At 71.6% G+C, this 57,671-nt stretch carries 47 protein-coding genes (1 of these 47 running past the window's edge); 23 read left to right on the top strand and 24 right to left on the bottom strand.

Annotated elements, in window-relative coordinates; genetic code table 11:
• Nucleotides 1-184: DUF3499 family protein (locus tag FFG40_RS16490; RefSeq protein ID WP_143882755.1), on the bottom strand; the 184-nt coding region annotated here is incomplete at its 3' end.
• Nucleotides 185-243: 59 nt separating this feature from the next.
• Here FFG40_RS16490 and FFG40_RS16495 point away from each other — a divergent pair.
• Entirely contained in the window at nt 244-684 is a 441-nt protein-coding gene (locus FFG40_RS16495; RefSeq protein ID WP_071405768.1) for a metallopeptidase family protein, read from the top strand.
• 73 nt (nt 685-757) lie between these two features.
• Here FFG40_RS16495 and FFG40_RS16500 read toward each other — a convergent pair whose 3' ends face one another.
• From FFG40_RS16500 to manA, 5 genes are all read right to left on the bottom strand, one after another.
• Nucleotides 758-2,161, bottom strand: a complete 1,404-nt coding sequence (locus FFG40_RS16500) for a DUF5719 family protein (RefSeq protein ID WP_138803730.1) — start codon at nt 2,159-2,161, stop codon at nt 758-760.
• The gene (locus FFG40_RS16505) at nt 2,158-4,995 is read right to left on the bottom strand and encodes a glycosyltransferase family 2 protein (protein ID WP_138803731.1); all 2,838 of its coding nucleotides are present in this window, start codon (nt 4,993-4,995) and stop codon (nt 2,158-2,160) included. The genes FFG40_RS16500 and FFG40_RS16505 overlap by 4 nt, the downstream gene beginning before the upstream one ends.
• A gap of 178 nt (nt 4,996-5,173) precedes the next feature.
• On the bottom strand, nt 5,174-5,506 hold the full coding sequence (locus FFG40_RS16510) for a WhiB family transcriptional regulator (RefSeq protein ID WP_081827389.1): 333 nt from the start codon (nt 5,504-5,506) through the stop codon (nt 5,174-5,176).
• Nucleotides 5,507-5,694: 188 nt separating this feature from the next.
• Nucleotides 5,695-6,657: a UDP-glucose 4-epimerase GalE gene (galE, locus tag FFG40_RS16515; protein ID WP_138803732.1), complete on the bottom strand. Its 963-nt coding sequence runs from the start codon at nt 6,655-6,657 to the stop codon at nt 5,695-5,697.
• Between the two features lie 55 nt (nt 6,658-6,712).
• Nucleotides 6,713-7,921 (bottom strand): mannose-6-phosphate isomerase, class I, encoded by a 1,209-nt coding sequence (gene manA, locus FFG40_RS16520; protein WP_138803733.1) that lies wholly within the window; start codon nt 7,919-7,921, stop codon nt 6,713-6,715.
• Between the two features lie 45 nt (nt 7,922-7,966).
• Between manA and FFG40_RS16525 the strand changes: the two genes are divergently transcribed.
• Nucleotides 7,967-10,111: an acyltransferase family protein gene (locus tag FFG40_RS16525; RefSeq protein ID WP_138803734.1), complete on the top strand. Its 2,145-nt coding sequence runs from the start codon at nt 7,967-7,969 to the stop codon at nt 10,109-10,111.
• Nucleotides 10,108-11,508: an O-antigen ligase gene (locus FFG40_RS16530; RefSeq protein ID WP_138803735.1), complete on the top strand. Its 1,401-nt coding sequence runs from the start codon at nt 10,108-10,110 to the stop codon at nt 11,506-11,508. Before FFG40_RS16525 ends, FFG40_RS16530 begins: the two co-directional genes overlap by 4 nt.
• A gap of 18 nt (nt 11,509-11,526) precedes the next feature.
• On the opposite strand, the gene FFG40_RS16535 is transcribed toward FFG40_RS16530, so the two are convergent.
• Nucleotides 11,527-12,918 carry a hypothetical protein gene (locus tag FFG40_RS16535; protein ID WP_138803736.1) on the bottom strand — a complete coding sequence of 464 codons (1,392 nt, stop codon included), beginning with the start codon at nt 12,916-12,918 and terminating at the stop codon, nt 11,527-11,529.
• A 91-nt stretch (nt 12,919-13,009) separates the two neighbouring features.
• Here FFG40_RS16535 and FFG40_RS16540 point away from each other — a divergent pair, with 91 nt between their 5' ends.
• Nucleotides 13,010-14,311, top strand: a complete 1,302-nt coding sequence (locus FFG40_RS16540; RefSeq protein ID WP_138803737.1) for an O-antigen ligase — start codon at nt 13,010-13,012, stop codon at nt 14,309-14,311.
• Nucleotides 14,312-14,466: 155 nt separating this feature from the next.
• On the opposite strand, the gene FFG40_RS16545 is transcribed toward FFG40_RS16540, so the two are convergent.
• Complete coding sequence (locus tag FFG40_RS16545; protein WP_395876645.1) at nt 14,467-17,178, bottom strand: glycosyltransferase; 2,712 nt, start codon at nt 17,176-17,178, stop codon at nt 14,467-14,469.
• On the opposite strand from FFG40_RS16545, the gene FFG40_RS16550 reads away from it, so the two are divergent.
• Entirely contained in the window at nt 17,101-18,417 is a 1,317-nt protein-coding gene (locus FFG40_RS16550; RefSeq protein WP_395876667.1) for a glycosyltransferase, read from the top strand. The genes FFG40_RS16545 and FFG40_RS16550 overlap by 78 nt on opposite strands.
• A gap of 127 nt (nt 18,418-18,544) precedes the next feature.
• Here the strand turns inward: FFG40_RS16550 and FFG40_RS16555 are convergent, their stop codons facing one another.
• Together FFG40_RS16555 and FFG40_RS16560 are read right to left on the bottom strand one after the other, a co-directional pair.
• Nucleotides 18,545-21,058: a hypothetical protein gene (locus tag FFG40_RS16555; protein WP_138803740.1), complete on the bottom strand. Its 2,514-nt coding sequence runs from the start codon at nt 21,056-21,058 to the stop codon at nt 18,545-18,547.
• Nucleotides 21,058-21,621: a hypothetical protein gene (locus FFG40_RS16560; RefSeq protein ID WP_138803741.1), complete on the bottom strand. Its 564-nt coding sequence runs from the start codon at nt 21,619-21,621 to the stop codon at nt 21,058-21,060. Before FFG40_RS16560 ends, FFG40_RS16555 begins: the two co-directional genes overlap by 1 nt.
• 207 nt (nt 21,622-21,828) lie before the next feature.
• Here FFG40_RS16560 and FFG40_RS16565 point away from each other — a divergent pair, with 207 nt between their 5' ends.
• The 6 genes from FFG40_RS16565 to FFG40_RS16590 all read left to right on the top strand — a co-directional run bounded on the left by FFG40_RS16565 (nt 21,829) and on the right by FFG40_RS16590 (nt 28,221).
• On the top strand, nt 21,829-22,728 hold the full coding sequence (locus tag FFG40_RS16565; protein WP_138803742.1) for an ABC transporter permease: 900 nt from the start codon (nt 21,829-21,831) through the stop codon (nt 22,726-22,728).
• Nucleotides 22,729-22,731: 3 nt separating this feature from the next.
• Entirely contained in the window at nt 22,732-23,961 is a 1,230-nt protein-coding gene (locus FFG40_RS16570) for an ABC transporter ATP-binding protein (RefSeq protein WP_138803743.1), read from the top strand.
• On the top strand, nt 23,880-24,995 hold the full coding sequence (locus tag FFG40_RS16575; protein ID WP_221935193.1) for a glycosyltransferase family 2 protein: 1,116 nt from the start codon (nt 23,880-23,882) through the stop codon (nt 24,993-24,995). Before FFG40_RS16570 ends, FFG40_RS16575 begins: the two co-directional genes overlap by 82 nt.
• A gap of 74 nt (nt 24,996-25,069) precedes the next feature.
• Nucleotides 25,070-26,221 carry a glycosyltransferase family 1 protein gene (locus FFG40_RS16580; protein ID WP_221935194.1) on the top strand — a complete coding sequence of 384 codons (1,152 nt, stop codon included), beginning with the start codon at nt 25,070-25,072 and terminating at the stop codon, nt 26,219-26,221.
• Nucleotides 26,218-27,072, top strand: coding sequence for a glycosyltransferase family 2 protein (locus tag FFG40_RS16585; protein ID WP_138803745.1), 855 nt, complete (start codon nt 26,218-26,220; stop codon nt 27,070-27,072). Before FFG40_RS16580 ends, FFG40_RS16585 begins: the two co-directional genes overlap by 4 nt.
• A 69-nt stretch (nt 27,073-27,141) precedes the next feature.
• On the top strand, nt 27,142-28,221 hold the full coding sequence (locus tag FFG40_RS16590; RefSeq protein WP_138803746.1) for a hypothetical protein: 1,080 nt from the start codon (nt 27,142-27,144) through the stop codon (nt 28,219-28,221).
• A gap of 31 nt (nt 28,222-28,252) precedes the next feature.
• Here the strand turns inward: FFG40_RS16590 and FFG40_RS16595 are convergent, their stop codons facing one another.
• The 3 genes from FFG40_RS16595 to FFG40_RS16605 form a co-directional block, all read right to left on the bottom strand.
• On the bottom strand, nt 28,253-29,983 hold the full coding sequence (locus FFG40_RS16595) for a glycosyltransferase (RefSeq protein WP_143882756.1): 1,731 nt from the start codon (nt 29,981-29,983) through the stop codon (nt 28,253-28,255).
• A 118-nt stretch (nt 29,984-30,101) separates the two neighbouring features.
• On the bottom strand, nt 30,102-30,965 hold the full coding sequence (gene rfbA / locus FFG40_RS16600) for a glucose-1-phosphate thymidylyltransferase RfbA (RefSeq protein WP_138803748.1): 864 nt from the start codon (nt 30,963-30,965) through the stop codon (nt 30,102-30,104).
• A gap of 11 nt (nt 30,966-30,976) precedes the next feature.
• Nucleotides 30,977-31,585, bottom strand: a complete 609-nt coding sequence (locus FFG40_RS16605; RefSeq protein ID WP_138803749.1) for a dTDP-4-dehydrorhamnose 3,5-epimerase family protein — start codon at nt 31,583-31,585, stop codon at nt 30,977-30,979.
• Between the two features lie 129 nt (nt 31,586-31,714).
• Between FFG40_RS16605 and FFG40_RS16610 the strand changes: the two genes are divergently transcribed.
• From FFG40_RS16610 to FFG40_RS16630, 5 genes are all read left to right on the top strand, one after another.
• A complete protein-coding gene (locus FFG40_RS16610; RefSeq protein ID WP_138803750.1) occupies nt 31,715-32,656 on the top strand; it encodes a glycosyltransferase family 2 protein in 942 nt (313 codons plus the stop codon).
• Entirely contained in the window at nt 32,646-35,639 is a 2,994-nt protein-coding gene (locus tag FFG40_RS16615; protein WP_138803751.1) for a hypothetical protein, read from the top strand. The genes FFG40_RS16610 and FFG40_RS16615 overlap by 11 nt, the downstream gene beginning before the upstream one ends.
• Nucleotides 35,636-36,622: a dTDP-glucose 4,6-dehydratase gene (gene rfbB, locus FFG40_RS16620; protein WP_138803752.1), complete on the top strand. Its 987-nt coding sequence runs from the start codon at nt 35,636-35,638 to the stop codon at nt 36,620-36,622. The genes FFG40_RS16615 and rfbB overlap by 4 nt, the downstream gene beginning before the upstream one ends.
• A gap of 11 nt (nt 36,623-36,633) precedes the next feature.
• Nucleotides 36,634-37,485 carry a dTDP-4-dehydrorhamnose reductase gene (rfbD, locus tag FFG40_RS16625; protein ID WP_138803753.1) on the top strand — a complete coding sequence of 284 codons (852 nt, stop codon included), beginning with the start codon at nt 36,634-36,636 and terminating at the stop codon, nt 37,483-37,485.
• A 190-nt stretch (nt 37,486-37,675) separates the two neighbouring features.
• Nucleotides 37,676-38,818 (top strand): glycosyltransferase family 1 protein, encoded by a 1,143-nt coding sequence (locus FFG40_RS16630; RefSeq protein WP_138803754.1) that lies wholly within the window; start codon nt 37,676-37,678, stop codon nt 38,816-38,818.
• Nucleotides 38,819-38,831: 13 nt separating this feature from the next.
• On the opposite strand, the gene FFG40_RS16635 is transcribed toward FFG40_RS16630, so the two are convergent.
• The 6 genes from FFG40_RS16635 to FFG40_RS16660 form a co-directional block, all read right to left on the bottom strand.
• Nucleotides 38,832-39,599 carry a glycoside hydrolase family 16 protein gene (locus tag FFG40_RS16635; RefSeq protein ID WP_138803755.1) on the bottom strand — a complete coding sequence of 256 codons (768 nt, stop codon included), beginning with the start codon at nt 39,597-39,599 and terminating at the stop codon, nt 38,832-38,834.
• Nucleotides 39,600-39,826: 227 nt separating this feature from the next.
• Nucleotides 39,827-40,099 carry a hypothetical protein gene (locus FFG40_RS16640; RefSeq protein ID WP_138803756.1) on the bottom strand — a complete coding sequence of 91 codons (273 nt, stop codon included), beginning with the start codon at nt 40,097-40,099 and terminating at the stop codon, nt 39,827-39,829.
• 47 nt (nt 40,100-40,146) lie between these two features.
• Nucleotides 40,147-40,659, bottom strand: a complete 513-nt coding sequence (purE, locus tag FFG40_RS16645; protein ID WP_138803757.1) for a 5-(carboxyamino)imidazole ribonucleotide mutase — start codon at nt 40,657-40,659, stop codon at nt 40,147-40,149.
• Between the two features lie 9 nt (nt 40,660-40,668).
• The gene (locus tag FFG40_RS16650; protein WP_138803758.1) at nt 40,669-41,784 is read right to left on the bottom strand and encodes a glycosyltransferase family 4 protein; all 1,116 of its coding nucleotides are present in this window, start codon (nt 41,782-41,784) and stop codon (nt 40,669-40,671) included.
• A 78-nt stretch (nt 41,785-41,862) separates the two neighbouring features.
• Nucleotides 41,863-43,518 (bottom strand): glycoside hydrolase family 6 protein, encoded by a 1,656-nt coding sequence (locus tag FFG40_RS16655; protein ID WP_138803759.1) that lies wholly within the window; start codon nt 43,516-43,518, stop codon nt 41,863-41,865.
• Nucleotides 43,519-43,723: 205 nt separating this feature from the next.
• Nucleotides 43,724-44,860 (bottom strand): 5-(carboxyamino)imidazole ribonucleotide synthase, encoded by a 1,137-nt coding sequence (locus tag FFG40_RS16660; RefSeq protein ID WP_138803760.1) that lies wholly within the window; start codon nt 44,858-44,860, stop codon nt 43,724-43,726.
• Between the two features lie 113 nt (nt 44,861-44,973).
• Here FFG40_RS16660 and FFG40_RS16665 point away from each other — a divergent pair, with 113 nt between their 5' ends.
• Together FFG40_RS16665 and FFG40_RS16670 are read left to right on the top strand one after the other, a co-directional pair.
• Nucleotides 44,974-45,444 (top strand): GtrA family protein, encoded by a 471-nt coding sequence (locus FFG40_RS16665; protein WP_138803761.1) that lies wholly within the window; start codon nt 44,974-44,976, stop codon nt 45,442-45,444.
• A gap of 10 nt (nt 45,445-45,454) precedes the next feature.
• On the top strand, nt 45,455-47,026 hold the full coding sequence (locus FFG40_RS16670) for a DUF2142 domain-containing protein (protein WP_185974247.1): 1,572 nt from the start codon (nt 45,455-45,457) through the stop codon (nt 47,024-47,026).
• Between the two features lie 179 nt (nt 47,027-47,205).
• Here the strand turns inward: FFG40_RS16670 and FFG40_RS16675 are convergent, their stop codons facing one another.
• Nucleotides 47,206-48,237 carry a lysylphosphatidylglycerol synthase domain-containing protein gene (locus FFG40_RS16675; RefSeq protein WP_138803763.1) on the bottom strand — a complete coding sequence of 344 codons (1,032 nt, stop codon included), beginning with the start codon at nt 48,235-48,237 and terminating at the stop codon, nt 47,206-47,208.
• A gap of 105 nt (nt 48,238-48,342) precedes the next feature.
• On the opposite strand from FFG40_RS16675, the gene FFG40_RS16680 reads away from it, so the two are divergent.
• Nucleotides 48,343-49,581, top strand: coding sequence for an acyltransferase (locus FFG40_RS16680; protein WP_185974248.1), 1,239 nt, complete (start codon nt 48,343-48,345; stop codon nt 49,579-49,581).
• Nucleotides 49,582-49,674: 93 nt separating this feature from the next.
• A complete protein-coding gene (locus FFG40_RS16685) occupies nt 49,675-50,637 on the top strand; it encodes a GH25 family lysozyme (protein WP_138803765.1) in 963 nt (320 codons plus the stop codon).
• Between the two features lie 12 nt (nt 50,638-50,649).
• On the opposite strand, the gene FFG40_RS16690 is transcribed toward FFG40_RS16685, so the two are convergent.
• Nucleotides 50,650-51,873, bottom strand: coding sequence for a polysaccharide pyruvyl transferase family protein (locus tag FFG40_RS16690; protein ID WP_185974249.1), 1,224 nt, complete (start codon nt 51,871-51,873; stop codon nt 50,650-50,652).
• 48 nt (nt 51,874-51,921) lie between these two features.
• Here FFG40_RS16690 and FFG40_RS16695 point away from each other — a divergent pair, with 48 nt between their 5' ends.
• Nucleotides 51,922-53,109: a glycosyltransferase gene (locus tag FFG40_RS16695; RefSeq protein WP_138803767.1), complete on the top strand. Its 1,188-nt coding sequence runs from the start codon at nt 51,922-51,924 to the stop codon at nt 53,107-53,109.
• A 73-nt stretch (nt 53,110-53,182) separates the two neighbouring features.
• Here FFG40_RS16695 and FFG40_RS16700 read toward each other — a convergent pair whose 3' ends face one another.
• The 3 genes from FFG40_RS16700 to FFG40_RS16710 all read right to left on the bottom strand — a co-directional run bounded on the left by FFG40_RS16700 (nt 53,183) and on the right by FFG40_RS16710 (nt 55,915).
• Nucleotides 53,183-54,490, bottom strand: coding sequence for a UDP-glucose/GDP-mannose dehydrogenase family protein (locus tag FFG40_RS16700; RefSeq protein ID WP_138803768.1), 1,308 nt, complete (start codon nt 54,488-54,490; stop codon nt 53,183-53,185).
• A 71-nt stretch (nt 54,491-54,561) separates the two neighbouring features.
• Nucleotides 54,562-55,110 carry a PH domain-containing protein gene (locus tag FFG40_RS16705; RefSeq protein WP_071244247.1) on the bottom strand — a complete coding sequence of 183 codons (549 nt, stop codon included), beginning with the start codon at nt 55,108-55,110 and terminating at the stop codon, nt 54,562-54,564.
• A 4-nt stretch (nt 55,111-55,114) separates the two neighbouring features.
• A complete protein-coding gene (locus tag FFG40_RS16710) occupies nt 55,115-55,915 on the bottom strand; it encodes a biotin--[acetyl-CoA-carboxylase] ligase (RefSeq protein WP_138803769.1) in 801 nt (266 codons plus the stop codon).
• A 74-nt stretch (nt 55,916-55,989) separates the two neighbouring features.
• Between FFG40_RS16710 and FFG40_RS16715 the strand changes: the two genes are divergently transcribed.
• The gene (locus FFG40_RS16715; RefSeq protein ID WP_027466469.1) at nt 55,990-57,585 is read left to right on the top strand and encodes an acyl-CoA carboxylase subunit beta; all 1,596 of its coding nucleotides are present in this window, start codon (nt 55,990-55,992) and stop codon (nt 57,583-57,585) included.
• Nucleotides 57,585-57,671, top strand: the start of a protein-coding gene (locus tag FFG40_RS16720) for an acyl-CoA carboxylase subunit epsilon (RefSeq protein ID WP_051596908.1). 168 nt of this gene lie beyond the right edge of the window; 87 of the gene's 255 nt are visible here — the first part of the coding sequence; it begins with the start codon at nt 57,585-57,587; its stop codon lies beyond the right edge, outside the window. Before FFG40_RS16715 ends, FFG40_RS16720 begins: the two co-directional genes overlap by 1 nt.

The following is a 57,671-nucleotide window of genomic DNA, read 5'->3' on the forward strand; positions in this document are numbered from 1 at the left end:
GCACCACCTGCCACCCCTGCGGGACGCGCAGGGTGGCCGCGTGGCGGGCGCAGAGGTCGTAGCCGTGCGGTTCGACCCGGGTCGACAGCGGGCCGACGACCACCATGGAGTCGCCGTAGTCGTACGTCAGGGTCGACGAAGCGCTGTTGGCACACGCCACCTTGCTGCAGATCCGCACGTCCATCTCGTCAGGGAGCCTAGCGGAGCGTCCGGCGCGCACCGGTCCCCGCGTACGATGTGGGGATGCGTCGGAAGCCTCGCCTCGTCACCCCGGTCGACCGCGGTCGGGGGCGCTCCCGGCACGGCCGAGGCGGGCGTTCGAGCGTCACCGGACCGGAGCTCGCCCCGATCATCACCCGCGCCGAGGCGTTCGACCGGATCGTCGGTGACAGCGCGCACTACCTGCTCGGGCTCTGGCCCGAGGAGCTGTCCGGCGTGGTGTTCCAGGTGGCGGACATGCCGAGCGACACGACCCTGCCGGACGAGATGCCGCGCTGGCGCATCGACCGCGACACCCGCCGCGTGACCGTCTTCCGGATCCCCGTCGAACGGGTGAACCGGAGCCCTGAGAAGGACGACTCGGACCGCCGCATCATCATCGAGACCGCGGTGTTCCGCGCGGTCGGCGAGCTGATCGGCAAGGACCCCTGGGACCTGGCACCGGACCGCTACCGCCACTGGTGAGCCGGGCCGACCACGCCGGGCACGCCGCACCGGTGAGCCCGGGCCGCCGGTGCCGGGCGGGCCGCATCCAGCGTCAGGGGTAGATGCGGACCGGGGTGGAGACGTCGGTCGCCGGTCGCACCGGGAACCCGGCGATGCCGTCGGCCCCGCGGTAGGTGACCCCCGCGACGATGCCCTCCGTACCGGTCAGCGTGAGCTGCTTCGCGGTCTGCACCGGGAGCGTCACCGTCGCACCGGACAGCAGGACCAGGTTGAGACGCTCATCGCCCGACTGCATCGTCACGGGACGGTCCTGACGGGTGGGGTTCACGAGGTTCAGCCGAACACCCTCGCCCGGGGCGATGGCGGTGATCGTCCGGTCACCCAGGGGCTCCGCGGAGGCGAACCACCCGAGGTCGGTGCCGGCGTCGTCGGTGGGCGTCGTGGTGCGTGCACCGGTGACGACCGGCTCGGTCGAGGTGACGGTGAACGAGTACCGGCCGTCCGGGAAGTCGTCGAGCGCGACGTCGGTGACGACCCCGGGCTCCGCGGTGGCGTTGACGGTCGTGCCGCCGCCGTCGGCCGTGCTGATGCCGAGGGTGACGCGAGCCGACTTCGTGCCGGGCACGAACAACCGGACGATCGGCACCGCGTCGGCCGTGTCGTCGCCGCGCTGGGCCGCCTGCGCGTCGGCGAGGACGACGGCGGGGATGACCTGCGAGCGCGACGGGGCCGCACCACCGGAGACGATGTCGTAGCCACCGGGGGTGAGGGTGCGGACGACGGACTCCTGCATGTGCGCGACGATCTGTCCGCCGGACGACGTGACGTGCACGACGGTCGAGGCGGCGTCGGACACGAAGCCCGACAGCGGGACGACCTTCTGCGTGTTCGGCGCGACGACGATGCCGGTGGTCCCGGGCGCGCTGACGGTCCCCGAGCCGTCGAAGATCGTCAGGTCGACCGTGGCGTTCACGTCGGTGGGGTTCGACAGCGTGACGAGGCTCGTGCGACCGGTCTCCGTCGAACCGCCGACCAGCCACGTGGACTGGGTCGGGTCGTCGCACGAGGCAGCGCCGGCGCCCACCAGGTCGCCGCTGGAAACGCTCTGGAAGCTGCTGCCCGCGACCTGCGGGGTCGTCTCGCCAGCGGGTGCCGTCAGGAGCCGGGGGTCGCTGCCGCCGGTGGTCGAGGGGTCGAGCGAGGACCGCTCGACCGTCGAACCGGTCGTCGCCGTCGCCACGGTCGCGGTGCCGACGGTGCTCGCCTGCGTCGCGTCGTTGCCGGAGTCGTCGGACAACCGCAGTGCGCTGCCGGCACAGACACGTTCGGCGGCGGCGGGGACCGGCGTCACGGTGCGCCCGGCGGGTCGACCCGGTTCGGACTCGGTGCCGATGGCGTGGGCCGCGGTGACGGCACCCGCGGCGACGACGACGGCGACGGCCGTGGCGGTGCCGCGGACGATCCAGCGCCGGACCGAGGAGGGGTTGGTGCTCATTCGTCGCGCTCCTCGTCGAAGGTGGTGGCGGGTTCCTCGGCCTCGATGACGTTCGAGGTGGCGCGGCGGCGGCGCGGTGCCGTCGGGACCGCGAGCAGGGCTGCGGCGCCGAAGACCACGCCGAGCACGACGAGGTACAGCACGTGGGTGGCCTGGGTCGCGGCGGAGCCGGAGCGGGTGCGGTCGACCTCGCCCTCGTAGTGGAACAGCTGCCCGTTGGTGGTCTCACCGATGCTCGTGAAGAGCGCGTTCTGACCGATCGCACCGGCGGCCCGGTCGTGCACCGTCTGCGCCTCGGGGTCGTCGCCGGCGTCGTCGATGAGCACGAAGCTCACGCCGAGCTCGCGGAGCGCCGGCCGGGGGTCGTACCCGCTGCGGCTCGCCAGGTTGCCGGCGAGCGTGGTCAGCCGCGCGCCGGACTCGCTCAGCCGGAGTGCGGTGGCGTCGAGCGTCGACTGGTCGTCGAGGGTCGAGCCCTGTCCGCGCTCGAGCGTGACGGCGAGCGAACCGTCGTCCTGCGGGACGACGACGAGCGTGCCGACGTCGGGGTTCGCCTGGGCCTCGGCGTTCACGTAGGCGCTGAGCACCCGGCCCGTGGTCGGCTCGATCGTGGCGGTGCCGAGGTAGAACGCCGCGAAGGCCGGTGCCACGGCGACCCCGGCGAGCACGGTCGCGACGAGTCCGGTGACCGGTGCGGCCTTCGGCAGCACGTCGATGCCGATGCAGGCCGCGACCACCAGGGCGAGCCAGTACACGGACAGACCGCTGCCTGGCCAGACGATGGTGGTGGTCGAGCCGACACCGGTGACGGTGACGTGGGTGGCGGCGAAGGCCGTCGCGAAGCCGAGGAGTGCGACGACGAGCGCCGAGCCCGCGACCGCCCAGCGGTGTCCGAGCATCGCGCCGATCGCGGCGACGGCCACGGGGAGCGCGAGGACGGCCATCACGACCGGCAGGACCGTCGTGACGAAGGCAAGTCCGGACGTCGCGGGGAGCCAGCCGCTCCAGTCGGGCAGGGGCTGTCCGATGGCCAGCTGGAGCGCGGACGGCGCCCGGGTCGCGGACGGCACGCCGGGGTCGGCGAACACGGCGAGCAGGTTGCCACGGGCCGCCTGCGCCAGGATCAGCGGCAGGAACAGCACCGCGGTCGGCACCGGGATGAACACGCGACGGTGGGCCCGACGCCAGCCGACCAGGAGCGCCACGAGCCAGCCGATGAGCAGGACCGGCAGCAGCGACGGCGCCGAGGCGGCGACGACGGCGAACAGGAGCGACGCGCCGGAGGCCCAGGCCCACGATCGGTGCGCCTCGAGCACGGCGACGAACAGCCACGGCAGGACCAGGTGCGCGACCACGGCGCCGAGGTGCCCGGTGGTCACCGCGCCGACGAGCGACGGGGCGATCGCGTAGAGCGACGCACCGATGACCGGGACCCACGTGCGGGTCGTGACCTTGCGGACCGCGAACCAGGCACCCAGGGCGGACAGCGGGAACGCGACGAGCATGACGAGCACGACCGCGGTGGACGGCGACCAGAAGACGATCGAGCCGAGCACGGCGAGGACCGCGGCGAAGGGGTCGGACGGCCCGGTGAAGCCCGTGCCGAGCGAGTGGAAGCCGTACCCGACGTTCTGCCAGAGCTGCCCCGGGGTCGCGGAGAGCGGCAGGAGTCCCCCGCCGGTCAGGGCCGGCGACCCGAGCAGGGGGTAGAGCGTCACGACGCTGAGCACCGCGGCGGCCAGGACCACCCAGATGCCGCCGTCGCTCAGGAACGACGCCCGCGCGATCGGGGCGTCCTCGACCCGGGCGAGCTCGACGTCGCGCGAGGTGGTGCGGTGTTCGTGCACCCGTCGCCAGCTCACGCGGAGCGGCTCGACGGCTGCCCACCCGAGCTTCTTGGTGCGGGCCAGGTTCTTGCGCGCGCGCACGGCGCCACCGCCGAACGCGACGGCGAACGCGGCGGAGAGCTCGGGGACCACGGCGGCGGGGTGCTTCGCGAGGAGGTGTCCGAGCGCGCGGCCGATCGCGAACGGCACGAGTGTGAGCCAGTGCAGCCAGACCAGCGCGGCCGGCGCGTAGGTCATCCGGCGGTGCAGCTGCGCCTGCCGGTGCATCCGGACGCGCCGCGCCTCGGACAGGCGCTTCCGACCGAACTCCTCGATGGGTCCGGCACTGGTGACCTTTGCCTCCGGCACGAGGGCGACGCGGTGTCCGGCGAGGCGGACCCGCACCGAGAAGTCGAGGGCCGCGTCGACGTCCGGCAGCGCAGGGTCGAAGCCGCCGAGTTCGTTCCAGACCGAGCGGCGCACGAGCATCCCGCCGGCGGCGACGCCGAGCACGTCGGTGTTGCGGTCGTGCTGGCCCTGGTCGAGCTCGTCCTGCACCAGCACGATCGACCGGCCGAAGCGGGTCATGCTCTCGCCGAAGGCACGGATGAGCGACGGGTCGTCGTCGGCGACGAGCTTCGGACCGGCGACGACGACCGACGGAGCGATCTCGACGGCGGACAGCAGCTCGGCGAGCGCGGTCGGTGCCGGCGCGTTGTCGTGGCCGAGGACCCACAGCCACTCGTCGACCGGCTCGTCGGTCGCTGCGGGCGGCGCGCTGCGCTCGCCCTGTCGGACGGCGTCGCCGAACGCCCTGCCCCCGGGGAGCCGGACGAGCTGCGCGGACCCACCGAAGGACAGTTCGGCGGTCGATCCGTCGGTCGTGCCGACGTCGACGACCACCAGGTTCTCGGGGTGGCGGGTCTGGGCGGCGAGCGCGTCCAGGGTCCGGTCGAGGTGGGCCGCCCCGTTGGCGGCGACGAGGATCGCGGTGACTCTGGGCTGCATGACGGGCGTCACTCTACGGTCTGGAGGCGCGGTGTCGGCTGCGGACGGCGGCGCGCCGTGAACCTGTGGGCGCGCTCACTGCACGGTGCGGGACGGGCGGAGGTGGTCGCCTTCCGGCGCCTTCGTCGCACGCTCCTCAGGGGCGCAGTCGCACGGCGCTGGCGCGCCGTGGACGCTCCTACGCCCGTTTCCGCAGCTTGCGGCGTTCGCGCTCGGAGAGGCCGCCCCAGATGCCGAAGCGTTCGTCGTTCTCGAGCGCGTACTCGAGGCACTGTGCCCGGACCTCGCACGAGGTGCAGATCTTCTTCGCCTCGCGCGTGGAGCCGCCCTTCTCGGGGAAGAACGCCTCGGGGTCGGTCTGCGCGCAGAGCGAGTCGACCTGCCAGGCGAGCGGGTTCTCCTCGTCGTCGGTCTCCGGACGTCGGACACCCGGGACGCCGAGCGCCACGGGATCGACGTGCCAGTCCTCCGGAACTCCGGCGTGGAACTCGGAACCGTTCACCCTGATCACCCCTGCCGCCTCGACAACGAACCCCAACTCTTGCGGCCGTTGCCTGTAATTACAGCGGTGTCATTCGCCTGAGTCAAGTCGCGGATCATAGAAGGCACTGACCGCTCCAGCGTGTCATGTCCCCCGTTTGGGCGTGTCGCGCCGCGCGGGTGGGCCTTCCGGGGGACAACTGACGCGTCCTCAGGCGCTCAGGAGGCGCTGCGACGGGCCTCCCACGCGCTCGACACCATCTCGTCCAGGGAGTGCCGCATGGCCCACTCGAGGTCACGGGCGGCGGCCTCGCCGGTCGCGACGATGCGGGCCGGGTCGCCGGGGCGCCGCGGCGCGATCTCGGGGTCGAAGGCGATCCCGGTGCCCGCCGCCATGGCGTCCATGATCTGCCGGACGCTCACACCGTCGCCGCTGCCGAGGTTGTAGGCGCGCTCGAGCGGCTCCCCCGCCTCGAGCTTCCGCGCGGCCACCGCGTGCGAGTGCGCCAGGTCGGCGACGTGCACGTAGTCGCGCACGCACGTGCCGTCCGGGGTGGCGTAGTCGTCACCGTTGATCCGCGGGGTCCGGCCGGCGAGCAGCGCGTCGAAGACCAGCGGGAACAGGTTGTGCGGGCTGGCGTCGTACAGGTCGGGCTCCCCCGAACCGACGACGTTGAAGTACCGGAGCGACGTCGTGGTGAAGCCCGCGGCGACCTCCATGTCGCGCAGCAGCCACTCGCCGATGAGCTTCGACTCGCCGTAGGGCGACTCCGGGTTCTTCGGGGTGGACTCGACCACGGTCTCGACGTCCGGCGTGCCGTAGACCGCCGCGCTCGACGAGAACACCGCCTTGGTGACGCCGGTCTCGGCCATCGCACGCAGCAGGGTCGCCATCCCGGTGACGTTCTGCTCGTAGGTGTGCAGCGGACGCTCGACCGAGACGCCGGCGTACTTGAACCCCGCGACGTGGACCACGCCGGTGACCTCGTGCTCGCGCAGGGTGCGTGCGACGAGCTCGCCGTCGAGGATCGTGCCCTCGACGAACGGCACGTCGCCCGGGACGAACGCGCGGAAACCGCTCGAGAGGTCGTCGAACGCGACCGTGTCGATGCCGGCCGAGCGCAGTGCTCGGACGACGTGGGACCCGATGTACCCGGCACCGCCGGTGACCAGCCAACTCATGCTCGCCACGCTAGCGGACGTCGGCGACGCCCCGGTGGCGGTGCCGGTGCGCGCCCTAGGCGCCGGTGGCGATGAACACGGTCGACGTGATGCCGTCGGAGGAGTCCGCCTCGACCGTCACGTCGCCCTCGTCCGGCGTGATGAAGCACGACTCGCCCTTGCGGAGCAGGGTCGCCGACCGCGCGCCGACGAGCGTGACGACGCCCTCGGTGCACACGGCGATGGACGGGCCGACGAGCGGGGCGACCCCGCCCGTGCTCAGTCCGACCGGGCGGCCGTCGCCGTCCACCCGCAGCAGCGCGAACCCGACGCCGTCCGGCGCGAACCGGTCGACGCCCGGGGCGATGCGCTCGGGCTCGAGGACCGGGGCCTGGTACGCGGTGAAGTCGAGCACCCGCAGGAGCTCCGGCACGTCGACGTGCTTCGGCGTGAGCCCCCCGCGCAGCACGTTGTCCGACGGCGCCATCAGCTCGATGCCGAGTCCGTCGAGGTAGGCGTGGATGTTGCCGGCGGGCAGGTACATGGCCTGTCCGGCGGCGAGCGTCACCCGGTGCATGAGCAGGGAGACGACGATGCCGGGGTCGCCGGGCCAGCTGGTGGCCAGGTCGCGGACGGTCGCGGTGTTCGGGGTGAGCAGGTCGTCGTCGAGCGAGACGGCCAGGTCGCTCACGGCCTGCACCACGGCGAGCGCGGACTCGTCGGCGGTCTCGAGCCAGCGGACGGTGTCCTCGAGCCCGTGCAGCAGGTGCACCTCGAGCGGACCGAGCCGTCCGGTGCCCGCATCGAGCACGCGCACCTCGGCCAGGGTCTCCTCGACGGGGCGGAAGCCGCTCAGCGCCTCGAACCGCTCGCTCAGCGCGACGACGAGCTCGGGCTTCGGGAACGGGTCCTTGTAGTTGCGTGCCGGGTCGTCGAGCGGGATCCCCTCGCGCTCCTCGCGGGCGAACCCGTCCTCGGCCTGCTCCGGGGTGGGGTGCGCCTGCAGCGAGAGCGGTGCCGCCGCTGCGAGCACCTTGAGCAGGAACGGCAGGCCGGTGCGGTCGCCGCCCAGGGCGTCCTGCGGCTCGGCGGCGATCCAGTCGAGCAGCGTGTCGGCCCCACCGACCATGGCCGGGTTCACGACGACGCTGGGGCTGCCGGCGTGGGCGCCGAGCCAGAGCTCCGCCTGCGGGGCACCCGTGACGGTGCGGCCGAGGAGCTCCGGGATCGCGGTGACCGAGCCCCAGGCGTAGTCGCGGGGGGTGTTCGTGATGCCGAGGAACATGGGCCAGAGCCTACCGGCGCGGCGCGCGACACTAGAATCTCCGCGATGTCTGCAAGCACGGTGGAGTCACCGCCCCGAGGATCCCTGCGTTCCTCCCCCCGCCGCACGGCCGACCCCACGCGGTGGGACATCCAGGGCCTCCGGGCGTTCGCGGTCCTCGCCGTCGTGCTCTACCACCTGTGGCCGAACCGGTTGCCGGGCGGGTTCGTCGGCGTGGACGTGTTCTTCGTCATCTCGGGCTTCCTGATCACCGGGCACCTGCTGCGTGAGCTGACCGCCACCGGCCGGATCGGGCTCGCCGGGTTCTGGTCGCGGCGGGCGAAGCGGCTGCTCCCCGGGGCCTTCCTCACGATCGCCGCGACGGGGACCGCCGTGCTGGTCTGGGTCCCGAGCGCGCTGTGGGGCCAGTACGGCCGTGAGCTCATCGCCTCCACGGTCTACGTGCAGAACTGGCAGCTGGCCGCCGACGCGGTCGACTACCTGGCGCAGGGCAACCAGGCGTCGCCCTTCCAGCACTTCTGGTCGCTGTCGGTCGAGGAGCAGTTCTACATCGCCCTCCCGCTCCTGCTGCTCGGCGCGCTGTGGGTCGCACGGCGCGCACGGCGGGACGGCGTCTCCCCGGTCGTCGTCGCGCAGGTGCTCCTCGGCGCCGTCGTGGTCCTGTCCCTGGGGTGGAGCATCGTCCAGACCCACACCGCCTCGGGGATCGCGTACTTCTCGACGGCGACGCGGGCGTGGGAGTTCGCGCTCGGCGGGCTCGCGGCGACGATCCCGCTCGCGGCGCCGCGCACGCCCCCCGCCCGGACGGTGCGGGTCGTGGGAGCCTGGGTCGGCGCGGCCGGGCTCGTCGCGTCGCTCGTGCTGATCACCGGGTCCACGCCCTTCCCGGGCATCGCCGCCGCGCTGCCGGTCGTGTCGGCGACGCTCGTCGTGCTCTTCGGCGCGCACTCCGGGCTGCAGCGGGTCGGCAGGCTGACCCCGATCGCGTTCCTGGGTCGGATCTCGTACGCCGTCTACCTGTGGCACTGGCCCGCCGTCGTCATCCTGCCGATCGCGCTCCGCCACGAGCTCACCGCCAAGGACAAGGTCGCGATCCTCATCGGTGCGGTGCTCATCGGCGCGGTCACCACGATCTGCATCGAGGAACCGCTCCGGTTCTCCGGCTGGGTGCGGGCACTGCGTCCGCGCCGGGTCGCGCTCTACGGCGCCCTGAGCACCGTGCTCGTCGTGGCGCTCGGTGCCGCCTCGCTGGCGGCGCTGCACGTGCAGCAGGTGCAGGCGGCCGAGTTCCAGCAGCGCCTCAGCACCGGCGACGTGCGCTGCTTCGGTGCCGCCGCACGGATCTCGTCGTCCGCCCCCTGCGTGAACCCCGATCTGGCAGACGTCCGGGTCCCCTCGGCCGCGAACGCGCTCGACGACGACTCGAACCGGGGGGCGTGCTGGTCGAACGACTCGAGCGCCTTCAACGTCTGCGAACTCGGGCCGAAGTCCGGCTACACGGAGCACCTCATCGCGATCGGCGACTCGCACAACAACGTCTTCGTGGACACCTACGCGGCGATCGCGAAGGCGAACAACTGGCGCATCGACGTGGCGGGACACCAGAGCTGCTACCTCACCACCGCGGTGCAGAAGGCGAACACGGGGAAGCAGGTCGACGACTGCACCGCGTGGAAGCAGAACGCGATGGCCTACCTGCGCGCGCACGGTGACCTGGACGGCGTGATCGTGACGCACTCCACCGGCAACGGCCCCGTCGCCTCGGTGCCCGGGCAGTCGGACAGCGAGACCGTCGTCGACGGCATGGTGGGAGCGTGGCAGGCAGCGGCCGACGCGGGCATCCCGGTCCTCGCACTCCGCGACAACCCGACCGCGCGGACCGACGTGGTGGCGTGCGTCGGCCAGATGTCGGGCCCGACGACGAGCGCGTGCGACTCGAGCCGCTCGTTCGGCTTCGGTCTGTTCGACGGCTCGGAGCAGGCTGCCGCCCGGATGCCCGGCAAGGCCCGGGTGATCGACCTGTCGCAGTACTACTGCACCGACACCACCTGCCCGGCGGTCATCGGCGGCGTGCTCGTGCACCGCGACCGCACCCACCTGACGAACACGTTCGCGACGACCCTGGCGCCGTACCTCGGCGACGAGATCGCCCGCACGCTCGCCGCCTTCCGCGAGGACGGACGCGGATGACCCCGTACCCTGACGTCGTGACGAACACCTGGCCGCTCTCGCGCGGCACCGTACCCGAGCGCGAGGCGTTCTCGTTCGGTGCGACGCTGCTCTTCGTCCTGTTCGCCGGCGACGCCTTCCCGAACACCCTGACCTGGTTCGGGGCGGCTGCAGTGTGGGCACTCGTCGCAGTGTGGGGCGTGACGATCCTGGTCAGGGCGAGGCCGCCGCTGGTCCGGACACCGTGGGCGCTCTGGTTCTTCCTCGCCTGGTGCCTGGTGTCCGTCGCCTGGTCGCACTGGCGCCCGGCGACGCTCGCGAGCATCGCCGCGCAGGTGATCTGCGCCGCGATGGCGTTCGCGGTCGCGTCGACCCTGACGTGGCGTCGGATCCTGGACGCGATGAGCCTCGCGTTCCGCTGGGTGCTGATGGGGTCGCTGCTGTTCGAGGCCGTGGTGGCCGTCGTCGTCCGGCACCCGATCGTCCCGGTCTGGACCGACTACGGCGACCGGGACATCCCCGACGCCTTCTACTTCTCCCGCGCCGAACTGCTGACCGGCGGTCGCATCCAGGGGTTGCCCGGCAACGCGAACCTGCTCGCGATGGTCGCCCTGCTCGCCGCGATCGCCATCGCCCTGCAGTTCGCCGAGGGCCGCATGAGCAGGAACCGCTCCGTCGGCTGGCTCGTCGTGGCCGGCGCGGTCCTGGTCCTCACCCGCTCGTCGACCGTGCTCGCCGCCGCGCTCGTCGTCGCCGCCGCACTGTTCGTCGCGCTCTGGATCCGACGCGTCCCCACCGACCGCCGGACGCCGCGGTACCTCCTCGCCCTGGTCGGCGCGGCCGTCGTCGGCCTCGGGGCGTTCGCAGCCCGTGGGACCGTGTCGGAGCTCCTCGGCAAGGGCACGGACGCGACGGGCCGCGGGGACATCTGGCAGCGCGTGCTCGAGCTGATCGACCAGCACCCGGTCCTCGGTTGGGGGTGGATCGGGTACTGGTGGCCGGACATCCCCACGCTCGCCGACCTCGCGCACCGCAAGGGTGTGACGTACCTGCAGGCCCACGACGCGTACCTGGACGTGTGGATGCAGACCGGCATCATCGGCTTGGTCCTGTTCGCCCTGTACGTCGTGACGACGCTCGACAGGTCGTGGTCGTCCGCGACCAGGATCGGGTACGACGCCGTCGGGACCCCCAGGTCGTTCGACCCGGTGTCGCTCCTGCCGCTCCTCGTCGTCGTGGCGCTGCTCGTGCAGTCCGTCGCCGAGTCGCGGTTGCTGTACCAGGGGAACTGGGTCCTGTTCGCCCTCGTCGCGATCAAGACCCGCATCGTCCTGGTCGGCGAGGAACCCCGGTCGGCCGGCGACGGCCCGCGCACCCCGCCGGCCCGGCGGGAGTGGCGACTGCCGATCGCACGCTGACCGCGGAGCACCCGGCGGTCAGCGCTCGAGCAGCCTCGCGCACGGTACCCTGGCCGTCCACGGCGCCTTCCGGACCTCGACGTCCCGCGTGGGGTCGCCGTCGCACGCAGCGACCGCGCCAGGGATCTGCGTCGCCCAGACCGGGCCGTCACTCCGCCGTGTCGCACCGGGGGCCAGGTTGCCCACCACCGCGACGACCAGGACGGCGACGACCGACCAGCCCGCCAGCACGCGGACGAAGCGGACACCGCCCGCCGGCCGTGCCACTCGACGCGACGATCGTCCCGCCCGACGCGCCGGCCGTGCGTCGAGGAGCACACTCGCCGCGACGACCACCGCTGCCAGCAGGAGCATCCCCGACGCCGCGGCGTAGCGCAGTGCCGGGACGGCTGCGAGTGCCGGGATCGGGCGCGCCCACGCCTGTTCCTGTCCCCCGTTGGCGAGCAGCGCTGCCCACCACACGCCGCCGGACACGACGGCGAGCGCGAGGATCAGCCAGCGTGCGCGCCACGTCCCGAGGAAGAGTGCGCCCACCACCGCGACGGCGACCAGCAGGACGGGCACGAGCACGACACCCCAGCCGTGGGTCACGACGGCGCGGACGGCGGCACCGACGTCCGGTGTCCAGATCCCCGCGACGGGTTGCAGCAGCCACCCGGCGACCACGTCGGTGAACGCCGGCGTCCCCGACGGCTGCGATCGCTGGTCGGTGAGGGCAGCTGCCACCTGCGCCCCGGCGCCGATCAGGGCGACGATGGTCACCGGGACCGCGCGTGGCCATGCCCGGGCACCCGAAGCGTCCCGCAGGGGGAACCACGCGAGGAGCAGGAGCGGCAGGAACAGCACGGTCTGCAACTCCGTGAGGACCGCGAAGGCGGTCAGGACGGCGACCGTACCGGAGGCCCACCACGTCCGCGCGCGGTACGCGAACAACCAGGGGGCGGCAAAGAGCATGTACCAGTGCAGGTTCGCGGCGTTCCCGCTGATCTCGTGGGGGGCGAGCGGGAGCACGGCCGGCACCGCGGCGAGCAGGGCTCGGAGCAGCCACTGCGGCACGACGTCTCGCGCGAGCACGAACACCGTGGTGCCCACCGCGCCCACGACGAGGCAGGCCCCAGCGGACAGTGCCCGGGCGTAGTCCTGGACCGGCAGCGCCCAGGCGACGTCGACGAGCAACCGGGGCACGAGGTGCAGGTAGCCGGCGTAGGGGTGCAGCAGGGAGTCGACGGCGCCGAGGGTGATGCGTTCCCGGAGGAACAGCCCGCCGTCCTCCGCCCACACGGTGCCACGTGCCGTCGGCCCGAGTCGCCACCAGGCGAGCGCGGCCGTGGCGATGCCGACCAGGACCGCCGCGGCGACCACTCGGAAGCCGTCGAGACGGCGGTGGCTGGGGCTCGCAGGGTGCTGCATCGTCCGACGACGCTAGCCGGTTCATCACACATCGTCGATATCGACGCTCCGCGATGACCTGGTACCGAGGTCCGTGCACCAAGATGGTGGGGTGACGGACGGACGGCTGACGAAGCGGGTGCGGGCACGCCGCTACCTCTCCGCCTGGATCGGGTTCTCCGCCGGCGGGCGGTTCAGCCAGGCGCTCGCGACGGTCATCGTGCTGTTCGCGTTCGGGCAGCCCACCGTCGGGGCCGTGGTCGGTACCGCCGGCACGTGGGCGGTGCTCGTCACGCTGTTCGTGCTCGCCGGCCTGAGCCTGCTCGGGCAGCGGTACCGGATCGAGTGGCACGGAGTGCTGCCGCTGTCCCTGCTGGCGTTCCTCGGGTACTGCGCCTTGAGCGTGCTCTGGAGCGAGTACTCGTGGGTCGCGCTGCGGGGGCTCGTCGCCACCGTGTGCTTCATGGGTCTGGGGCTGTACCTGGCGCTCGGACGCGACCTCGTCCAGGTGATCCGAGCGTCGGGTGATGCGTTCCGGATCCTCCTCGTGACCGCCCTCGGCCTCGAGGTGCTGTCCGGCCTGGTGCTCGACGTGCCGTTCCCGGCGTTCGGCATCCGCGGTGACATCGCCTACGGCGGCCCGATCCAGGGCATCGGCGGTACCCGCAACTTCATGGGGTTCATCGCCGCCATGGCGCTCGTCACCTTCGTGGTCGAGTTCCTCACCCGCTCCGTCACCCTCTGGCGGGCCGTCGCCTCCACTGCCCTGGCCGTCATCGCGCTGATGCTCGTCCAGTCCCCCATCACCGGACTCGCGATGATCGCCCTGGCCGTCACGGCGCTGGCGCTCTGGTCACTCCGGCACGCCAGACCGGCGACGCGCCCGGTGGTGAACGGCGTCCTCGGCGCCACCGTCCTGCTGGCCCTCGTCGTCGCGGTCCTCGCCCGCGGTCGGCTGCTGGCCGAGATGGGTGCCGCTGGCGGCACCGCCACGCGCATCGACCTGTGGTCGCAGATCCGCGTGCTCACCGAGCGCTACCCGATCCAGGGCTGGGGATGGGTCGGCACCTGGCCGCGCGAAGCCGTGGTGCCGTACGTGACCCTGATCGACCCGGCGGGGATGCGGTTCCACTCAGGGCTCAACGCCTTCGTCGACGCCTGGCTGCAGATCGGACTCGCCGGCACGATCATCCTGGCCGTGACGGCGCTCCTGGCGTTCGCGCGGGCCTGGGTGACCGCGACGACGTTCCCCGGCGTGGCGTACGTGTGGCCGGCCGCGGTACTGGTGCTGCTGGCCGTCACGAGCACCGCGGAGAGCTACCTGCTGCACGGCGCGGGCCTGATGGTCTTCGTGACGGTGCTCGTGATCGCTGCCCGGCGGCGCTCGTGGCGCCGCCACCTGCCGCGCCCCTGAACCGCAGCCCCCGCGCCGCAGCACCTTCCCGCAGCACCCCCGCAGGCACGACGGCTCCGGACGTGTGCGACGACCCGGTCGGCGCTGCCACCGACCCGGGGTCCGTGCGGGCGATCACCCGGGCGCGGGCGCCACGGACGCGGCGCCCGCCCTGGTCACCGGCTCGTCAGGCGCCGCTTGATCTTGCCCGCGACACTGCGCGGGCCCTCGGTGCGGAAGTAGTGCACCGCACGGCCGACGTCGTAGCGGACGCCCGAGAGCTTCTTGCGCTCCGGCACCCGCACGCGCATCTGGTGGGCTTCGGCCACGGCCACCGTGTCCCGCACCGACTTGTCGGCGGCGCGGACGGGGTTCCGGCAGAACTCGACGAGCGGCGCGAGGACGTTCTCCCACGTGAACTGCTCGCGGATGCGGTCGACGTTCCCGATGAACTCGGCGCGCGCCTTCTTGTCGAACAGTGCCGTCTCGAGTGCGTCGGCGAGGCTGTCGATGTCCTGCTCGTGCACGGCGATGCCGAGCTTCTCCGCGGCGACGAGGTCGCCGAACGAGTCACCGGCGGTCGTCACGATGGGCAGACGGGCCCACAGGTAGTCGAGGATCCGGGTCCGGAACGAGAACGTCGTCTCGAGGTGCTCGTAGTGCGTCGAGACGCCGGCGTCGGCTTCGAGCAGGTAGGCACCGCGTTCCTCGTACGGGATCCACGCGTCGTTGAAGAAGACGTTCTTGCCGGTCAGCCCCAGGGCGTCTGCCTCGGCGCGGACCTTCGCGACGATGTCCATCTCGGGCACGTCGGGGTTCGGGTGCTGCACGCCCATGAAGAAGAGCTTGACGTTCGGCTTCCGCTCGGCGAGCTGACCGATCGCCCGCACGAGCGTGATCGGGTCGAACCAGTCGTAGATGCCGCCGCCCCAGACGACGAGCTTGTCGTTCTTGCCGATGCCCTGCACGACGCCCTTGACCCGCGGCTGGTCGTGCACCGGCGGCGTCGAGGACAGGCCGAACGGCACGACGCCGATGAGCGACCGGAGGTCGGGGTCGCGGGAGTACGTGCGAGCGTTCACGCGACCGGAGCCGGCGAGCTGCCCGAGCCAGAACATGCGCTGCCGCTCGGACGCGCAGATGAAGTAGTCACCGAGTTCGAGCTGGTGGTTGAGCGTGTCCGAGGCGTCGAGGATCTGCCGGTTCCACTGGTCGACGTCGTCGCTGCGGCCCTGCTCGAGCTGCTCGAGGTGCAGCGGGTCGTACACGTCGACCACCAGGATCTTGCGGGTCGACTCGAGGACGGGGAACAGGCGCAGCGCGTGGCCCTGGACGATGATCACGTCGGCCCAGGCCTCGTGCTCGACCATCTGGCGCGGGTGTCGGTGCGGGACCGTGACGACGTCGTACGACGGGTCGATCTGCGTCGAGCGGGTGAGGCTGATCACGCGCACGTCGTGTTCGTCGGCGAGCTGCTTCGCCATCTGGGTGGCGCGGATCGCGGGGCCGGCCATCTTCTCGCCGATGGAGTCACCGGTGACGATGAGGATCCGGCGCCGTGCACCGACCTCGAGCACCCCGAGCGAGTGCACGATCTTGTCGTAGCCGGCCAGGTAGTTCTCGATCGGGTAGGCCGGCTCGTCGCGGTTGCCGAACAGGCGCAGGAGTTCGCGGTCGGTGCGGACGCGCGTCGCCTGGATCGCGCGGCGCGACTCGGTCATCGACGGCAGCTGCTCGACGAACTGGTCGACACCGTAGATCCCCGCCATGCTGGTCTTCGCCACCGGGATGGTCGGGACGCTGTCGTCACCGGGGTTCCGCAGGTCGAGCGACGTGGAGTCGAGCTCGCCGCGGCCCACGGCACGGCGGACCGCGAGCGCCAGCGACCCGGGCAGGGCCGCGGCCAGCTGCTCGTCGCCGAGGTTCTTGTAGAGCGTGAAGAGGGCGTTGCGTTCGAGCAGGTAGGTCTCACGGAAGTCGCCGAACTTGTTCATCGACGCGTGGTGCTTGTGGAACGCCACCGACTTCGGCTGGTACCGGAAGCGCCAGCCGAGCAGGTTGAGGCGCCACCCGAGATCGACGTCCTCGTAGAACATGAAGTAGCGGTCGTCGAAGCCACCGAGCTGCTCGAAGAGCTCGGCGCGGATGAACATCGCGGCGCCGGTGCCGAACAGGACGTCGGTCTCGCTCTCCCACCGCCCGGTGTCCGGCGACCCGGCGAACGGCTTGTAGCCCATGCCGTACCAGGTCATCGCGGCCTCGGTGAAGTCGACGTTGACGCCTTCCCAGTCGAGGACCTTCGACGCCACGGCGCCGATGTCGGCGCCGGACGCGAACGTGGCCATCGCCTCACGCACCCAGCCGGCGTCCGGGCGGGCGTCGTTGTTGAGGAACGCCACGATCTCGCCCGACGAGTGCTCGACGCCGAGGTTGCACCCGCCGGTGAAGCCGAGGTTCGCGCCGGAGTCGACGAAGGTGAAGTCGAGGTCCGAGGCCTTCAGCCGCCCGACGTGCTCGGCACCGGAGCCGTTGTCGACGACGATGACCTCGAGCCGGTCCTGCGGCCAGTCCTGCTTGCGGAGCTCGGCGATGCTCGTCAGGGTGTCGTCGGTGCCCTTGTAGTTCACGAGGACGACGGAAACGACTCCTGGCTTGCGCTCTGTCACGACGAGTTCCTCCAGCTGCTGCCGCGCCTGCGGCACGGTTCGGTGATGCGGGCGCCGGGGATGCCCGGCGACCGACAACACCCTACAAGGCGCAGCACGGCGCTCGGCGGAGGTCGGGTGTGCTTCGTGCACAATGGCACCGTGATGCACCCCGCGATCCCGTCCTCCCCCGTCTCGTCCCCCCTCGCAGCCGAGTACGAGGCGATCGCCCGCGGCGACCACGCTACGGGGACCAGGGGCACGATCCGCTTCGCGGTGTCGACCGACGACACGACCGAGGGCAAGGGCGACCTGTTCGTCGCCCTCGGGCTGGCCCGGGCGCTCCGCGCGGAGGGCTGGGGCGTGGACGTCTGGCCGATCCGGCGCTGGGCCGAGGACGTCCCCGAGGACACGACGGTGCTCGTCAGCATGATCGAGTCGTTCGTCCCCGGTCTCGTCCCGGCGAGGACCGCCACCGTCGCGTGGGTGCGGAACTGGACGGCCAAGTGGGCGTCGGTGCCGTACCTGGCCGAGTTCGACGCGGTGTGGGCGTCGTCGACGATCGCCCGCGACGAACTGTCGCGCGTGGTGGACGTGCCGGTCGAGGTGGTGCCGATCGGTGTCGACCTCGACCTGTTCACCCCCGACGCGGACGGGACGACGACGACGCCGCGGACGGGCCGCACCGTCACGACCGTCAACTTCTGGGGAGCGCGCCGCGGCGTGCAGGACGTGCTGCAGCGGGTCTCCCCCGCCGAGCCGATCGTCTGGTTCGCCGCGAACGCCGTGCACATCGACCCCGCCCCCGGCGTCGAGCTCCGCTCGGCGGTGTCGTACTTCGCCCTGCCCGCGGTGTACCGCGCCGCCGCGTTCGTGGTCGACGACGTCATCGAGCCCGCCGCGGCGTTCGGCACGCTCAACTCGCGCCTCTACGAGTCGCTGGCGTGCGGGGCACTGCCGGTCACCTCCTGCGCGCTCGGCCTCGACGAACTCGGACTGGCCGACGTCCCCGTCTTCACCGACGCCCCCTCCCTCGAACGTGCGATCACGATGCCGGCCGCCGAACGGGACGCCCTGGTCGCGCGGCTCCGCTCCGTCGTGGTGGAACGGCACTCCTACGCGGCGCGCGCTGCGCAGGTCGCCCCGTCGCTCGACGCGGCGATCTCGCACGCCGCGGCGAAGACCGGCGCCGGCCCGCTGCTCCGCTGGACCGCGCAGCAGCGCGAGCTGCTCCGGGCGACCGAGCAGGAGCGCGATGTGCACCGCGCGGGGGTCGAGGACATCAACCGGCGGCTCATCGTGTCCGAGGAAGCGGTCGCCGTCCTCGACCACGCACGCAAGGAGGCCGAAGCGGCGCAGCACGCCGCCGAGGCCGAACGCGACGCGATCGCGACCCGGTACGACGCGCTGACGCACTCGGCCGAGTTCCGTGCCCTCGACCGCCTCGGCGGCGTCGCCCGCGCGCTCCGCCGACGCGCCTGACGGCGACGAAACGGCTTCCAGCCCAGGAGCGGCTCCGAGACCGGCCGCGCGCCCGGGACGGCGACGCAGACGGACGGGAGGCGCGCTGCCAGCTGGCAGCGCGCCTCCCGTCCGTCTGGTGGACCCGCTACGAGACGGTGACCGTCTTCGAGCCGAAGTCCTTGTAGACGCCACCGGGGAGCTCCTGGTACCAGACGCGCACGGTGTGCTTGCCCGGCTTCACACCGGTGAGCGTGACCGCGACTCCGACGTCGGACCCCCAGCCCGGGTGGACCTTCTCGACGTCGGCGCGGACCGCGTTCGCACTGCCCGCTGCCGCGCCGACGCCGTCGACGTGGATCTTGTACTTGACCGGGTCGAACGTGTCCGGGTCGATCGCCCAGCCCTTCACCGCGACCGTGCCCTTGCCGCCGGTCGCCGCGTCGTAGGCGCCGTACACGGCTCCGGTCTTCCCCGTCGGTGCGGGGACGGCGTCCTGGACCGTCACCCGCTGCGTGCCGAAGCTGACGTAGTTGCCGCCGGGCAGGTCCTGGTACCAGACCGTGACCGTGTGGCTGCCCGCGCTGACGCCCTGCAGCGTCACCGCGAGACCGACGTCGTTCCCCCAGCCGGGCTTCGCGGCACCGATGTCCGTGCGGACCGCGTTCGCGCTGCCCGCCGCGGCGCCGACGCCGTCGAGGTGGATCTTGTACTTGACCGGGTCGTACCGGTCCGGGTCGATCGCCCAGCCGGTGAGCGCGACGGTGTTCGGTCCGGCGGTCGCCTTCTCGAACGCGCCGGTGACGGCACCGGTCTTGCCGGTGGTGCCGGTCGACGGCGGGGCCGCCACCGTCACGGTCTTCGAGCCGGCGCTGACGTAGTTGCCGCTCGGCAGGTCCTGCCACCAGACGGTGACGGTGTGCCGACCGGGCTCGACGTCGGTCAGGGTCGCCGTCAGACCGTGCGCGGAGCCCCACTTCGGGTACGACTGCGCCACGTCGCTCCGGGCGGCGCTCGCACTGCCGGCCGCCGCGCCGACACCGTCGACGTGGATCTTGTACTTGACCGGCGCGAACGTGTCCGGGTCGACCGCCCAGCCCTTGAGCGCGACCGAGCGGACCCCGGCGGTCGCTGACTCGAAGGCACCCTTCACCGCACCGGAGGTCCCGGTCGCCGCGGTGACGGTCGTCGTCTTCGAGGCGACCTTGACCCACGTCGCGCCGGGCTTGTCCTGGGTCCAGAGCGAGACCGTCCGGGAGCCGGCGGCGACGCCCTGGATCGTCTTCGAGAACCCGACCGTGGAGCTCGTGCCCGGGTACTTCGCAGCGATGTCGGTGCGCACGACGTCGGCGGTCGCGGCGATCGCGCCGACGCTGTCCACCTGCACCTTGTAGGCGGTGGCGGCGGACGAGTCGCGGTCGAGCGCCCAGCCGCTGACGGCGATGGTGCCGGTCCCGCCGGTGACGGTCTCCAGACTGCCGACCGGGGCCGAGGCCGGCACCGTCACGTCCCCGCAGTTGAGCAGCGTGTTCGCACCCGCGCCGACGTTGATGCCGAACACGCAGACGTTGTGCTTGCCGGGTGTGATGCCCGAGAGCGTCGTCTGGAAGCCGTGCGCCGTGTTGTTCGCACCGAGCAGCGAGGCCAGGTCGGTGCGGACGGTGTCGGCGCGGACCGACGCCTTGCCGACGCCGTCGACGTAGAACTGCGCCTTGATCGACTCGGTCGAGTCCGGGTCGGCCGTCCAGCCGCGCACCGTGATGGTGCCGCCGGCCGCGCCGCTCTGGGAGTCGACGCTGCCGATCGGCGACGAGCCGCCCGTGGGCGATCCGAACCAGTCGGTGTACATCCGCCAGAAGTTGCGGTTGCCGTAGGCCGAGCAGGAGTCACCGGTGCCGTAGAGGTTCGACATCGCAGCGCTGTTCGGGGTGTACGGCGTGTAGATGTACAGGGCCGCGGTCGCCTGGTTCTTGATGTTGACCGTCTTGCGGCCGCAGGCGGCGTTCGGGTTGTACAGGATCGCGTTGTTGCGGCCCGCCTGGTACGCCCACGACGTCGGGGTCGCCTGGTAGCGCTTGAACTGCAACGCGGCGGCGTACACCTGCTGGCCGAAGCCGTAGTACGCGGGGTCGCACGGAGCGGTGTCCGGGCAGGCGAAGCCCGTTGCGTGCAGGTACATGTAGCTCGTCGGCGAGCTCGTCGCGACGATGCCCTGCTCCTTCTGCAGCAGCACGAGCAGCACCTTCTGGCTGATCCCGCACGCGGCACCGACCTGCGCGATGATCGTCGCGGCCGACTTGCTGCCGCCGGGGATCGCCGAGCACCGGTTCGCGACGGCACCGATGGCGCTCATGTTCTGCGTGAAGTTCTTCAGGCAGGCCGGGCCACCGGACCGCGGCGTGCAGTTCGGGGCGACGCTGTTCAGGAACGACTGCACGGCCGACCCGCTCATCGCGCCGCCGTTGTAGAAGTTGGCGTCGCTGATGATGTTGCCAGGGTCGAAGTTCGCCGCGACGGCGGCCGACGCGGACTCCGTCGTCGTCTGCTCCGACACGATCGTGCCGATGGTCAGGCCGCTCACCGCGATCGCGAGCGCGGCCACCATGCCGAGCACCGAACGCAGGGGACGGCGTCGACCGCCGTCGGTCAGGATGGAACGCATCACGGCACCTCCGCCGTCATCGGGTCGGACGTGGTCGAGGCCGACCCGACCGAGTACTCGAGGGTGATCGACCAGGTCCCGGCGGAGAGCTGGCTCGCGGGGAACGACACCTGCGCGCAGTTCACCGACGACGCGCTCGCCTCGGCCGTGCTCGTCTGGGTGCGGGCGACGCCGCCCTTGCTGGCCCGGAACGTGCACTTGCCGGACGTGTCGGTCGTGCCCGACACGAGTCCGCCCGCCTGCAGGGTCTTGGTACCGGCGTCCCACCCGGAGAACGTCACGAGTGCCGTGGCCGGGAAGTCCGAGGGGTCGGTGTCGGGTTCGGGGGTCTGCCCGCTGCCGGGGAACGCCGAGGGCACGTCGTCGTCGGACGGGTCAGCGCTCGCGGGAGCGGACGAGGACGACGACGGGGACGACGGACCCGACGCGCTGGGCGAGGGGCTGACGGTCCGCGACGGGCTCGACGAGGGGGTGGGGTCGTCCCCGGCGGAACAACCCGCCGTGAAGAGACTGAGAGCACCGACCACCGCGAGCGCAGCGATCGACCGTGGAGCAAGCTGCATGCTTTCGGGCCGTCCTGTGGTTGTTGACAAGGGTCCGGGTTGCGTCAACGGTAACCCGAAAGTGAAGGTTGAGGGTTGCTGCTGCGCACTTTCACCCCCGCACGGGGGTGGACGACGGGTGTCGTCCGGCTCACGGTGCGCGCCGACGATCTCAGCGGTCCAGTGAGTATGCTGTTCCGGTCCTGCCCCCACCGAACGAAGAGACGTATGGTCGACCAAGCCCGCATGACGGCGCTCGCGAACGAGCCCCTCGTCGTGATCGGCGCTCCGACGAGCGCCTTCAAAGGCACCTGGAGAGAACTGCGCGACGTCTTCCGTCAGCGCGAGATGCTCGGGATGCTCATCCGCCGCGACCTGAAGGCGCGGTACAAGGACTCGGCACTCGGGTTCGTGTGGACGCTGGTGCGTCCGCTGACCCAGCTGATGATCTACTACTTCGTGATGGGCAAGATCCTCGGCTCGTCACGGGCGATCGACAACTTCGCGATCTACGTGTTCACGGGCCTGACCGCCTACACGCTGTTCAGCGAGATCGTCGCCGGCTCCACCGGGTCGATCGTCGGCAACAGCGGTCTGATCAAGAAGGTCTACGTGCCGCGCGAGGTCTTCCCCCTCGCGAGCGTGGGCGCCGCCCTGGTCAACTTCCTGATCCAGTTCGCGATCCTCATCGCCGCGACCGTGGTGCTCGGGGTCTTCCCCTGGCACGAGGGGTTGATCTACCTCATCCCGTCGCTCCTGGTGATCCTGGTCTACGGCGCGGCGATCGGCCTCGTGCTGTCGGCGCTCAACGTCTACCTGCGCGACGTGCAGTTCGTCATCGACGTCGGGCTCATGGTGCTCCTCTGGGCGTCACCGATCGTCTACTCGTACTCGATGGTCGTCGCCGAGCTGAAGGTGCAGTGGCTGTTGGCGATCTACACGAACAACCCGCTCACCCTGTCGGTGCTGGGTCTGCAGAACGCGATCTGGATCCACCCGACCCCCGTCGACTACCCACCGCACCTGATGATGCGGCTCGGGATCGCGCTCGTGATCGGGCTCTTCTGCCTGCTCGGGGCGCAGCGGGTCTTCTCCCGTCTGCAGGGCAACTTCGCGCAGGAGCTCTAGACCATGGCCATCAGCACCCCCGTCGCCCCGTCGACCTCCGGCGCCGTCGCCGAGCGCCCCGACGTCATCGTCATCGACCACGTCCGCAAGCGGTTCGTCGTCCGCAAGGACAACACCATCCGCGAGCGGATCGTCACCCTGGGCCGCGCCGGCCGGAAGCACCGGCAGGACTTCTGGGCGCTCGACGACGTCACCGTCTCGATCCAGGCCGGCACCACCGTCGGGCTGATCGGCCAGAACGGATCCGGCAAGTCGACCCTGCTCAAGGCGATCGGCGGCATCATCCAGCCGACGTCCGGCACGGTCGCGCGCCGCGGACGCCTGGCGGCCCTGCTCGAGCTCGGCGCCGGGTTCCACCCGGACCTGTCCGGCCGCGAGAACGTCTTCCTCAACGCGAGCCTGCTCGGCTTGACGCGCAAGGAGACCGAGGAACGCTTCGACGACATCCTCGCGTTCTCCGGGATCGGCGACTTCATCGACACCCAGGTGAAGTTCTACTCATCCGGCATGTACGTGCGGCTCGCCTTCGCGGTCGCCGTGCACACCGACCCCGACGTCCTGCTGGTCGACGAGGTGCTGGCCGTCGGTGACGAGGCGTTCCAGCGCAAGTGCCTCGACCGCATCCGCTCGTTCCAGGAGCAGGGCAAGACGATCATCATCGTCACGCACTCCCTCAGCCAGGTGCAGGAGATGTGCGACCGGGTCGTGCTCCTGAACAAGGGCAAGGTGCTGCACGACGGCGACCCGATCGGTGCGGTCAGCCTGTTCCGCGACGTCCTCGAGGAGCGCCGTGCCGGTGAGCTCAGCGCCGACGTGGCGGTCGGTCGCGGCACCGTCATCGGGGCCTCGGTGCACGCCGACGGCAAGGGTCAGCGCGACGGCGTCACGCCGGGCGACGACCTGCTGGTCGACATGGAGTTCGAGCACCTGGACGGCGTCGAGGACTGGGAGGCCGCGGTCCAGATCAACAACACGGCCGGACAGGTGGTGTACGGCACCACCACCGGCATCATGGGCATCCACCTCGACCCGCTGCACGGCCGCAAGAAGCTCCGCCTCCGGATCGCGGACACGAACTTCGGCACCGGCAAGTACTTCATCAACGTGTCGATGATGGACTCGGCCGGCCGGCACCTGCACGACCTGCCCGAGTGCGACTCGTTCGAGGTCCCCTCGTTCGGCGACGCGGTCGGCAGCGTGTACGCGAAGCCCTCCATCGAGGAGCTCGGCTGACGCCGGTCGACGACGCATCCCGCACCGCGGTCGTCGTCGTCAACTGGAACCGTGCTGACCTGACCACCACTGCTGTCCGCGCCGTGCTCGCCGAGGGTGCGGCCGACCAGGTGGTCGTCGTCGACAACGGGTCGTCGGACGACTCCGTCGCCGTGCTCCGCCGTGACCTGCCCGACGTCACCGTCATCGCGCGGGAGCACAACGGCGGGTTCGCGGCCGGCGCCAACACCGGCATCCGGCACGCGGACGCCGACGTCGTCGTCCTGCTCAACAACGACGCGGTCCCCGCGCCCGGCTTCGTCGCGGCGCTCCGCGACCACCTGGCGCAGGCGGGGCCGGAGGTCGCGGCGGTGACGGGCCGCATCGTGCTCGCCGGACGCTGGACGGGCCTCCCGAGCGGCGTGACGCCCGCACCCGACCAGCGCGTCCTGCAGGGCCACGACGGCCGTCCCTGGACGCCGTCGGCCGACGGCGAAGTCCGCCTCAACTCGACCGGCGTGCGCGTCGACCGCGACGGGAACGGCATGGACCGCGACTGGTTCGCGCCCGTCGACCGGGCCGCGGACGTCGACGTCTTCGGGTTCTCCGGCGGCGCGTCAGCCCTGCGGCGGAGCGCCCTCGACGACGTCGGCCTGCTCGACGAGTCGCTCTTCATGTACTACGAGGACACCGAGCTCGCCTGGCGGCTCCGCCGACGCGGCTGGCGTGTGGAACACGCTGCCGCCGCCGTCGTGGAGCACGACCACTCGGCGTCGTCCGGCGTGCAGAGCGACCTGTTCCTCTTCCGCAACGCGCGGAATCGGATGGTCGTCGCGCTCTGGCACGCACCGTGGGCCACCGTCCTGCGCGCGAGCGCCCGGACCCTCTTCCGCGGCCTGCGTGGGCTGCTCTCCGCATCCACCCGTCGGGAGGCCCGGCTCGTCCTGGCAGCGTTCGCGGACGTCGTCGGGGCGCTCCCGTCGCACCTCGCGCGGCGGCTCCGTGAGTCACGGCGCGCGTCCGTCCCTCGTCGCAGCGTGGACCCGGGCGCATGAGCGCGGAGGGCTATCCTGGTCACTCCCCCGCCGACGGACCCGACCGTGGCGCCCCCGTTCGGAAGGACCCACGCGTGCCGCAGCTCACCGTCCTCGTCGACGGGACCGCGGTACCGCGCGAACTCGGCGGTGTGGGCCGGTACGTCGAGGGGGTCGTGTCACACCTGACCGACCCGGAGCTCGACGTCCACCTGGTCGTCCGGCCCGTGCACGCCGAGCACTTCCGCGCCGTGGCGCCGCACGCCACCGTGCACACCGCGCCGGCGTGGACCGACTCCGTGCCGCTGCGGTTCCTGTGGGAGCAGACCGGCCTGCCGGCACTCGGCCGCAGGCTCGGCGCGCAGGTGCTGCACTCCCCGCACTACACGTTCCCGTTCGGCTGGCGCGGCGGCTCCGTCGTCACCCTGCACGACGCCACGTTCTTCTCGAACCCCGAGTGGCACTCGCGGCTGAAGCGCACGTTCTTCACCTGGTGGAGCCGGCGATCGCTGCGCACCCGCCCGGTCGTCGTCGTGCCGAGTGCGGCCACCGCGACCGAGGCCGCACGGGTCGTCAACGGGATCCGCGCCGACGTCCGGGTCGCACCGCTCGGCGTCGACCGTGCCGTGTTCCACGAGCCGTCGATCGCCGAGGTCGAGGACGCCCGGATCGCGGCGACCCTGCCCGAGGGTGCACCCTGGATCGCCTTCCTCGGCACGATCGAGCCCCGCAAGAACGTCACGGCGTTGTTGGATGCCTACGCCACCGTGCGGGCGTCGCGTGCGGCCGCCGGTTCGGAGACCCCGTGGCTGGTGCTCTCCGGGGCACGCGGGTGGGACGAGTCCGCGATCGCACGGCTCGACGCCCTGCAGCCCGACGACCACGTGATCGAGGCCGGCTACCTGCCCCTCGAGGACCTCTCCGGTTACCTCGGCGGTGCGGAGTTCGTCGTCTACCCGTCGCTCGGCGAGGGCTTCGGCCTGCCGGTGGTCGAGGCGATGGCCTCAGGCGCCTGCGTCCTGACCACCCGGCGGTTGTCGCTGCCCGAGGTCGGCGGCGACGCAGCGGTGTACACCGAGCCGTCCGCACCCGCACTGGCCGAGGCGATGGCCGCGCTGCTCGACGATCCCGCACTCGTGGGGTCGCACCGGGCGGCCGCGCTGGCGCGTGCCGACGTCTTCACCTGGCAGGCCACCGCGGCCGTGCACGTCGACGCGTACTCCGCCGTCGCCGGGGGTGCACGGTGATCCGGGTCGCGGTGCTCACGGTCACCTACAACACCGGCGAGACCATCCGGCCGTTCCTGGCGAGCGTCGCCGCTGCGTCGTCCGAACCGGTCGCCGTCGTGATCGCGGACAACGGCTCGACCGACATCGACGCGCTGCGGGCGATCGGCGAGTCCTACGGTGCCGTCGTGGTGTCCTCCGGGGGCAACCGCGGCTACGGCGGGGGCATCGACGCCGCGCTGAGCGCCCTCGACGATGTCCTGCCCGACGTCCGTCCCGAGTTCCTGCTCGTCACGAACCCCGACGTCGTCCTCGCACCGGGATCGATCGACGAACTCGTGCGCGCCGCCGACCGGCTGCCGACCGGCGGCTCGTTCGGGCCGCGGATCCTGGACGAGCAGGGCGAGACGTACCCGTCCGCACGCCAGCTGCCGTCGCTCCGGACCGGACTCGGCCACGCTGCGTTCTCGCGGTTCTGGCCGGCCAACCCGTGGAGCCAGCGGTACTGGTCCACGACGCAGGTCATCGAGCGTGAGGCCGGCTGGCTGTCCGGCGCGTGCTTCCTCATCCGCACCGACCTGTTCCGGCAGCTCGACGGGTTCGACGAGTCGTACTTCATGTACTTCGAGGACGTCGACCTGGGCCAGCGCGTGGGTCGCTCCGGGCGCGCGAACGTGTACGTGCCGACCGCCGTGGTCACCCACACCGGGGCGCACTCGACGTCGTCGAACCGTCGCCGGATGGAGATCGAGCACCACCGCAGCGCGTACCGGTTCCTCTCGCGGAAGTACCGGGCGTGGTGGCTCTGGCCGCTCCGTGCCGTCCTGCACGCGGGTCTGTCCGTCCGCGCCCGCTGGGTGACACGGAGGTGATCCCCGCGGTGTCGCCGAGGTGACCGCCGGACGCCCGTAAGATGAACGGGCCGTGAACGGAAGGACACCATGGCCCCGCACCGCGTGCGCTCCAGCAGCACACTGACCTACCGCTTCTACGGCATCCTCGACGTCGTCCTCCACTCGGAACACGCCGGCTGGCGTCGGTACTTCGACAACGAGTACGCCCGCATCTCGGACGACGGTACGACGACGACGGCATCGCTCCGCGTCGACGTGCACGTCACCAAGCGGCCGCCGAAGCCGGAGCCCGGCGACATCGTGCGCACCGATCGCTTCAAGGGCCTGTTCCGGTACTCCTACATCGTCCGGGGCATCGACACCGACCACGTCTCGATCTGGTTCCGCCACCACCCGGTCGACCGCGTCTACATGAACGCCATCGGTGTGTACCTGCAGGCGCAGGTGCTCGAGCCGATCGTCTACGCCAAGCTCCTCGAGGAAGACGTCCTGCTCCTGCACGCCGGCGGGGTCGCGTCGACCGAGAAGGGCTTCCTGCTGCCCGCGTACGGCGGCACCGGCAAGACGACGCTCTCGATGTCCCTGATGGCGGCGGGCTACAAGCTGCTCGGCGACGACCTGCTGTTCGTCGAGCTCGCCACCGGCCGCGTGCACCCGTACGCGCGCCCCCTGCATGTCTTCACGTACAACATCCGCAACCTGGTGAACGCGCGGATCCCCACGAAGTACCAGGTCGCCGTGTACACCAAGAACGTCCTGCGATGGGTGCTCGAGCGCGTGCTGCGCCGCGAGTTCCTCATCTCGACACGGATCCACGCGGACGAGCTCTACTCGGGTGACGTGTTCGCGCACGCCGTCCCGTACACGGCCATCGGGTTCCTCCGGAAGACCGGACCCGCCGTCGAGCAGGTACGGATCACCACGGAGAACGTCGACGACCTCGCCGACGCGATCGCTGCGTCCGAGGACCTGAACGACAGCATGCTCGCGATCCTCGGGGACGACGCCGGCCGTGCCGCGGCGTTCCTGGCGCTCGAGCACGACGTCATCGTCCGTCTGCTCGTGCAGTTCGACCGCCTGCTCTACGTGAACACCCGCGCGATGGACCTCGCACACCCCGACCAGCTGGTCGCCGAGCTCGAGCGCGGGTCGTTGGCGAAGGCGTGAGCCGCGCCTGATCCGGAGCGCCGTCGGACGATCAGACCGCGCCCCGGAGCCTCCGGGAACCGACCCGTGCGGCGTCGAGCAGCACGCGTGCCCGGGCGTCGAACGAGTGCTCGGCTGCGATGCCGGCGGCGATGCGGGCTCGCTCGGCGGCCGACGGCCACCCACGGTCCGGGGCGAGCAGGGCGGCCAGGTCGCCGCGGTCCCGCGCGACCGCGAGCGTCGGCACGTCGAGGACGTCGGCGATCCCCTCCACCGGATCGGTGACCACGACCCCGCCCGCGGCGAGGACGTCGAACACGCGGTTGGACACGAACCCGCCGGCCGCCATGTCGTCCCAGTGGTCGTTCAGGACCACCTTCGCCGAGGCGTACGCGGTCGCCACCTCGGAGCGCGTCAGTGAGGGTTCCCCGAGTGAACCGGCCGGCACCAGAGCGTCCCACCCGGGGCCGTGCACGCGGAGGTCCGCACCGATCGCGACGGCGTCCGCCACGAGGGGCCGGACCACACCGCGGGTCGACCCGACGAACACGACGCGGCCGGCGTCCGGACCGTGCGCCGGGACCGGTCGGAACACGGCTGGGTCGGTCGCCTGCAGCAACGGGGTGACCGGCAGCCCCGCGCGCGCGGAGGCCGCCGCCGCCCACGCGGGGCCGGCCGCGAAGACACGGTCGAACGACCGGAGCTCGGTGTCCGACACGTCGTCGGGGTGGCTGATCACCCAGAGCAGGTTGACCGACGCGGGGTTCGGCGGCACGCGGTCGAGACCACGGATCACCAGGGTCACGTCGTCGGCCGCGTCGTCGTCCCGCACGTGCGCGTCACGTCGGTCGATCCGGACGCGCTGTCCCAGCCGTTCGAGCGCGCCCGCCAGCTCGGCCGCGAAGTACACGTCGCCCCAGCCATCGCCCCCGGGTCCGGCCGGCGCGGCGATCTTCAGCGACCAGAGGAGAGACTCGGTGCCACCGGTCGACTGCGTGGCCGGCGACACGGGGCGTGCCCCCCACGGCGGCAGCGGTGGGCCCGCCACGACGCTCCCTGCCTCGGGCGCGCGGTCGCGCCAGGTGCTGAACGCGTCGACGGTCGCGGCGTCGACCGTGCGACCCGGTTCCACGGAGCGGCTCGCCGCCGTGACCACGCGCACCGGCCCGCCGTGCACGTCCGCGACCGCGCGGGTCCAGGCGGTCAGCGTCATGCGTTCGTCCGGGAGGCACGGCGCCGGAACCAGGGCTGCCCCCGGTACCGAGAGCACCGGCTGGTCGAGCGCGAACACGGTGCCCACGTCGGGCACGGCGTCGGCGTCGACCTCGGCCTCGGCCTCGGCGCCGGTCCGGTCGTCCGACCACGGCAGCGCGCCCGGGCGGAGGAGCCGAGCGCCGGACCGGACGGTGCCGTCCGGCAGCCGGACCCGTGCGCCGGCGGCGGACCCCGCGTCCGCGAGCGCCCGGAGCGCGACGGCCCCGATGGTCACGGACGTGTCGACGAGCACGAGGGTGCGGCCGACCCCGGCGGCGACCCCGGCGTTGACCGCCGACCCGATCCCGTCGAGCGGGTCCGTGCCCAGCCACGGCAGTCCCGGGCCGAAGGGATCACGCGGCGAGGCGTCGGCGACGTAGCTCACCGCACGGACGTCGACAGCGGGGCCGAAGGCCTCGCGGACGACCGCGACGAGTCGCCCGACCTCGCCGTGCCGGTCCGAGCGCGTCGTGACGAGGACCGTGACGTCGTCGTCGAGCTGCGGCAGAGGCTCGTGGAGACCGGTCACCCGGACGACGGGAGCCGTCGTCGCGGGAATGGGAGGAGCCTCCTGGTCGGGGCGGACGGTCGCCGTCGTCCCGCGACGACGGCGACCGAACCAACCAGGACCGGCGGTCACGTGCGGGTCAGGAGCCGAGCAGGCGCTGGAGGTAGACGCCGTAGCCGCCCTTGACGAGCGGCGCGGCCAGCTCGGCGAGCTGCGCGTCGTCGATCCACCCGTTGCGCCAGGCGATCTCCTCGATGCAGCCGATCTTGAACCCCTGGCGGTCCTCGATGACCTTGACGTACTCGGACGCCTGCATCATCGACTCGAACGTGCCGGTGTCGAGCCACGCCGTCCCGCGGTCGAGGACCTGGACGCCGAGCTCGCCGGCCTCGAGGTAACGCTCGTTGACCGTGGAGATCTCGAGCTCACCGCGGGCGCTCGGCTCGATCGTCTTGGCGATCTCGATGACCTTGTTGTCGTAGAAGTACAGACCGGGGACCGCGTAGTTCGACTTCGGCTCGGCCGGCTTCTCCTCGATGGAGACGGCGGTGAAGTCGTCGTCGAACTCCACGACGCCGTACGCCTTCGGGTCGGCCACGTGGTACGCGAAGATCGTCGCACCGTCGACCTCGGTGTTCTTCCGCAGGTTCGTGCCGAGGCCGGTGCCGTGGAAGATGTTGTCGCCGAGGACCAGCGCCACGCTGTCGTCGCCGATGAAGTCCTCGCCGATGACGAAGGCCTGCGCGAGTCCGTCCGGGCTCGGCTGCACCGCGTACTGGATGTCCATGCCGAGTGCCGAGCCGTCGCCGAGCAGGGCCTTGAACTGCTCGTTGTACTCCGGCGTCGTGATGACCAGCACCTCGCGGATGCCCGACATCATCAGCGTCGACAGGGGGTAGTAGACCATCGGCTTGTCGTAGATCGGCATCAGCTGCTTGCTGATGCCCTTGGTGATCGGCCAGAGACGGGTGCCGGAACCCCCGGCGAGGATGATGCCCTTCACGGTGCTCCCCTTTACTTCTTCGTGCGGAGGGACTCGGTGTAGGCCACCGCTTCCTCGTAGGTCGGCAGGAGGCCCGCGGCGGCGGCTTCCTCCAGCGTCGGTGCGGTGGTGTCCTTCTCGGACAGCACGGGCTCGCCGATGCCGTCCGGCAGCGTCAGCCCGACGGTCGGGTCGAGGATGGTGATCCCCTTCTCGCGCTCCGGGTCGTAGTGCGCGCTGACCAGGTAGTTCACGGTCGACCGGTCCTCGAGCGCGACGATCGCGTGGCCGAGGCCCTCGGACAGGTACACGGCCTTGCGGTCGACGTCGTCGATGCGGACCGAGTCCCACTGCCCGAAGGTCGGCGAGCCCACGCGGATGTCGACGATGTAGTCGATGAAGGCGCCGCGGACGGCGGTCACGTACTTCGCCTGGCTCGGGGCGACGAGGGCGTAGTGGATCCCCCGGGCGACGCCGGCCGACGAGATCGACATGTTCACCTGGCGGAGGTCCAGCGGGTGGCCGACCGTCTCTTCGAGGACGTCGGCGCGGTACGCCTCGAGGAAGGCTCCTCGTGCGTCGCCGTGCTGGACGGGCGTGAACTCCCACGCGCCGGGGATCTTGAGTTCGCGGATCTGCACTGCTGCACCCTACCAAGCCGTCCGGACCGTCACCGGCGGCAGGCCGGACCTGCACCGATCCCCGTGGTCGCATAGGCTGTCCTGGCCTCGCGCACCTGCCGGAACCCAGAAACGAGACACTGCGTACCCGTGAAGCTCTTCATCCAGATCCCCTGCCTCAACGAGGAGAACACCCTCGCGAGCGTCCTCGACTCCATCCCACGGCAGATCGACGGCATCGACGAGATCGAGGTCCTCGTCATCAACGACGGCAGCACGGACCGCACCGTCGAGGTGGCGAAGGAGCACGGAGTGCGGCACTTCGTGCACCACACCACGAACATGGGCCTCGCCCGGTCGTTCCGTGACGGGGTGGACTACGCGTTGCTCCACGGCGCCGACATCGTCGTGAACACCGACGGCGACAACCAGTACCCGCAGGCGCAGATCGCCGAGCTCGTGCAGCCGATCCTCCGCCAGGAAGCCGAGATCGTCATCGGCGACCGCCAGACGCGCACGATCGAACACTTCTCCGGGTTCAAGAAGCTGATGCAGCGCTTCGGCTCCTGGGTGGCGTCGCGCGCAGCCGGACTCGACCTGCCCGACGCGGCGAGCGGCTTCCGTGCGTACTCGAAGTACTCGCTCATCCGTCTGAACATCGTGACGCGCTTCAGCTACTGCATGGAGACCATCGTGCAGGCCGGCTACAAGCGCCTGGCGATCGCCTCGATCCCGATCACGACGAACCCGAAGACCCGCGAGTCGCGGTTGTTCAGCAACATCTGGCAGCACATGTTCCAGTCCGGGTCGGCCATCGCCCGCGTGTACCTGATGTACCGCCCGATGGCGCTGTTCGCCTGGGTCGCCGCGATCCTCGGGGCGCTCGGCGCGTGGCCGCTCGTCCGCTACCTGGTGCTCCTGGCCATGCACACGGGCGGGAACCACCTGCAGTCGATCATCCTCGGCGTGGTCCTGCTCATCACCGCCCTGTTGGCGGTCGTCATCGGCGTCGTCGCCGACCTGACGCGGCTGAACCGCACCCTGGCCGAGGAACAGCTCGACCTGCAGAAGCTGCAGCGGTATGGCGACTGAGCGCGTGGTGGACCGCCTCGACCGAGGGACCCGCTTCGCGCTCTGGCTCCGCCGCCCCCAGGGATGGGTGGAGATCGTCGCCTGGGCCGCACTCGTGGCGTTCGTGGTGTTCACGATCGGCTCCGCGCTCATCGGCCACGGCACCTTCCTGAACACCGGTCTGCTGAACCGGTACACGCCGTGGGGTGAGTCCTTCGAGACGACCGCGGGTTCGACCAACATCCTGACGAGCGACACCCTGGACAGCGTGTTCCCGCAGACCACGCTGCTGGTGCGGAGCGCACACGAGGGCGTGTTCGCCGCGTGGAACCCGTTCGTCGCCGGTGGCGTCGAACTCGGCGGGGTGCCGAACTCCGGCGCGTGGTCACCGCTGTCGCTGCCGTGGTGGATCCTGCCGTTCAGCTACGCGCCGGGTGCGGTGAAGCTGCTCGAGATCGTCGCCGTCACCGTCGGCATGTCACTCCTGCTGCGCCGCTGGGGCATCCCGCGCGCCGCCTGGCCGATCGCCTCGCTGGTCTTCGCCTCGTCGGGCTTCATGGTGGCCTGGTCGAACTGGCCGCAGACCCGCGTCGCAGCCTTCATCCCCCTGCTCTTCTGGGCCATCGACCGTGCCGCCGTCGAGCTCCGTGCGCGTGACGTCATCAGCGTCGGAGCCGTCGTCGCCTCGATGCTGCTCGGCGGCTTCCCCGCCGTGGTCGGTTACGGCCTGTTCGTCGGCGGGATCTTCTTCCTCGCCCGCACGATCGTCGCGCACCGTGCACTGCGGGGCGTGGTCCTCAGCGGACTGATCGCCGTGGGGGGCATCGTCTTCGGCCTGCTGCTCTCCGCGTGGCAACTCGTGCCCTTCGCGATCAGCGCCTCGAACGTCGTCGACTTCGGCGGTCGCGGACAGCACGGCGGCAGCGGACTCGGGTCGCGCCCGATGGTCACCTCGTGGATCCCCGACGTCTCGTTCCTCGGCAGCTCCGGTGCCGCGTGGAGCAACCGCAACCCGGTCGAGGAGTACTCCTACATCGGGATCGCCGCGGTCGTGCTCATCGCCGCCGCGGTGCTCATCCGTCCGGCCACGAACCGGCTGTCGGCCGACCGCGGCGTGCTCGAGCGCCGTCGCACCCGTGGCGTCCTGACGATCGTCGCCGCGATGCTGGCCTTCAGCGTCGTCCTGGTGTTCCTCGGCGGCCCGATCCTCGCCGCGGCCCGGGAACTGCCCGTCTTCGACAGCAACCCGATCGGTCGTGCCCGGGTGGTCGTCGGGTTCTTCGCGGCGGCGCTCGCCGGCATCGGTTTCGGCCGGGTCGTCGAGCCGGAGAACCTGCGTGACGAACTCGCCCGCTTCCGTGCCGCGAGCCCGCTCCGCCGGACCGGGCGGATTGCCGCGATCGTCCTCGTCGTGCTCTTCACGCTGTCCATCGGGCTGCAGACGATGCTCGCGCTCGAGGCGGTCCCGACCGAGTACGTCCACCAGACCAAGGTCGAGGCCCTGACGGTCGGCATCATCGGCGCCGCCGTGGGTGTGGCCGTCCTGCTCGCCTGGTTCCTCCGGTCGCGCGTGGTCCACGTCCTCGTGGCCGTGGCGATCGCCGCGATGGTCGTCGTCCCCGCGATCTCGGCCACGCAGAAGTGGTGGCCGATCGCGTCGCTGTCGACGTTCTACCCGACGACGCCGGCGATCGAGTACCTGCAGCAGCACGTGTCCGACCAGGAGCGCTACGCGACCACGGGCAGTGCCACGCTGCCCGGCTCCGCGACGTACTACGGGGTCCGCTCGGTCACGGGGCACGCGTTCCAGACCCGGGAGTGGAAGCAGCTCATGCGGTCGCTCGACCCCGACACGTACCCGACCGCCACGTACCTGAGCTTCTCGCCCAACCTGATCCCGTCACTCGTCGAGTCGACGATCCTCGACCGCGTCGCGACGAAGTACCTCGTCGCCGACCCCTCGGCACCGCTCGCCGGGACGGCCGAGGACGGCGCCGCACAGACGAAGTGGTCCGACCTCACGGCGGACAACCCGTCGGTCGACTCGGCCTCGAACACCGGCCCGCTCAACGGCATCACGATCACCGGTCCCCCGGCCCTGACGACGTCGGACGGCGGCATGACCCTGACCGTCGCGGTGATCGCCGACGGCACCGGCAAGACGCTCGCGAAGACCGAGAGCTGGGTGCCGGCGCTCGGCGGCGGACGCAACATCGCCCTGCCCGGCTCGGACATCCCCGCCGACACGTCGTGGCACGTCCGCATCACGATCACGGGGCAGTCGAAGCTCGTGCCGATCGGCACCGACGACGACGGCCACGCGGTGATGAGCATCACCCGACCGGTCTCCGGCGACGGCGTGTCCGTGGTGCACACGGGTGACGCCACGGTCTACGAGCGTGACTCGGCGCTCGACCGGGTGCGCTGGGCGTCCGACCAGCAGGTCGTGACGACGGCCGCCGAGCGGATCAGCACGCTCGCGGACCCGTCGCTGCCCGACGACACGGTCGTCCTGAACCGCACGCCCGACCACACGGCCGCCGGCGGCGACGCCACCGTGGACCTGCGGGACGGCGACACGAACGAGACCGTGGCGGACGTCGACGCGTCCGCGGGTGGCTGGCTCGTCGTGGCCGACTCGGTGCTGCGCCCCGGCTGGAGCGCCACGGTGGACGGCGAGCCCAGCGACCTGGTCACGGCGGACAACGCCGGTGGCGCGGTGTGGGTGCCGAAGGGCGAGCACACCGTCCGCCTGCACTACTCGGTCCCGGGCGCAGCGCCCGGTGGCCTGGTCACCGGCGGAGCGGTCCTGGTGGCCCTCGCGGCCTCGGTGCTCGTGTCCGTGACCGTCCGCCGACGGCGCCGCGCGGCAGATGCCGGCGACGACCCGCGGACCGGTCCCGACGGCCACGAGACGGACGAACCCGGCGACCGCCCGGCCGACACCCTAGAATCAGCAGTCGATCCAACGCCAACGGCAACGCAAAGGAACCAGACCACGTGAAGATCCTCGTCACCGGCGGAGCCGGATTCATCGGCTCGAACTTCGTCCGTCGCACCCTGCAGGACGCCTACCCCGGCCTGGAGGGCGCCGAGGTCGTCGTCTACGACGCCCTGACCTACTCCGGCAACGAGGCGAACCTCGCCCCGGTGGCGGACTCCCCGCGCTACACGTTCGTGCACGGCGACATCCGCGACGCCGCGAAGCTCGACGAGGTCGTCCCGACGGTCGACGCGATCGTGCACTTCGCCGCCGAGTCCCACGTCGACCGCTCGGTCCGTGACTCCGGCATCTTCGTCGAGACCAACGTCGTGGGCACCCAGCGCCTGCTCGACGCCGCCCTCCGCCACGGCACCGAGCGCTTCGTGCACGTCTCCACCGACGAGGTCTACGGCTCCATCAGCGAGGGCTCGTGGGACGAGGAGCGCCCGCTCGAGCCGAACTCGCCGTACTCGGCGTCGAAGGCCGGCAGCGACCTGCTCGCGCGCAGCTACCACCGCACGCACGGGCTGAACCTGTCGATCACGCGCTGCTCGAACAACTACGGGCCGTACCACTTCCCCGAGAAGGTCATCCCGCTGTTCGTCACCAACCTGATCGACGACCAGCACGTCCCGCTGTACGGCGAGGGCAACAACATCCGCGACTGGCTGCACGTCGACGACCACACCCGCGGCATCGCGATGGTCCTGACCCGCGGCCGCGCCGGCGAGATCTACAACATCGGTGGCGGCACCGAGCTGACCAACAAGGAGCTCACGCAGCTGCTGCTCGACGCGACCGGCAAGGACTGGTCGTACGTCGACCGCGTCGCCGACCGCCTCGGCCACGACCTGCGCTACTCGGTCGACATCTCGAAGATCCAGGCGGAGCTCGGCTACGAGCCGCTCGTGCCGTTCGAGCAGGGCCTGGCCGACGTCGTGCAGTGGTACCGCGACAACCGCGCCTGGTGGGAGCCGCTCAAGCAGCGTGCGGCCCTGAGCTGAACCGGCACACCGTGACCAGGTACCTCATCACCGGCGCCGCCGGCATGCTCGGCCAGGACCTCCAGGCCGCTCTCGCCGGCCGCGACGTCACCGCGCTGTCGCGGGCGGACCTCGACATCACCGACCCGGCAGCGGTGGACGCCGCCGTCGCCGGGCACGACGTCGTGATCAACTCGGCCGCCTACACGAAGGTCGACGACGCGGAAGACCACGAGGACGACGCGTACGCCGTCAACGCGACGGGGCCGAAGCTCCTCGCCGAGGCTGCGGTCCGCCACGGCGCGAAGCTCGTCACCGTGTCGACGGACTACGTCTTCGACGGCAACGGCACCGCGCCCTACGCCGAGGACGCCCCGACCGACCCGATCAACGCCTACGGCCGCACGAAGGCCGCCGGCGAGGCGTTCGTCCGTGCGATCGCCCCGGACTCCTCGTACGTCGTCCGCACCGCGTGGATCTACGGCGCGCACGGGCCGAACTTCGCCGCGACGATGCTCCGGCTCGCCGGGTCGCACGACACCGTCAGCGTCGTCACCGACCAGGTCGGCCAGCCGACCTGGACGGGGGACCTCGCCGCCCGGATCGTCGAGCTCGTCGACGGGGACGCCCCCGCGGGCACCTACCACGGCACGAACGCCGGCCAGGGTTCCTGGTTCGACTTCACGCAGGCCATCTACCGCGAACTCGGGCTCGACCCGGAGCGTGTGCTGCCCACGGACAGCGCCGCGTTCGTCCGACCGGCTCCGCGTCCGGCCTACAGCGTGCTCGGGCACGACGGCTGGTCGCGCGCCGGACTCGCGCCGATGCGCGACTGGCGCGACGCGTTGCACGCTGCCGTCGCGGCGGGTGCGTTGACCGCGTAGACACGGCTCTCGACCCGGAGGCGCGGGTCGGGTCCGCGACGTCGCAGACCCGACCCGCGCCTCCTGTCCGACCACCGACCGCGCCCAGGAGGCGCCGGGACCACCCTGGTAGTGTCGGGCAGCCGAGCGCGGGGCCGGCCCTCGGCCCCCTGACCACGGGTCCACGAACCACGACGAGGAGCACAGCACCATGACCACCCTCCACGTCATCGTCGACCAGATCGTCGCGCCCGTACCGGGCGGCATCGGGCGCTACGCCGAGGAGCTCACGCGCCACCTCGTCGAGCACGCGCCGAGCGGCTGCGAGGTCGCTGGTGTGGTCTCGGCCGTCGGGTCCGACGAGATGGCGCACCTGCGGACACTCCTGCCCGGGCTGTCCGACCTGCAGCGACTGCCGCTGCCGCGTCGTGAGCTGTCGCTCGCCTGGCAGGGCGGTTTCGTGGGCGGGATCGCGAAGGGCATGGTGCACGCGCCGAGCGTGCTCGCACCACTGGTCAAGCACGACCGCTTCCAGGACCCGGGACGCCAGACCGTGGTGACCGTCCACGACGTGGTGCCCTGGACCAACCCCGAGACGCTGACGCCGCGCGGCGTCCACTTCCACAAGGCCATGGTGAAGCGGGCTTGGAAGCACGCCGACGCCGTCGTGGTGCCGACCCACGCCGTGGCGGGTGCGCTGAACGAGATCCACCGGTTCGACGACCGGCTCCGCGTCATCGGCGGCGCTCCGAGCGGACGCCTTCGACTCCCCGTCGACGCGGATCTGCGCGCCGAGCGCCTCGGCCTGCCCGACCGCTACGTCCTCGCGGTCGGCACGCTCGAGCCGCGCAAGGCCCTGGCGTCGCTGATCGAGGCGATGGCCCACCCGGATGCCCCGACCGACATCCCCCTCGTCATCTCCGGCCCCGACGGCTGGGGCGACGTGGACGTGTACGGCACCGCGGAACGCGCAGGCCTGTCACGCGACCGGGTGAAGGTCCTCGGCCGCATCGACGACGCTGACCTCGCGGTGGTCTACGACCGCGCGACGGTGTTCGTGTTCCCCAGCCTCGCCGAAGGGTTCGGCCTGCCCGTGATCGAGGCGATGAGCTTCGGCACCCCGGTGATCCACTCCGACGACCCCGCTGTCGCCGAGGTCGCGTCGGACGCCGGCGTCACCGTCGCCCGGTCACCGCGGGAGTCCTACCCCACGCGACTGGCGCAGGCGGTCTACCAGGTCGTGAACGACCCGCACCTGGCCAGCCAGCTGGCCGTGGCGGGGCCGGACCGCGCACGCATGTACGACTGGTCCGACTCCGCCGCGGAGACCTGGCAGCTGCACGCCGATCTCTGACCCTCGGTCCGCCTCAGGGCTTGTACGCGTACGTGCAGACCCAGTCGATGTACAGGTGGCCGGTGGCACCCCAGTTGCCCACCTGGAACATGTAGCGGTGCGGCGTCTTCGGCACGTGCGAGGTGACCTTCTTGATCACCTTGCCGTCGAGGCGGTAGCTGACGGACTTGCCGGGCACCCAGTCGATCGAGTACGTGTGCCACGAACGCCAGGAGACACCGGTGCTCATGCTCACCGCGTTCGCCTCCTGTCCCGGGGTCATCAGGTGGTGGTGCAGCATCGGCTGCTGATCGAAGTTCGCCTCGGGGTAGTCGATCTCGCCGTCGGACCACTTGTCCGACGACGGCCAGAGCATGACGGCCGCGCCGTTGCCGGCACCGCCCGTGGCCTTGGCCCGCATGATGAACTTCCCGCCCTTGTGCCCCCAGGCGCCGGTCGGCGTCCCGAACGTGCCGGCGGCACCGTGCTTGCCGTCGAGCTTGACGTCCAGGTACCCGTCGTGCGAGCTGATCTGGGAGCCCGAGTAGTACATGCCCCCGGTGCCGTCCGGGTACGGCTGCCACGACTGCGCGTAGGTCTTGGCGAAGGCCCCGCCAGCGGCGGCCGGGGTGCTGAACTGTTCGCGGTACGTCATCTTGAAGACGCCGTTGTCGGCAGTCGGGGCCGACGTGGCGGACGCGGCGGTCGCCGGGACGAGCGGTCCGGCGACGAGTGCTGATCCGAGGAGCACGACGGCGAGTGCGGCCCTCCTGGTGGCGCGTTTCTGCATGAGCTCGGTCACTCCCTGACGTGACTGTTCGCACCCGTTCCCGTGGGTGCCGGGCGGCCGGATCTCGGCTACCCGGCGTTCACGGTAGTTGCTGTCCACAATCTGCGCCGGGGGGTTGACACTCCTGAGCACCCCCAGTAAAAGGGTCTTGCGCGAGGATCAGCCGTCGGGCAAGAAGCCCTGGTCAGTGCGCGTGGCGTGGGTCCGGGGCGGCTGCACGCGGACGTCTCGTCGCCGGGTCAGAGCCGTGCGCGACGACGCCGAGCCACCACCACGACCACGACGGCAGCCACCGCGGCGACGACGGCGACCACGGCCGCAGCCTCGGCGACGTGCACCGACGTGCGCATCGACTCGTACTGCACCGCCGTCGAGACGAAGCCCCACTCAGCGGGGCCGAACCAGCCGGACACCGGGTTCAGCGGACCGGCCGCGACCAGGCTGTACCCGCACACCACCGCAGCTGCCACGGCGATCACCGAGAGGACGAGGACGGGGACGACGCGGCGCATCTCGTCACCGTAGCGTGCCTCCGGACGCCGCACCGCCGGCACACTCGTCAGAGCGAGTCGCGGAGACGCGTCGCCTTCTCCTCGACCAGGCGCTCGAGCCCGTCGGCGTACTCGGTCAGGCGAGCGGCGACCGCCGGCTCCGAGGAACCGATGATGCGCGCGGCGAGCAGACCGGCGTTCGCTGCACCGTTGATCGCCATCGTCGCGACCGGGATCCCCGCCGGCATCTGCACGATCGAGAGCAGTGAGTCGAGACCGTCGAGGCGTGCGAGCTGGACCGGGACACCGATCACCGGCAGGGTCGTCATCGAGGCCACCATGCCCGGCAGGTGCGCTGCCCCGCCGGCCCCGGCGATGACGACCCGGATGCCACGTGCGGCGGCACCGCGCGCGAAGCGGGTCATCTTGTCCGGGGTGCGGTGCGCCGACACGACGTCCGCCTCGAACGGGATCGCGAGTTCGGTGAGGATGTCCGCCGCGGCCCGCATCGTCGGCCAGTCGGAGTCCGACCCCATGATGATCGAGACGAGCGGCTGTGTGCGTGCGGCGGTGTCGGTCACGCGACGAGCCTAGCCGAGCAGGACCCGCCGCCAGCGGTCGCCGTCGCGGCCGATCGTCCGCTCCGCCGCGACCCAGCGCGCCGCGCGCTCGTCCGCCCGACCACGTTCGACCGCGGTCCGGACGGCATCCCGCCACGCTCGGACGTCGTCCGGCACGGCCACGGCGCCGTGGGCCCGTGCGACGGCGTAGGACGGACGGTCGGAGACCACCGCCGGCAGTCCGAGCGCGGTGTACTCCAGGAACTTCAGGTCGCTCTTGGCGCGGTTGAACTCGTCGTCGCGGAGCGGTGCGACACCCGCGCGCCAGCGCTCCCGGTGCGACACGAGCCAGCGGGAGAACGCGGGGTAGTGCCCGTCGGGGACCTCGACCCGGCGGAACCAGTCGGCGCCGCCCGCTTCGGTGACACCGATCACCTCGAGCCGGATCGGGGTGCCGTCGCCGGTGGTGAGGTCGGCGAAGACGTCCCGCAGGAGCTCGAGGTCGGCGGCGTGGGTGAGCGTGCCCATGTACAGCACCCGGTGCTCCCCCGCGGGCCGTTCGTCGTCGTCCTCGGTCGGGCCGGCGGTCCAGAGACCCGGGTCGAGCGCGTTCGGCACGACGACGATGTCCCGCGCCACCGGACGGACCACGTCGGCGAGTTCGGGCGTGCTCACGACGACGGTGTCGGCACCACGCACCAGAGCGTCGATCGAGGCGAGCCGGTCCGGGTCGTACTCGGCGCGGGCGAGGCGCGCGCGACCGGACTCGGTGAAGAAGTCGTCGTCGACCTCGGCCACGACACGGATACCCCGGGCTCCGGCAGCCGCCAGGAAGGGCTGCACGCCGCCCCGGGGCAGGATGTCCCGCTGCACCAGGAGCGCCGCGTAGGGCGTCGTGTCGGAACCGTCGACGAACGCCGCCGGGTCCACCTGGCGCACCTCGGCGGTGCCGCTCGCCGCAAGGTGCTCGGTGCGGCGGACGACGCGGACGTGCGCCGAGGCGGGGTGTGCGCCGCCACCACCGGCGACGACGTACCCGAGGACGGGCAGGGGCACCTGCTGCGGCGGGTGCACCGGCTGCGGGGGCGCGCCGACGACGACGCGGCGCAGGCGTCGGGCGGCCCGGCGGACGAGATCACGCGGCATGCGCCCATCCTCTCGCACCTCGTGCCCCGCACCGGACGTCGAACACCGCACGAAGAACACCCCACGGAGAACGCCGTCTCAGCGCACCGTCACCCGCCAGCACGGCGACGCCCTGCGGTCCGCTCCGCTCCCGGTGTTGTGGGCGATCGCGCAGACGGTGTGCTTGCCGACCGCCGCCCGCACCGTGCCCGCGAAGCCGTGCGACCCGCCGGAGCCCCACGTCGCGTCGACGTCAGCTCGCTTGCGGCCGGCGTCCAGCGACGTCACCCGCTTGCCGTCCACGGTGATCGCGACCCGGCTCGGCGAGCCCACCGTGTCACCGTCGAACGCCCAGCCGGACACGGCGATGCTCCTGCTCGCGGCCTTCGCGGACTCGAGCACGACGTAGGGGTCGTGCCGGTAGGCGCGGACGGTCGAGCAGCCGAGCGTGGCGTCCGATCCCGCACCGATGTTCACCGCGGTGACGCACACGCGGCGAGCGCCGGCTGCGGTGGGCACCACGACGTCGAAGCCGTGGGTCGCGCCGACCCCGGCACGGGCATCGACGTCGGGGCGGTCGAGCCCGGCGGTGGTGACCCCGGCAGCGACGCCGTCGACGGTGGCACGGACCCGCACGGGCTGCGTGGGGTCGTCCTCGTCGTACGCCCACCCGGACACGCGGACGCCGCCTCCGGTCCCGGCGACGGTCTCGAGCGAGCCGCGGGGCGCCAGGTCGGCGGCTGGCGCTCCCAGACGGGCGTTCGCGACGAGTGCCTGCGCGTAGGCCGAGAACCACTTGCCGGCGGCCGGGGCACCGTTGCAGGTGCCGTCGCTCGCGCCGGGGGTCTTCACCCACAGCAGGGCGTCGAGCGCCGTACCGTCGGACACCACCCGGGGCGAGGTGCCGAGCCCGGCGCCCGGCCCGTTGCACCATGTGCCGCGCCAGCCCTGCCCGTTGCGCGAGGTGTCGATCACGTAGTGCGAGCCCCCGGTCGCGGCCGAGACCTTCTGCGCGTACGCCTGCTCCTGTGCGTTCGGGTAGTAGTTCGCGACGTTCGTGAAGAACCCGCGGGCCTGCTGCACGCCCGCGCTGTTCAGCCGCGACGCCATCAGCGCGGGCTGCACCCAGTTCGAGTTGCCGGCGTCCAGGTAGGCGGGGACCCCGGCGGCGGTCAGCCCGGCGACGGTGCGGGACAGGATGCGGTAGCGCTGCTCGTCGAGCGCGGTGCTGCACTTGGCGTTGCTGAGCATCGCGAGCGAGTCCGGTTCGACGATGACGGCTGCACGGTGCCCGGCGAGCGCCGCGGTCACCTGGTCGACCCAGGCGTCGTAGGACCGTTCGTCGAAGCCGCCGGCGGAGTACCCGCCGCAGTCACGGTCGGGGATCGCGTAGAGCACGAACACCGGGGTGGTGCCGGACTGCTCGGCCCCGGTGAGGGCGGTGCCGATCGTCTTGGTCAGCTGCGTCCCCTGGCTCCAGTCGCCGAGCCAGGTGGCGACGGGGTAGCCGGCGATGGTCCCCGCCGCGGCGGCTCCGGCCGGGTCGGTGGCGGCGAGGGCGGCCTGGGCCTTCGCGGCCTCGCTCGTGGGCGACCGGTACGGTCCGGCGCCGTAGAGCGACGCGGACGTGGCCGAGCGGATGGTCGCGGCCGAGGTCGCTGCGGACGCGGACGCGGTCGGCAGCAGGCCGGCGACGGCTGCGACGAGGGCGACGGCGGCGCCGCAGACGGCGGCACGTCGCGGACGGCGGCGCATGGGGACTCCCTGGACGGTGGGCACGGACCGTTCCAGGGGAACACGCGCTCCCGTCCCCCGCCAGCCTCCCGAGCGGGTGCCACCCGAGGGGGTGTCCGCAGAGCGGCCGACAAGTGCGTCCCGCACCCGCGACGCCACTGGAGGCCCGTGGCGGCGTCGCCACGGGCCTCCAGTGGCGTCATCCGGTCACGTCGAGGACGCGACCTCAGTCGTCGAAGTGCGCTGCGGCCGCGCGGGCGCGGTAGACGACGTCGTCGACGTCGTCACCGAGCACCGTGACGTGCCCGATCTTCCGGCCGGGCCGGGGTGCCTTGCCGTAGAAGTGGTACTTCGCTTCGGGGAAGGCCTCGAGCGCTGCGGGGTACCGGGCGGCGAGGTCGCCGTCCACGGGTCCGCCGAGCACGTTCACCATGACGGACGCCGGGGCGAACGAGCCGGTGGCTCCGAGCGGCAGGTCGAGGACCGCCCGCAGGTGCTGCTCGAACTGGCTCGTGGTGGCGCCGTCGATGGTCCAGTGCCCGGTGTTGTGCGGACGCATCGCGAGCTCGTTGATCAGGATGCGTTCGTCGTCGGTCTGGAACAGCTCGACGGCCAGCACGCCGGTCACCCCGAGTGCTTCGGCGATGCGGACGGCGATCGACTCGGTCAGGTCGGCGATCCGGCCGGCGCTGTCCGGGGCCGGTGCGATGACCTCGGCGCAGACCCCGTCGCGCTGCACGGTCTCGACGAGCGGCCAGGCGACCACCTGCCCCGAGGGGCGGCGGGCCACGGACTGCGCGAGCTCGCGGGTGAAGGGGACGAGCTCCTCGACCAGGAGGGCCTGGTCGCCGCCGGCCTCGGCCACGGCGATGAACCAGTCGTCGACGTCGGAGGCGTCCGAGACGACCCGGACGCCCTTGCCGTCGTAGCCGCCCCGCGGCGTCTTGACGACGGCTCGGCCACCGTGCTCGGCGAGGAAGGCGCGGAGTTCGTCGGGACCGTGCACGGCGGCCCAGTCGGGTACCGGCAACCCGAGGTCGCTCAGCCGGCGGCGCATGGTGATCTTGTCCTGCGCGACGGCCAGCGCGTCCGGACCGGGGTGGACCGCCACGCCCGCGTCGACCAGGCTGCGCAGGACGTCCTGCGGCACGTGCTCGTGGTCGAAGGTCACGACGTCGACCTGCCGGGCGAACTCGAGCACGGTGGCGGCGTCGTGGTAGTCGCCCTCGGCGGTGGCGGCGATGTCCGCGGACATGCCCGGCCCCTCGGCGAGCACCCGGATGTCGATCCCCAGCTCGACCGCCGCCGGCACCATCATCCGTGCCAGCTGTCCCCCACCGATGACCCCGACGCGCAACGCCATGCTGTGTGATCCTTCCGGCGTTCCCACCGCATGGTGTGAACGCGTTGTCTACAATCGCTGTTCGGGTCGCGCTCTGCACGACCGGTCACAACTCTACGGATCCTGGAGGGCTCGTGCGGCGCCTCATCGCCCAGCTGGCACGCTTCGGCGTCGTCGGTGCCGTCGGCTTCGTCGTGGACACCACGGTGTTCAACGTGCTGCGCATCACGGTCCTGAACCCCGAGGACGTCCACTCGGGGCCGTTCTGGGCGAAGGTCGTCTCCACGGTCGTGGCGATCTTCGTGAACTGGATGGGCAACCGGTACTGGACGTTCCGCGAGCAGCGACGGGCGGTGGCCACCCGCGAGGGGGTCGAGTTCGTCGTCGTGTCGCTCGGCGGCATGGTCATCGCGCTCGCCTGCCTCGGGGTGTCCCACTACGCGATGGGACTCACCTCGGTGCTCGCCGACAACGTCGCGAACATCGTCGGCCTCGTGCTCGGCACGGTCTTCCGCTTCTGGCTCTACAAGGTGTGGGTGTACCACCCCGAACGCACCGCCACGGTGCCCGCGGAAGCCGACGCCGCACGTCAGGACGCACTCTAGGATCGTTCGGGTGACGGCCCACGAGACCACCACCCGCACCCGCGACAGCACCCCCACCACGGCGCCACCCCGCATCGCTCGCTGGGAGCGTGTGGCGATCGCGGTCGTCACCGCCACCTTCGGCCTGTGGCTCGTCGCCTGGGCGCTGGTCGTCCCGGTCTTCCAGGCCCCGGACGAGACCGCCCACATCGACGCCGCGGTGCACCTCGCAGTCGGTGACGCCTGGGCCGCTCCCGGTGACCTGCACGTCACGAACGCCGTCGAGGCCGCGAAGACCGAGCTGGCCACGAAGCCGTCCAGCCAGTGGTCGACCGTGAGCGAGCTGCTGCAGAACGCCCCCGGGCCGTCCGCGACCGTCAACCAGATGACCCAGCACCCGCCGACCGCGTACCTCGCCGGTGCCGCCGTGCTCCGTGCCGTGGACTTCGGCGACCTGCGGTGGGACCGGGCGTTCATCGCGCTCCGACTCGCCGACGTCCTCGCCGTCACCGCCCTGCCGCTGCTGGCGTGGGCGTCCGTCCGCCGGGTGACCCGGTCTCCGCGCGCCGCACTCGTCGGCGGGCTGGCGGTGTTCGCGACGCCCGAGCTCGCCTCCATCGGGTCCTCGTTCTCGAACGACGCCCCCGTACTGCTCGTCGCCGGCGTCGTCGTGTGGCTCGCCACCAGACTGCTGACCGGCGACACCCGGTGGCGCACCACGATCGCCCTGGCGGCGGTCCTCGGTGCCCTGGTCTGGATCAAGGGGACGGGGCTGCCCGCGGTGCCGTTCGTCGCCGTCGTCGTGCTCTTCGCCGGTGCCGGGGTGCTGTCCCTGCGGCAACGGGTGGTGCGCACCGTGGTCGCGATGGCCGTGTCCGGGGGCATCGGCGCCTGGTGGTGGCTGCACAACTGGTTCGCCTACGGCCGGATCCAGCCGAACGGCTACGCGTCCATCCGTCCGCCGAAGGACTTCCCACCGGGCGAGCACCCGACGCTGGGACACTTCCTCGACGTCAGCTGGGGAACCCTGGCTCGCACGTTCTGGGGCAGCTTCGGCGCCCGGGCCCAGGTGAGCATGGGTGACATGCTGACCGCCGTCCTGACGATCGTCGTCCTGGTCGTCCTGGTCGGCTGGGCGTTCCGGCGCGGACCGGACCTGCGGGTGGCCCTGTGCCTGGCGGTGTTCCCGGCGCTGCTCATCGGCATCCAGAACGAGACGAGCGCGGGAGCCTACCTCCGGACGACCGAGGTCGCCGCCACCCAGGGCCGGTACTACTTCCCCGCGATCGTCTGCCTGATCGTGCTGAGCGCCCTGGCGTGGCGTCGCCTGGTGCCCGCCGGACGCGCACGCTCGTGGGTCGCGGTGGGACTGGCCGTGCTGCTGCCCGCGGTGGGTGTGTACGGGTTCGCGGTGGCGTCGGCCTGGTTCTGGAACGCCGCCCTGTTCCCCGTGACGGGCCGCGGGCTGCTCCGCTACACCGAGATCGGGCCGGTGCCGCCGACGGTGCTCGTGGTCGTCGTGGCCCTGGTCGCGGTCGGGCTCGTCGTGTCGGTCGTGCAGGTCGCCCGTGCCGACCGTCGAGTGGCCGGGCTCGCGACGTGACCACGCGTCGGACGTGCGGCTGACGGGGTGGACGCCCCACGAGACGGACGGGAGGCCCGGTGCCAGCTGGCACCGGGCCTCCCGTCCGTCGTCACGCGCGTCGGGTGCACCCGGATCGTGAGCAGGAACGGTCGGGTCGCGCACCGCGGACCCGACCGTTGCTGCTCACGAAGTGCGCGTCAGGCGGCGGGGACGCCGCCCTCGACCGCGGAGGGGTCGTCGGTCGGGCGGTTGCGCCGGAACCACGTGGGGGCTGCGGCGCAGAGCAGGAACAGCCCGTCGACCGCCAGGCTCCAGACACGGGTGACGACCACCACGACGAGGGCGATCGGCACGGGCATCACGATGGCGAGGAGCAGTGCCTGCACGCCCTCGCGGACGCCGAGCCCACCGGGGGCGAACACGGCCAGCATGCTGATCGCCGAAGCCATGCTCGCCGCACCGATCACGAACGCCGCGTCGGTGAGCTTGAGCGACGGGTACACGGCCAGCGTGATGAAGTAGTACGCCGTCCCGGACAGGACCGCGCCGGCGATGTACAGTCCGGCGCCGCCGAGGACCGTGCCGAGGTTGGGGCGGACGTCGGCCTCGAGCGGCTTGCGGCGCAGGATCTTCAGCGCGATGCCGATCAGGAAGACGAAGACGCGCGGGATCAGGCAGACGACGCAGCCGACGAACGCCGCGATCATGAGCGCGATGAGCCACGGGTTGAGCGAGTGCGTGCGGGGGTCGATGAGCAGCAGCACGAGCGCCAGGGCCAGGGTGGCGGCGATCTGCAGCGCACCTTCGAGCAGGCCGCTGACGCCGAGCCGGGCCTTCGAGACACCGTGCTTCGAGGCGAAGTAGACCTTGCCGATGATCCAGGTCGCGGCCCCGGGGATGTAGCGGCCCATCCAGGACTTGGCGTAGACGTAGGTGAGCGTCACACCGGAGCCCTTGAGGCCGGTCGCGCCGAGCCGTCGCAGCAGGTAGAACCAGATGCCGACGCCCCAGTAGCGGAACCCGAGGCTGATCAGCGTCGCCACGACGACCCAGGACCACTGCCAGTCCAGCCCGGCGAGCTGCCCCCAGTCGACGCTCCGGACGTAGAGCAGGAGGAAGACCGCGAGGAGCACGTAGAAGACGATCGGGACCGCCTTGCCGAGGAGCCGTCGCCAGGACGGCGGACGCTTCCCCTCGGGGGTCGGGGCGTCGCTGGTGGTTCCTGACAAACGGGTCTCCTGCCGGTGCTGCTGAGCTCAGGTCATGCTAGCCGCTCCGGTGTGTGCGAAACTTGCCGCCGACACGACCGACCGATCACCGACCCGAGGATGCCGTTGCCCCACCAGCCACGGGAGAACGCCCGACTCGAGTTCACGTACCTCGACGGGCTTCGAGGACTCGCAGCCTTCGCCGTCGTGTTCCACCACACGTACCTGTTCACCGGCCTCACCGACGCCGCGAAGACGGACATGCCGTGGATGCGTCCGATCATCGGGTGGGGCTACCTCGGCGTCCCCCTGTTCATCGTGCTCTCCGGGTACGTGCTCATGCTGCCGGTGATGACCCGCTCCGACGGCTACCGGGTCCCCGGCGGCTTCTGGAAGTTCATCTGGCGACGTGCCCGACGGATCCTGCCGCCGTACTGGGCGGCGCTGGTGCTGTTCGCCCTGGTGGTCCTGTTCGTGCCGGTGATGCACAACCCGCACGGCACCCAGTGGGACACGAAGCTCCCGATGGGGTGGGGCGCGTTCCTGACGCACCTGTTCCTGGTGCACGACTTCTTCCCGACGTACATCGGCAAGATCAACGGGCCGATGTGGAGCGTCGCGATCGAGTGGCAGATCTACTTCCTCATGGCGCTGCTCATCCTGCCGATGTGGCGCCTGCTCGGCGGGTGGGTGACGACCACCGTCCTCGTCGCGGCCGGGCTCTGGATGGGCGTCGAGAACCGGTACGCCTCGATGCACCCGTGGTTCGTCGGGCTCTTCGCCATCGGCATGCTCGCCGCGGCGATCACCGTGCGGGCGCGCGACGCCCACCTCGCGGGACGGCTCCGGTTCCTCGCGCCGCGGTGGACCGGCTGGGTGACCGGCGCACTCGTCGTCGCAGCGACCGCGGCGATGGTCCTGATGTTCGCGTCGCGTCGTCTGTACTTCCAGCAGCAGACCTGGCCGTCGGAGATCTCCATCGGCGTGCTCTCCGGCATCGTCCTCACCTGGCTCGGAGTGGCCGCCGTCACCGGGCACCACACCTGGCTCTCGCGGTTCCTCGCCTGGAGACCGTTCGTCCTCGCAGGGCTCGTCTCGTACTCGGTCTACCTCTTCCACAGCCCCTTGCTGGCGCTCGGCAACCTGCTCCTGCTGCCCCTGGGGCTCTCGACGAAGTGGCAGTTCCTCGTCATGGTCGTCGTCGTGGTGCCGGTGACGATCGCGCTCTGCGTCGGCTTCTGGTGGCTGGTCGAGCGGAACTTCCTCAACCAGCGGCAACGTCACGCCGCCGCCGAGGTGGCTTCGCGGGAACCGATCCCCACCGTCGAGACCGTCCAGCCGGCGGGCGGGTCCACGGTGCGCTGAGCGGCCAGTACGCCGTGGGGCGGCGGCTACCATGGCTCGGACGCGACGTGGGCGACAGGGCTCCACGCATCTCGACAGGGAAGACGAGACGGCATGCGCAGATCCAGCAGAAGGTTCCTCGGCCTGGGCACGGCGACGGTGGTGGCCGGAGCGATGACGCTGGTGGCCGGTCCGGCGTGGTCCGAGACGCCGGGCACCACGACGGCCAGCACCAGCACCAGCACCACGAGCTCGACGGCGAGCGGGCCGTCCGTCGCCGAGATGGACGCCACCGGCAACCACGTGATGGGCGCCGGCATCGCGGCACACACCGGGCAGACCCGGGTGGCGGCCGACCTGCCCGTCGGGCCGACCTCCCTGCGCACGACCGCTCAGGCCGCCGCTGCCGCGAAGCGCCCGACGGGCAAGATCAACGGCATGGACGTCAGCGCCTGGCAGCCGAACGTCGACTTCACGGCGGCCTACGGACTCGGCGCCCGCTTCGCCTACATCAAGGCGACCGAGGGCGTCTCGTACGTCAGCTCGACGTACGCGTCGCAGTACCGGAACGCCAAGAACGCGGGCTTCATCCGCGGTGGCTACGTGTACGCCCAGCCGAGCAAGGCCAGCGGCGCGGCGACCGCGAACTACTTCTTCGCCCACGGCGGGCAGTGGAGCGCCGACGGCGTCACGCTCCCCCCGCTGCTCGACATCGAGTACGGCACCGCGGCCCAGGGCGTCTGCTACGGCAAGAGCTGGCCGCAGATGCGGTCGTGGATCGCGGACTTCTCGGCCACCGTCTACAAGAAGACGCACCGCTACCCGGCGATCTACACCACGACCGACTGGTGGAAGCGCTGCACGAACAACAGCATCCGGTTCTCGAAGAACCCGTTGTTCGTCGCGATCTACCCGGTCAAGGACTTCTCCGGCCCCGGCACCCTCGGTGCCAGCTGGAAGTCCACCGGGTGGCGCTTCTGGCAGTGGGCGGCCAGCGGGACGCTCCCCGGCGACCAGGACGTCTACCGCAGCGCCGACGGCGCGAACCTCCGCGCGTTCGCGAAGAAGACGGAGTAACCCCGCCCGACGTCAGCGCGTGCGGCGGGTGGCCTCGGCGAAGTCGGCGTCGAGGGCGGTCGCCATCCGTGCGACGCCGTCGGCGAGCTGCTCGCGGACCGCGTCGCGGTTCGCGTCGAGTGCCTCGAGCTGGGCCGTGACGTCGTCGACGAACGTCGGCTCGAGCGCTGCCTCGATCGGCTTCGAGAACTCCTGCTGGCCCATCTGCTCGAAGAACAGCCGGCCCTTGTCGACGTAGTAGAGCACGGCGGCCGGGACGCCCGCGATGGTCGCGACGATGGCGGAGTGCAGGCGGCTCGCCAGGAACAGGCGGCTGCGGGACATCAGGCCGGCGTACTCGGCGGGCGAGAACTCGTCGGCCTCGACCACGTGGGTGCGGTCGCCGTGCTGCATGCGCGCGATGACCTCGCGCGCGAAGGCGGCATCGCCCTCCGAGGCCTCCATGTGCATCGGGTAGAACACGACGTCGGCATCCCAGCGCTCGATGACGCGGTCGGCCAGGTCCGCGACGGCCTGGCGGTACGTGACGAGCCGGTCACTGTCGACGCCGGTCTCGCGGAAGCGCTTCGGCAGGAAGCGGAACGGGATCCAGCCGCTGCGCTTGTAGTGGAACCAGCGGCGGACGCCGAACCCGATCGACCCGTCGAGCCGCTCGGCGGTGAGGCCGGTGGTGCGCTCCAGCCGCTCGAGCACATCGGCGTCGGGCGCCGTGACCGTCCCGACGACCGCCGGGTCGAACGACGACACGATCGGCGTCCTCACGCCCCAGGACAGGAGCTTCTCGCGCGACTCGTCGTCGCGCACGGCGAACGCGCTGCAGAGGTCCACGGTGGCGCGGATCAGGCGCTTGCTGACCCCGGCGGTGGTCGGTCCGATGCCCTGGAACGCCCCGACGAGGTTCTTGTTGACCGCACGGACGAGCAGCATCTTGCCGAACCAGTACACGAGGCCGAGCTTGTTCGTGTAGTCCTTCAGGATCTCGCCACCGCCCCAGAGCACCACGTCGGCGCTCCGCGCGGCACGGAGCAGGGCGAAGAGGTCGCCGATGCCGGTGCTGTACGGGGAGACCGGCAGGAACCGGATCCCGAACCACGCGGCGTCCCGCTCGGGGTACTGGGACAGCGAGACGATGTCGGCGTCCGGCCACCGTCGGCGGACGAGCTCGACGTTGCCGGCGAGGATCGCCCGGTCCCCGCGGTTGTGGGGCGAATCGCTATTGTGGATCAGAACGCGCACGGGTGGAGAGCCTACCGGACCGTCCCCCGCCAGCCCCGGAAAGGCACGATGTCCCGCCCCACCCCCTCCGCCCGTCCCCGTCTGCTCGTCCTCGGCTCGACGTTCCCGGCCCGTCCGGACGACGGTGTGCCGGCGTTCGTGCTCGACCTCGCCCACCAGGAGGCGCTCGAGTTCGACACGATGGTGCTCACCCCCCGGGTGCCCGGCGGTGCCACCACCGAGCGCATCGGCGACGTCGGTGTCCGGCGGTTCCCGTACTTCCCGAAGGCGTTCGAGGACCTGGCCGACGGCGCGATCCTCGACAACCTCAAGGAACGTCGCTCGCGCATCGTGCAGGTGCCGGCGCTGGTGCTCGCGCAGTGGTTCGCGATCCGGCGCCTGGTCCGCTCCGCGAAGCCCGACGTCATCCACGCCCACTGGGCCATCCCGCAGGCACTCGTCGCGACGCTGGCGGCCCCGGGCGTCCCGATCGTCGTCACGACCCACGGCGGGGACATCTACGCCCTGCGCGCCGCTCCCCTGGTGCGGCTGAAGCGCTGGGTCTTCGGCCGTTCGGCGCACGTCACGACCGTGAACTCCGAGATGCGCGACCGCCTGACCGAGTGGGGTGTGCCCGAGGCACGCTCCACCGTCATCCCCATGGGTGTCGACCTCGGTCCGGCCCGTGACACCCGCGCCCGCGTCCCCGCACAGGAACACCACGTGGTGGCGGTCGGGCGACTCGTCGAGAAGAAGGGCTTCGGCAACCTGATCGCCGCACTCCGGGGACTCGGCGACGACGTGCCGTGGCGACTCACCGTGGTCGGCGACGGCCCCTACCGGGCGCAGCTCGAGCAGCAGGCCGCCGGGCTGCCGGTGACGTTCCTGGGCCAGCGCGGGCGCACCGAGGTGCTCGAGACCCTGGCTGCTGCCACCGTCGTGGCCGTGCCGTCGGTCCCCGCGGCGAACGGCGACCAAGAGGGACTACCGGTCACCCTGCTCGAGGCCGCGGCCGTCGGTGCCGCGATCGTCGCGAGCGACCTGCCCGGCATCCGGGACGTCGTGCAGGACGACGTGTCCGGTGTCCTCGTGCCCCCGGGCGACGTCCCCGCGCTCCGGACAGCGTTGCAGCGCGTGCTCACCGACGACACCGCACGAGCGCGGTACCAGGAGCAGGCCGTGGTGTCGGCGGCGGAGTTCTCCACCGAGCGGATCGGCGAGCGCTACCGCGCGGTGCTGCGCGCCGCCATCGGCTGACGACGCAGCGCACACGCACAGCAGGCCCGGTGCCGGTCCGTGGGATCGGCACCGGGCCTGCTGTCGGTCGCGGTCAGCGCCCCATGCCGCGGTACGTGAAGCCCGCGGCGGTCCAGGCATCGCGATCGAGGCAGTTGCGGCCGTCGACCACGACGGGCGACGCCACGAGCGCCGCAGCGGCGGTGGCGTCGAGCTCGCGGAACTCGGTCCACTCGGTGAGCACGAGCACCAGCTCCGCTCCCCCCAGCGCCTCGGCAGCGCTCTCGACGTAGTCGAGCTCCGGGCGCACGCGGCGCGCCGTGACGACGGCCTCGGGGTCGTACGCCGAGACGACGGCGCCGAGTTCGTGCAGGCGGGCCGCGATGTCGAGGGCCGGCGAGTCGCGGACGTCGTCGGAGTTCGGCTTGAAGGCCAGGCCGAGCACCGCGATGCGCTTACCGCTGACGACCCCGCCGAGCAGCTCCTGCGCCAGCTCGACGACGTGGGCGCGACGGCGCAGGTTCGTGGCGTCGACGTCGGCCAGGAACGCCAGGGACTCCCCGACGCCCAGCTCGTTCGCCCGCGCCTGGAACGCTCGGATGTCCTTGGGCAGGCAGCCGCCACCGAAACCGAGGCCGGCGTTCAGGAACTTGCGGCCGATGCGGGCGTCGTGGCCGATCGCGTCGGCGAGCGCCGTGACGTCGGCGCCGGCGACCTCGGCGATCTCGGCCATCGAGTTGATGAACGAGATCTTCGTCGCGAGGAACGCGTTGGCGCTGATCTTCACGAGCTCGGCGGTGGGCAGGTTGACGACGAGTCGGGGCGTGCCGGTGGACAGCGCCTCGGCGTAGACCTCGTCGAGGGCGGCGACGGCCTGTTCGCCGGCCTCGCCGTCGGGCACGCCGTAGACGAAGCGGTCCGGCGCGATGGTGTCCTGCACGGCGAAGCCCTCACGCAGGAACTCGGGGTTCCAGACGAGCGTCGCACCGGGGACGGCTTCGCTGACCTCGGCGGCCAGGCGCGCGGCGGTGCCGACGGGCACGGTCGACTTGCCGACGACGAATTCTCCGGCGGACAGGTGGGGTGTCAGCGCGGCGACGGCGGCGTCCACGTAGGTCAGGTCCGCGGCACCGGTCGGACCCTGCGGGGTGCCGACGGCGAGGAAGTGCACGCGGGCACCGGCGACCTCGGCCATGTCGGTGGTGAAGCGGATCCGACCGGACTCGAGGGCCTCGGTCAGGATCTCGGGCAGGCCTGGCTCGAAGAAGGGGGCCTCGCCCGCGGCGAGCCGCTCGATCTTGGTGGGGTCGACGTCCACGGCGACGACCTCGTGTCCGAGTTTGGCCATGGAGGCGGCGTGCACGGCACCGAGGTAGCCGCAGCCGATCACAGAGATACGCACGTCGAAGAAGGTACCGGTTCCTCGCCGGAATTCTCCTCACGACGCCCACAGCGACGCTCGGAGCGGCCGGGTCAGGCCCGCACGTCGCCCCACGGCGGACGGTCCGGGCCGCCGACGATCTCGTCCCAGTCCGGCTCGCGATGCCGTCGCCTGGCCTCGTAGGCCTCCACCAGGTCGTGCAGGACGGCGACGACGAGGTCGGCGTGCGGCACGTCGGCGAGGACCACCGCCGGGTCGTCCCCGGGGAACACGAGCACGTCACCGGAGCGGAACAGCCCCTGCAGCCCGCGGCGCCGCACGGTGACGTCGTAGCCGCGGGAGTGCAGGAGTTCCCGTCGGGTCCGGGTGCCGAGTCCGTTGACCACGACCAGGCGACGGGTGGTGACGACGTACCGCTCCGACATCCAGCGGAACAGCGGGACGGCGCCGCCGAACACGACGAGCACCACGACGACGAGTGCGACGACGGCGTTCAGCCACGCCAGCTGCGCCTGGAAGACACCGAAGCCGAAGCCGCCGGCCGCGGTGACGAGCACGACGAACACCGCCGGGCGCACCAGCCGACGGGCGTGCGGTCGCAGGCGCGCGACGACACGTTCGGGCGGGGGCTCGGCGGTCATGCCGTCATGCATACCGCAGGTGGGTGACGTCTCCCACCGCGACGCCCCTGGTGAGCCCCGCCTGGTCCCGGATCGTGATGCGACCGGCGTCGTCGATGCCGGTCGCGTCGGCCTCCTCGACGGTGCCGTCCGGCAGCTCGAGGCGGATGCGGCGACCGATGGTGCCGCACGCGGCGCGGACGTGGGACCGGACCGTCTCGGAGGCTGGACCACCCGTGACCAGGCCGGCCACCGCCTCCAGGACGGACCGCACGAAGGCGGACAGGACCGCGTCGGCCAGGGCGGGTGCGCCGTCGACCGCGCCGGCGAGCAGGAGCGAGGTGGACGTCGGGGTGGGCAGCCGATCAGCCGGGATCGTCAGGTTCACGCCGGCCCCGACCACGACGCTGCCGTCAGCGGCGACCTGGCAGAGGATCCCGCACACCTTGTGCCCTGCGACCTGCACGTCGTTCGGCCACTTCACGACGACGTCCGCGCCGACCGGCAGGACCGACGCGATCGCGTCGCGCATCGCCGCGCCGGCGACCAGCGGCAGCCAGCCGCGGTCGTGGTCGTCCAGGTCCGCACGGACGAGCACGCTGGCGGCGAGCGTCTCACCGGCCGGAGCGGTCCAGGTGCGGTCGAGCCGACCCCGGCCCGCGGTCTGGTGCAGGGTCGCGAGGACACTGCCGTGCTGCTGCTCCGGGGCGGCGGCGAGCAGGTCCGCGTTGGTGGACCCGGTCTCGGCGGGGGTGGTGATCGTCGCGCCCGCCGACCGGACCGCCTCGCTGGTGGCGGGGAACGACGGCGACGGGGATGTGGACATGCACGCAAATGTACGGGCAGGAACCGTGGGGGTCCTCCAACCGGCAGCGTCCCACCCGCCGGTAGGGTGAGCGGGTGACTTCAGGAGACACCCCCGATCTGTCGACGACGGCCGGCCGGCTGGCCGACCTCCGCGACCGGTACCACGAGGCCGTGACCGCCGCGGGCGAATCCGCCATCGCCAAGCAGCACGCGAAGGGCAAGGGCACCGCGCGCGAACGCATCGAGCAGCTGCTCGATCCGAACTCCTTCGTGGAGTTCGACGAGTTCGTGCGCCACCGCACCACGTCGTTCGGCATGGACGCCAAGCGCCCCTACGGTGACGCGGTCGTCACCGGCGTCGGCACGATCCACGGCCGCAACGTCGCGGTCTACGCCCAGGACTTCACGGTCTTCGGCGGATCCCTCGGCGAGGTCGCCGGCGAGAAGATCATCAAGGTCATGCAGCACGCGCTGAAGACGGGTGTGCCGATCATCGGCATCCTCGACTCCGGCGGCGCCCGCATCCAGGAAGGCGTCGTCGCGCTCGGCAAGTACGGCGAGATCTTCCGCCTGAACACCCAGGCCTCCGGCGTCATCCCGCAGCTCTCCATCGTGATGGGCCCGGCGGCCGGCGGTGCGGTGTACTCCCCCGCCCTGACCGACTTCGTCATCATGGTCGACAAGACCAGCCACATGTTCGTCACCGGTCCGGACGTCATCAAGACCGTCACGGGCGAGGACGTCGGCTTCGAGGAGCTCGGCGGCGCCCAGACGCACAACGCGGTCTCCGGCGTGGCCCACTACCTGGCCGAGGACGAGACCGACGCGCTCGACTACGCGCGCTCGCTCATCGGGTTCCTGCCGGACAACAACCTGTCCGACCCGCCGGCCTACGACGTCGCCCCGGAGCTCGAGACCACCGACGCCGACCACGAGCTCGACCTCGTGATCCCGGACTCGACGAACCAGCCGTACGACGTCACCACGATCATCGAGCACATCGTCGACGACGGTGAGTTCCTCGAGGTGCAGCCGCTCTTCGCGCCGAACATCCTGATCGGCTTCGGCCGGGTCGAGGGCCGCACGGTCGGCATCATCGCGAACCAGCCGCAGGCGATGGCCGGCACGCTGAACATCGACGCCGGCGAGAAGGCCGCCCGCTTCGTGCGGTTCTGCGACGCGTTCGGCATCCCGATCCTGACCTTGGTGGACGTGCCCGGCTACCTGCCCGGCACCGACCAGGAGTGGACCGGCGTCATCCGCCGCGGCGCGAAGCTGCTGTACGCCTACGCCGAGGCCACCGTCCCGCTCGTCACCGTCATCACCCGCAAGGCCTACGGCGGCGCGTACATCGTCATGGGCTCGAAGCAGCTCGGTGCCGACATCAACCTGGCGTGGCCGACCGCCGAGATCGCCGTCATGGGCGGCCAGGGTGCCGTCAACATCCTGTACCGCGCCGAGATCAAGCGCGCCGAGGAGTCCGGCGAGGACGTCGCCGCGGTCCGCACGAAGCTCGCGAACGAGTACACGTACAACGTCGCGTCCCCCTACCTGGCGGCCGAGCGCGGTGAGCTCGACGGCATCATCCAGCCGCACGCCACCCGGGTGTCGGTCATCAAGGCCCTCCGGTCGCTGCGGGGCAAGCGCGCCACGCTGCCCCCGAAGAAGCACGGGAACATCCCGCTCTGATGGGCCGACACGCAGCAGCCGTGCCCTCGGACGAGCCCGCCTCGGTGGCGGACGTCCGGGTGGTCTCCGGCGACCCCACGCCCGAG

Origin of the sequence: Curtobacterium sp. KBS0715 (assembly GCF_005938005.2) — a bacterium.
Lineage (GTDB): Bacteria > Actinomycetota > Actinomycetes > Actinomycetales > Microbacteriaceae > Curtobacterium > Curtobacterium flaccumfaciens.

What these genes read in the sequence shown, in the direction of transcription:
- FFG40_RS16525 (WP_138803734.1), top strand. Translation starts at nt 7,967, where the DNA reads ATGTCTGCAAGCACGGTGGAGTCACCGCCCCGAGGATCCCTGCGTTCC.
- FFG40_RS16495 (WP_071405768.1), top strand. Translation starts at nt 244, where the DNA reads ATGCGTCGGAAGCCTCGCCTCGTCACCCCGGTCGACCGCGGTCGGGGG.
- FFG40_RS16555 (WP_138803740.1), bottom strand. Translation starts at nt 21,058, where the DNA reads ATGCGTTCCATCCTGACCGACGGCGGTCGACGCCGTCCCCTGCGTTCG.
- FFG40_RS16550 (WP_395876667.1), top strand. Translation starts at nt 17,101, where the DNA reads ATGCACCCCGCGATCCCGTCCTCCCCCGTCTCGTCCCCCCTCGCAGCC.
- FFG40_RS16615 (WP_138803751.1), top strand. Translation starts at nt 32,646, where the DNA reads ATGGCGACTGAGCGCGTGGTGGACCGCCTCGACCGAGGGACCCGCTTC.
- FFG40_RS16650 (WP_138803758.1), bottom strand. Translation starts at nt 41,784, where the DNA reads ATGCCGCGTGATCTCGTCCGCCGGGCCGCCCGACGCCTGCGCCGCGTC.
- FFG40_RS16590 (WP_138803746.1), top strand. Translation starts at nt 27,142, where the DNA reads ATGGCCCCGCACCGCGTGCGCTCCAGCAGCACACTGACCTACCGCTTC.
- FFG40_RS16570 (WP_138803743.1), top strand. Translation starts at nt 22,732, where the DNA reads ATGGCCATCAGCACCCCCGTCGCCCCGTCGACCTCCGGCGCCGTCGCC.
- galE (WP_138803732.1), bottom strand. Translation starts at nt 6,657, where the DNA reads ATGAGTTGGCTGGTCACCGGCGGTGCCGGGTACATCGGGTCCCACGTC.
- FFG40_RS16505 (WP_138803731.1), bottom strand. Translation starts at nt 4,995, where the DNA reads ATGCAGCCCAGAGTCACCGCGATCCTCGTCGCCGCCAACGGGGCGGCC.
- FFG40_RS16685 (WP_138803765.1), top strand. Translation starts at nt 49,675, where the DNA reads ATGCGCAGATCCAGCAGAAGGTTCCTCGGCCTGGGCACGGCGACGGTG.
- FFG40_RS16535 (WP_138803736.1), bottom strand. Translation starts at nt 12,918, where the DNA reads ATGCAGCACCCTGCGAGCCCCAGCCACCGCCGTCTCGACGGCTTCCGA.
- FFG40_RS16640 (WP_138803756.1), bottom strand. Translation starts at nt 40,099, where the DNA reads ATGCGCCGCGTCGTCCCCGTCCTCGTCCTCTCGGTGATCGCCGTGGCA.
- FFG40_RS16660 (WP_138803760.1), bottom strand. Translation starts at nt 44,860, where the DNA reads ATGGCGTTGCGCGTCGGGGTCATCGGTGGGGGACAGCTGGCACGGATG.
- FFG40_RS16710 (WP_138803769.1), bottom strand. Translation starts at nt 55,915, where the DNA reads ATGTCCACATCCCCGTCGCCGTCGTTCCCCGCCACCAGCGAGGCGGTC.
- manA (WP_138803733.1), bottom strand. Translation starts at nt 7,921, where the DNA reads ATGTTCCTCGGCATCACGAACACCCCCCGCGACTACGCCTGGGGCTCG.
- FFG40_RS16630 (WP_138803754.1), top strand. Translation starts at nt 37,676, where the DNA reads ATGACCACCCTCCACGTCATCGTCGACCAGATCGTCGCGCCCGTACCG.
- FFG40_RS16530 (WP_138803735.1), top strand. Translation starts at nt 10,108, where the DNA reads ATGACCCCGTACCCTGACGTCGTGACGAACACCTGGCCGCTCTCGCGC.
- FFG40_RS16655 (WP_138803759.1), bottom strand. Translation starts at nt 43,518, where the DNA reads ATGCGCCGCCGTCCGCGACGTGCCGCCGTCTGCGGCGCCGCCGTCGCC.
- FFG40_RS16705 (WP_071244247.1), bottom strand. Translation starts at nt 55,110, where the DNA reads ATGACCGCCGAGCCCCCGCCCGAACGTGTCGTCGCGCGCCTGCGACCG.
- FFG40_RS16560 (WP_138803741.1), bottom strand. Translation starts at nt 21,621, where the DNA reads ATGCAGCTTGCTCCACGGTCGATCGCTGCGCTCGCGGTGGTCGGTGCT.
- FFG40_RS16565 (WP_138803742.1), top strand. Translation starts at nt 21,829, where the DNA reads ATGGTCGACCAAGCCCGCATGACGGCGCTCGCGAACGAGCCCCTCGTC.
- FFG40_RS16500 (WP_138803730.1), bottom strand. Translation starts at nt 2,161, where the DNA reads ATGAGCACCAACCCCTCCTCGGTCCGGCGCTGGATCGTCCGCGGCACC.
- FFG40_RS16695 (WP_138803767.1), top strand. Translation starts at nt 51,922, where the DNA reads ATGTCCCGCCCCACCCCCTCCGCCCGTCCCCGTCTGCTCGTCCTCGGC.